Consider the following 55,787-nt stretch of genomic DNA (forward strand, 5'->3'; position numbering starts at 1 on the left):
ACCCGGCAGGGGAGGCCCCGCCCTCGTCGCGAAAGCCCTCCGCCGTGTCCGCTCCCGCCCTCCCGTCTCCCGGCGCCCCCGCGCAGAAGCGCCCGAGCACGCTGCAGACCCTGCTGCGCCTCGTCCCCTTCGTCGGCGACTCCCTGCCCCGGCTGGTCGGCGGCATCGCGGTCGCGCTCGTGGCGAGCCTGGTGTCGCTGGTCATCCCGATCGTCCTGCAGCAGCTCGTCGACGGGCCGCTGGGGGACGGAGCGGCCTCCGCCGGCTCCGGCGACCTCGGGCCGCTGATCGGCCCGGTCGCCGTCATCCTCGTGCTCGGCGTCGTCGAGGCCGGTGCCATCGCGCTGCGCCGCCGGATGGTCCTCACCCCCAGCACGCGGATCGAGGCGCGCATGCGCTCGGCGCTCTACAGCCGCCTGCAGGACCTCCCCGTCTCGTTCCACGACCGCTGGCAGAGCGGGCAGCTCCTGTCGCGGGCGATGAGCGACCTCAGCCTCATCCGCCGCTGGATCGCCTTCGGCTTCGTCCTGCTCGTGGTCAACGCGCTGACGATCGTCGTCGGCTTCGGCGTCCTCGTCTACTGGAACCCGATCCTCGGCGTGCTCTTCGTCGTGTGCTCGATCCCGGTCTGGATCTACGGGTTCGCGTTCGAGAAGCGCTACTCGAGCATCGCGCGCCGCAGCCAGGACCAGGCGGGCGACCTCGCCACGACCGTCGAGCAGTCGGTGCACGGCATCCGCGTCCTGAAGGCCTTCGGCCGCCATCAGCACGCGCTGGAGAACTTCGCCGGCCAGGCCGAGAAGCTCCGCGGCACCGAGATCGACAAAGCCCGTGCCATCGCCGGGATCTGGCTCGTCCTCCTGCTGGTGCCGGACATCGCGTTCGCGCTCTGCCTGCTCGGCGGGGTCTGGCTCGCCGCGGCCGGCCAGCTGAGCGTCGGCGAGCTGTTCGCCTTCTTCGCCACCGCGACCGTGCTGCGCTGGCCGGTGGAGTCGATCGGCTTCCTCCTCTCGATGACCTTCGACACCCGCACGGCGGTCGACCGCTACTTCGAGGTGATGGACAGCCGGAACACCATCACCGACCCGGAGGACCCCGAGACGATCCTCGAGCCGCGCGGCCGGGTGCGCTTCCGCGACGTCCACTTCCGCTACCAGGACGCTCCCGAACGCTATCGCGACCTCCTCGACGGCGTGGACCTCGAGGTCGAGCCGGGCGAGACGATGGCGCTGGTCGGCATCACCGGCTCCGGGAAGACGACGCTCACCGCGCTGCTCCCGCGCCTCTACGACGTGACCGGCGGAGCCATCGAGCTCGACGGCGTCGACATCCGCCGGCTCCGCCGCGACGAGCTGCGCACGCACATCGGCATGGCGTTCGAGGACGCGACGCTCTTCTCCACCAGCGTGCGCGAGAACGTCCTCCTCGGCCGACCCGACGCGACCGAGGAGGAGCTGCTCGAGGCCCTCGAGATCGCGCAGGCCGACTTCGTCCACCGCCTCCCCGAGGGCCTGGACACGAAGGTGGGCGAGGAGGGGATGAGCCTCTCCGGCGGCCAGCGCCAGCGCCTGGCCCTCGCCCGCGCGGTGGCCGCGCGTCCGGCGGTGCTCGTCCTCGACGACCCGCTCTCGGCGCTCGACGTCGACACGGAGGCGCGCGTCGAGGCGGGGCTGCGCCGCGTGCTCGGCGACACCACGGCGATCATCGTCGCCCACCGCCCCTCGACGGTGGCGCTCGCCGATCGCGTGGCACTGATGGAGGAGGGCCGCATCACCGCGGTCGGCACCCACAGCGAGCTGCTCGCGAGCAGTCCGCACTACCGCTTCGTCATCTCGAGCCTCGAGGAGGACGAGCTGACCCGGCCCGCCGGGACCGAGCGCATCGGCTCCCGCCCCACGACGACCCACCAGGAGACGCGATCATGAGCACGCTCGGTTCCTCCGAGGAGCGCGACGACCTCAGCAGAGCGGAGTCGGCGGCTCTGCGCCGACGCTCGCTGCGGCTGCTCGGCTCCCTGCTGCGGCCGCTCCGGCTGCGGCTGGTGCTCACCGCGGTCGTGGTCGTCGTCGCGACCGCTGCCCAGGTCGCGGGACCGGCGCTGATCGCGGCGGGCATCGACAACGGCCTGCCCGCGGTCCTCGCGGGGAACGCGGTCCCGCTGGCGGTCACGGTCGGCGCCTACATCCTCACCGGACTCGTCGGCGCGCTCCTGGTCGCCTGGTACACCGTGCTCTCCGCGCGGGTGAGCCAGGCGATCCTGATCGACCTGCGCAAGCGGATCTTCCTGCACACCCAGAAGCTGAGCCTGGAGTTCCACGAGAACTACACCTCCGGCCGGATCATCTCGCGCCAGACCAGCGACCTCGACTCCATCCGCGAGCTGCTCGACTCCGGCATCAACCAGCTGGTGCAGGGTGCGCTCTACATGGGCTTCGTCGCGATCGCCCTCGTCTCCCTGGACGGCGTGAGCGGCATCGTGCTCGCCTGCGCCCTGGTGCCGCTCGCGCTGCTCACCCGCTGGTTCCAGAAGCGGTCGCAGGCGCTGTTCCGCGGCACCCGCGTCGCCTCGTCGCGGCTGATCGTGCAGTTCGTGGAGTCGATGACCGGCATCCGCGCCGTGCAGACCTTCCGCACGCAGAAGCGCAACGAGTCCGTGTTCGGCGGGGTCGTCGAGCAGTACCGGCTCGCCTACAAGCGCGTCTTCGGAGTGTTCGGCACCTTCGACCCCGGGCTCGTGCTGATCGGCAACGTCACCGTCGCCGTGGTGCTGTTCATCGGCGGCGTCCGCGTGCTCGACGGCGGGCTCGAGATCGGCGCGCTGCTGGCGGTCCTGCTCTACACACGGCGCTTCTTCGACCCGGTGCAGGAGATGGCGATGTTCTACAACTCCTACCAGTCGGCGGCCGCCGCGCTCGAGAAGATCTCGGGCGTGCTGGCCGAGGAGCCGAGCGTCCCGGATCCGGCCCGCCCGGTCGACCTGCGGCAGGCGCGGGGCCGCCTCGGCTTCGAGGGCGTCCGCTTCGCCTACACCGCCGACCGCGAGGTGCTGCCGCGCTTCGACCTCGACATCCCCGCCGGGCAGACCATCGCCCTCGTCGGGTCCACGGGCGCCGGGAAGACGACGCTCGCCAAGCTGATCTCGCGCTTCTACGACCCGAGCGACGGCGTGGTGACCCTCGACGGCGTGGACCTGCGGCAGCTGCACCCGAAGGACCTGCGGCGCGCGATCGTGATGGTCACCCAGGAGGCGTACCTCTTCTCCGGATCCGTCGCCGACAACATCGCGATCGGGCGGCCGACCGCGTCCTACGACGAGATCGTCCGGGCCGCGCAGGCGGTCGGCGCGCACGAGTTCATCCAGGCGCTGCCGGACGGCTACGACACCGACGTGAACAAGCGCGGCGGCCGCGTCTCGGCCGGTCAGCGCCAGCTGATCTCGTTCGCCCGCGCGTTCCTGGCCGACCCGGCGGTGCTGATCCTGGACGAGGCGACCTCCTCCCTCGACATCCCGAGCGAGCGCCTGGTGCAGCAGGGCCTGCAGACGCTATTGGCGGACCGCACGGCGGTCATCATCGCGCACCGCCTCTCGACGGTCGCGATCGCCGACCGGGTGCTGGTGATGGAGCACGGCCGCATCGTCGAGGACGGCACCCCGGAGGCGCTCATCGCCGGCGAGGGCCGCTTCGCCACCCTGCACGCGGCCTGGCGGGACTCGCTCGTCTGATCGGCTGCTGCTCGCGACTCACGTCCCGGAGCCGCTCCCGGCTCAGGGGCGCCAGCGGGCGCTGCGCACGTCGACGCGCCAGCCGCCCGGCGTGACGACGAGGGGCGTGCCCTCGCGCTCGTACTCCCGGCGGGCGCGCTCCTCGTGGCCGACCGGGGGCGCTCCTCCCGCGCGGACGACGCGCCACCAGGCGGTGTCGGAGCCGTAGCGGGCCATCACCGTGCCGACCGCGCGTGCCGCACGCGTGCCGAGGACCGCGGCGATCTCGCCGTAGGCCATCACGCGGCCGGGCGGGATCGAGGCGACCACCTCGAGGACGGCGGAGACGAAGTCGGCCGGCTCCGCTGCCTCCGGCGCCGCGCTCAGAGCGTCAGCGCCCCGATGTTCTCGCCGTACTGTGTCTCGCCGACGACCTCGAAGCCGATCCAGCGGAAGAACTGCTCCGGGCCGTCCTCGCCGGACTCCCAGATCACCGTGAGGGTGTCGAAGCCGCGGGCGCGCGCCTCGTCGGCGGTGGCGCGGACGGCGAAGGTGCCCACGCCGCGGCCCTGCTTCGCCGCGTCGATGTTGATGCGCCAGATGCAGCTGCGGAACTCCTCCGCCGCCTCCGGGTCGAAGTGCGCGTGGATGAAGCCGACCAGCTCGTCGCCGTCCATCACGGCCCGCTGCCACGAGGCGCCCGGGTCGATCACCGCGGCGGCGGCGGAGTAGGAGACCGGCGCGATGAACTGCTCCTGGCCGGGTTTGAGGCTCAGACCGTTCACGGCGGAGATGTTCGAGGCGGACAGCTCTTCCAGGCGGAGGTCACTCATGCCGTCACTGTACCGGCGGCGCAGGACGGCGGGCATCCTCCTGTCGGGCGACGTGCGCCGGCCCCGGCGCGGACGATCGAGAACTGTCTCGACATCGAGACAGTTCGGGCCTCGGGTAGGCTGGCGGAGGCCATCCGGAGCGGTGCAGAGCCGCCCGTCCCGCACAGGTGCGGGGTCATCGACACCATGGGAGAGCAATGTCCAAGATCAAGGTTGAGGGAACGGTCGTCGAGCTCGACGGCGACGAGATGACGCGCATCATCTGGCAGAAGATCAAGGACACCCTCATCCACCCGTACCTCGACGTGAACCTCGAGTACTACGACCTCGGCATCGAGTACCGCGACGAGACGGACGACCAGGTCACGATCGACGCGGCGCACGCCATCCAGAAGCACGGCGTCGGCGTGAAGTGCGCGACCATCACCCCCGACGAGGCCCGCGTCGAGGAGTTCGGCCTCAAGAAGATGTGGAAGTCGCCCAACGGCACGATCCGCAACATCCTCGGCGGCGTGATCTTCCGCGAGCCGATCATCATCTCGAACATCCCGCGCCTGGTCCCCGGCTGGAACAAGCCGATCATCATCGGCCGCCACGCGTTCGGCGACCAGTACCGCGCCACCGACTTCGTCTTCAAGGGCAAGGGCACGCTGACCGTCGAGTTCACGCCCGAGGACGGCTCCGAGCCGATGAGGTTCGAGGTCTACAAGGCCCCGGACGACGGCATCGCGCAGGTCCAGTACAACCAGGACGCGTCGATCCGCGACTTCGCCCGCTCGTCGCTCAACTACGGCCTCTCGCGCAACTACCCGGTCTACCTCTCCACCAAGAACACGATCCTCAAGGCCTACGACGGCCGCTTCAAGGACATCTTCGAGGAGATCTTCGAGACCGAGTTCAAGGAGCGCTTCGACGCCGCGGGCCTCACCTACGAGCACCGCCTCATCGACGACATGGTCGCCTCGGCCATGAAGTGGGAGGGCGGCTACGTCTGGGCCTGCAAGAACTACGACGGCGACGTCCAGTCCGACACCGTCGCGCAGGGCTTCGGCTCGCTGGGCCTGATGACCTCCGTGCTCTCCACGCCCGACGGCAGCGTCGTCGAGGCGGAGGCGGCGCACGGCACCGTCACGCGCCACTACCGCCAGCACCAGGCCGGCAAGCCCACCTCGACGAACCCGATCGCCTCGATCTACGCCTGGACGCGCGGTCTCGCGCACCGCGGCAAGCTCGACGGCAACCAGGAGCTCATCGACTTCTCGCTCACCCTGGAGGACGTGGTCATCAAGACGGTCGAGTCCGGGAAGATGACGAAGGACCTCGCCCTGCTCGTCGGCCCCGAGCAGGGCTGGCAGACGACCGAGGAGTTCCTCGCGACCCTCGACGAGAACCTGAAGGCCCGCATGTCGGCCTGATCACCGGCTTCAGCAGACGCGTCCGGCCCGCACGATCCTCGGATCCTGCGGGCCGGACGCGTCTCCGGGCCCGGTGGGACGCGCCCGGGCCGAGCGCCTCAGAGCGCCCGGGCGAGCTCCTCCATCGCGTGGAGCGGATCGGGCCCCGACGGCATTAGCACGACGCTCGACGCACCGGCCTCGTGCAGCAGGCCGATGCGGCGACGAGCGTCCTCGGGAGTGCCCACGACGGCCAGCTGGTCGACCCAGGCGTCGGGCAGGTCGCGGACGAAGGCGGCGCGGTCGGCGCTCTCGGCCCGCAGGCGGGCGAAGTCCTCGGCGAAGGGGAGCGGCTCGATGTGCGGCGCCCAGTCCGGCTCGCCGATCCATTCGAGTTCCGGCCGGACCGCGTCGCGCGCGGCGGCCGCATCGTCGTCCACGGCGGCCACGTTGTAGGCGACGATCCGTCCGGTGCCGCCCAGGTGGCCGCGGGCCGCCGCGAGGTACTCCGGAGTCACGGGCTCGGCCAGGACGACCCCGTCGGCGATCCGGCCCGCGAGCGCCAGCGACTTCGGTCCGCGGACGCCGGCCAGCAGCGGCGGCACGACGGCGGGCGGCGACTCCAGGACGAGGCCGTTCACGTGCACGTAGCGGCCGGAGCGGTCGGTGCGCTCGCCGGAGAGCAGCGAGCGGATCGCGTCGAACTGCTCCTCGAGCAGGGTGAGCGGGCTGCGCGGCCAGACGCCGAGGCCGCGCATCCAGTGCGGCATCCCGTGCCCGATGCCGGCGTGGACGCGGCCGGGGAACAGTTCGGCGAGAGTGCCGAGCTCCATCGCGGTGAAGGCCGCCGTGCGCACGGCGGCGGGCAGGATGCCGATGCCGACGACGATCCGCTCGGTGGCGGCGAGCACCGCGCCGGCCTGGGCGATGCCGCCGCGGAAGCCGAGGTCCTCGACCACCCAGAGCTCGTCGAAGCCGAGCTCCTCGGCGCGGCGGGCGTAGCCGAGCACCTCGGAGGCGGGGAGATCGCGGGGGAGCAGGACGCCGACGGCGGTGTCGGAGGAGGAGGCGCGCATCCGGCCAGCCTAGGGCGTGCGGACAGGCGGAGGGCCCGCCCGCACGATCGCGGACGGGCCCTCGCTCGTCGTCCTACTCGGCGGCCGCCTCGCCGATCCGCATCTGCTCGGGGCGGGCGGTCGAGACGACCTCGATGCGGCGGGGGCGCGCCTTCTCGCTGACCGGGATGGTCACCGAGAGCACGCCGTTGTCGTAGGACGCGGCGATGCGCTCGGTGTCGACGCCCTGGCCGAGGCTCAGCTGGCGGACGAAGGTCGCCGACTGGCGCTCCCGAGTGATCCAGGTGACGTCGTCGCCGCTCGCGACGGTGCGCTGGGCGCGGATGGTGAGGAGCTGCCCGTCCACGTCGACGTCGACGGACCCGGGGTCGATGCCGGGGAGGTCGGCGGTGAGGACGTAGTGGTCGCCGTCCCGGTACAGGTCGATCGGCATCCGGCGGGGCCCCTGACCGGAGCCGAGGAGGGCGGTGGCGAGGCGGTCCAGCTCGCGGACGGGGTCGTAGGTGACAGCCATGAGATCACTCCATTCAGTCGTGCAACGAAGAGTTCCAAGAGTTGAGCCGACCCGGCTCAACGCGAATAAATTAGCACTCGCGGAGGGGGAGTGCCAACGGATCGGCCCCTTTCGGTGTCAACTTCGTTACCTGTTCGTAACAAAGCTGAGCAATCGAGTTCGTAGGGTCGTTTCTGTGTGGAAACCGATCCGGTTCCCAGCGAATGTGAGTAAGGACATCGATTGCCGATCCACCTGTCCCACCGACCACCCGTCCGCCGCGCTGAGAGGCGCATCCTCGCGGGCCTCGCCGTCCTCGGAGTCGCCGCGACCGCGGCCTTCGCCACCACCGGCGCCAGTGCCGCCCCTCTCGCCGGCAGCGCCTCGCTCGTCGGCGGGCTCTCCGTCGGCCAGAGCTTCGACGACGGCGACTACGTCGTCACCCTCGTCGAGCCCTCCGCGGCCACCTACCAGGGCAGCGATGCCCGCTTCGCCCGCACCGCGCCCGTCGACGGTGCGCAGCTGCAGGCCGCCTCGGCTCCGGTGGAGGACTACTCCGCCCACCTCGAGCAGCGCCAGGAGGACGTCGCCTCCGCGGTCGACGCCGCCATCGGCTACCACTACACCGTCGCCCTCAACGGCTTCTCCGCGACCCTCTCGGGCGAGCAGGCGGGCGAGCTCGCGAGCCGCCGCGACGTCGCCCAGGTCCGCAAGGTCGAGAACCTGAAGGTCGACCGCGCCGCGCAGGCCTCGCCGCTCGCCGCGGCCGCCGCCGGCACCCCGGTGCCCGACACCGGACAGCAGCGCTCCACCGACTTCCTCGGCCTCGAGGGCGAGAACGGCGTCTGGCAGAAGCTGGGCGGCATCGACAAGGCGGGCGAGGGCGTCGTCGTCGGCGTCATCGACTCCGGCATCGCGCCCGAGAACCCCTCCTTCGCGGGCGCGCCCCTGGCGACCTCGCCCGGAGCGGCCCCCTACACGGACGGCACCACCACCTCCTTCGTGAAGTCGGACGGCGGCACCTTCGTCGGCTCCTGCTCGCCGGGGCTCCCCGCCTCCGAGCAGTGGGACGGCGACGAGTGCAACCAGAAGCTCATCGGCGCACGCTGGTTCCTCGCGGACGAGGAGGTCGGCTCGACGGACAACCCCGAGTACCGCTCCCCGCGCGACGCCGACGGACACGGCTCGCACACCGCGAGCACGGCAGCCGGCAACAACGGCGTCGAGGCGAGCGTCGACGGCTACGACTACGGGAAGATCTCCGGAGTCGCCCCGGCCGCCAAGGTCGCCGCGTACAAGGTCTGCTGGAACGGACCCGACGAGGGCACCGACGACGACGACTTCTGCTCCGGAGCGGGCATCCTCGCGGCCATCGACGCCGCGACCAAGGACGGCGTCGACGTCATCAACTTCTCGATCGGCGGCGGCTCGGCCACCTCGACCCTGACCGCGATCGACGAGGCGTTCCTCAACGCCGCCGCCGCCGGCGTCTTCGTCGCGGCCTCGGCCGGCAACTCGGGTGCGGGCGCCTCCACACTCGACCACGCGTCGCCCTGGTACACCACGGTCGCCGCGTCCTCCATCCCGACCTACACCGCGACCGCCGCTCTCGGCGACGGCCAGAAGTTCGTCGGAGGATCCATCTCGGTCCACGAGGACGTCACCGGACCGCTGGTGAACAGCGCCGACGTCGTCCGCTCGGGCGCCGAGAACCCCGCCATCTGCGAGACCGGCACCCTCGACCCCGACAAGGTGAAGGGCACGATCGTCGCCTGCACCGCGGGCGTCACCGCGCGCGTCTCCAAGTCGGCCGAGGTCGAGCGGGCCGGCGGCATCGGCATGCTGCTGCTCAACCCGACCCCGAACGCCCTGCACGTCGACGACCACTCGGTCCCGAGCATCCAGATCGACTCGCAGGCCTACCAGGCGATCACGACCTACGCCGGCACCGCCGGTGCGACCGTGACCCTCTCCGAGGGCAACTCGTCCGGAGCCTCCATCCCCGTCCCGCAGGTCGCCGGCTTCTCGTCGCGCGGACCCGCTGAGGCGGACGGCGCCGACGTGCTGAAGCCCGACCTCACGGCGCCCGGCGTCGCGATCCTCGCCGACAGCTTCAACGCCGAGGGCGACGACCCCGCCTTCGCGTTCGAGTCCGGCACCTCGATGTCGTCGCCGCACGTGGCGGGCCTCGGCGCGCTGATCCTCGGCGCGACCCCGAAGGCCTCGCCGTCCGCGGTGAAGTCGGCCATGATGACCTCCGCCTACGACAGCGTCGACCAGTCGGGCGCCGCGTCCGAGGACGTCTTCGCCCAGGGCGCCGGACACGTCGACCCTGCCGCGTTCCTCGATCCCGGACTGCTCTACCAGAGCGGCACGGAGGACTGGATCGCGTTCCTCAAGGGTGCGGGCTACGTCTTCACCTCGAACCCGGTGATCGACCCGATCGCCGCGATCGACCCGTCCGACCTCAACCAGGCCTCGATCGCGATCGGCGCCCTCGCGGGCACGCAGACCGTGACCCGCACGGTCACCTCGACCGGCGCGGGCACCTACACCGCCTCGGTCGACGGCCTCGCCGGGATCGACACCGTCGTCTCGCCCTCGACCCTCTCCTTCACGGGTGCGGGCCAGACGGCGGAGTACACGGTCTCCTTCACCACCGGCTCGGCGGCGCTCAACCAGTTCGCCACCGGCTACCTGACCTGGGCGAGCGCGGAGCACGATGTCCGCAGCCCGATCGCGGTGCGCCCCGTCCTGCTGGACGCGCCCTACGAGGTCTCCGGCACCGGCTCGACCGGCACCGGCACGGTGACGGTCACGCCCGGCATCACCGGCGCGCTGCCGCTCACCGCGAGCGGTCTCGCCGAGGGTGTCCTCGCCGAGGACGCCACCGCCGCCGACGGCCACTCGGCGACGCTCCCCACGGGGAAGTCGCTGACGACCACCGTCGTGGTGCCGGAGGGCGCCGAGTTCGCCCGCTTCGATCTCGACTCGCTCGACGACGCGGCCGACCTCGACCTCACGGTCACCAGCGAGAGCACCGACAAGGTCTTCACCTCGGCGACCGGCTCGGCCGACGAGCGCGTCGACATCGCCGACCCCGCTCCGGGCGAGTACACGGTCCAGGCCGATGTCTACTCGACCGCTCCGGGATCCTCGACCGTCACGTTCGACTTCCGCAGCTTCGTCATCACTCCGGAGAACGGTCTCGGCTCGCTGAGCACCGACCCCGCCGTGGTCGACGCCGTGCAGGGCGAGCCGATCGCGTACGCGGTCTCCTGGTCGAACCTGGCGGGCCCGGCCCGCTACCTCGGCCGTGTCGCCTACACCGATTCGGGACTCGCGACGCTCGTGAGCGTCGACGTCACCGAGGCGGTCACCCCCACCCCGACGCCGACCGCGACTCCTGAGCCCACAGGCACCCCGGAGCCGACCGCGACGCCGACGGCCGGCCCCACCGCCGGACCGGGGGAGCCCACCTCCACGCCGACCGCCGGACCGGGCGCGCCCGGCCACGGCGCAGGCGGCCTCCCGTCGACGGGCTTCGACGGCGGTCTCCTCGGAGCCGCCGCCCTCGCCCTCCTCGGTGCAGGTGCTGTGATCACCGGCCTCCGACGCCGCGCCCTGGCGCAGCGTGAGGCGGGCGCCGCGGAGTAGTCCTCCGCGACCGCCGCGAACGGCCGTCCCCCTGCTCCTCCCGGAGCGGCGGGGGCGGCCGTTCGCCGTTCCTGGGAGGGGGAGGCGGAGACGGGGCGGCTCGTGGTGCGGGCCAGGAGCAGGACCGGCCCGGCTGCGTGGGGGAACGGCTCGAGAGCGGAGGCGGGAGCGGGTCGGGGAGAGATCGACGATCAGGCGGGGCGGAGCATCTCCGACTGGGGCCCCGGCAGTGCGATCGGCCCGGGATCCCGCTGCGGTGGCGCACCCCCGGAGGTGCATCGACGGGAGAGCGCGATGGCGACCTGCCGCTGCGAGTCGGGACGCCGCGTACGGTTCCGGTCCGAGGCGGCGGTGATCGCACGGCGACCGCGGTGCACCCTCGGGGACAGCGGTGGACGGCTCCGAGCGAGCGCCCCCTCGGCCTGAGCGGCCGCCGTCAGGATCAGAGGGAGCGGCGTCCCGCGATGACGCCGGAGACGACGGCGAGGACGCCGAAGACGATCGCGACGACCGGCTGGCCGAGGTCCAGCCACGCCAGCGCGGCGGCGCCCATCACGAGCAGCTCGATCAGCGAGCGGCCGTAGACGTCGATCGCGAGGACCGCGCGCGGCGAGAGGAAGAGCGCCCAGACCAGCGCGGCGACCACCGGAGCGCCGATGCCGAGGACGATGTTCCACGGGAGGTCCCACGACGCGAAGCCCCAGAGGGCGAAGGTCGCCAACGCGACGAGCTCCAGGAGGAACCGGAGGATCGCGTTCGGGCCGATCCTGATGTCGGTGCCCGCGGTGTCCGCTCCTGCTCGATTCACGCCGACCATGCTAGCCGCCGGAGGTCAGCGGAAGATGATGGTGCGGGCCCCGTCGAGGAGCACCCGGTCCTCCGCGAACCACTTGACCGCCTGCGTGAGCGTGCGGCTCTCCTCGTCCTGCCCGATCGCCACGAGCTGAGCGACCGAGTGCGAGTGGTCCACGCGCACCACGTTCTGCTCGATGATCGGCCCCTCGTCGAGGTCGCTGGTGACGAAGTGCGCGGTCGCCCCGATCAGCTTGACGCCGCGGGCGTGCGCCTGCTTGTAGGGGTTCGCGCCCTTGAAGCCCGGCAGGAACGAGTGGTGGATGTTGATGGCGCGGCCGGCCAGTCGCGCGCAGAGCTCGGGGGAGAGGATCTGCATGTAGCGCGCCAGGACCACGAGCTCGACGTCGTGCTCCTCGACGACCTCCAGCACGCGCTCCTCGAACCCGCGCTTCGACTCCGGCGAGACCACGGGTCGCGACTCGAAGGGCACGCCGTAGAACTCGGCGAGGTCGCGAAGGCTGCCGTGGTTGGACAGGATCATCGGGATGTCCACCGCGAGCTGCCCAGCGCGCTGGCGGAAGAGCAGGTCGTTGACGCAGTGCCCGGCGGTGGAGGCGAGGACGAGGGTGCGCAGCGGCCGGCCGACGACGTCGAGGCGCCAGGTCATCCCGTAGTGCTCGGTGATCGGCAGCAGGGCGGCGGCGAACTCCTCGCGGCTGATCGGCGACTCCACCTGCAGGCGCATGAAGAAGCGGCCGGTGTCGGCGCTCGAGAACTGCTGGCTCTCGGTGATGTTGCCGCGGGCCTGGACGACGGCACCGGACACGGCGTGCACGATGCCCGGCTGGTCGGGGCAGGCGAAGGTCAGGGTCCAGTGGTTTCCCGCGGGTCGGGCGCCGGACCACGCGGCGTCGCTGCCCGTCGGACGGGTGCTCGCGGAGGCGGGCCGGGGAGTCGCGGACGCGGCGGGTTCGGGCTGCATCCGCCCAGGATAACGGTGGGGCACGGGGCGGTCCGCGCGCCTCAGCCCGCGTCGACGGACACGACGGCGACGGGTCCCGTCCGCCCGTCCGGGGAGGAGTAGCGGACGCCGATCGTGTGCCTCCCAGGACCGACCTCCAGGGTCGCGGCGAGGACGGGGGCTCCGGGAGCGAGGGACCGCACCTGCCCGCCGTCGACCAGGAGGTCGAGGCCGTCCGCGTCGGGATCGGCGAGCACGAGCACGCCGACCGCGCCCCCGCTCGACGCGGCCCGGGCGAGGAGCACCGGAGCGCGCAGGTCGACCGTCTCGGGGGCGCTGACTCCTGCAGCGGTGCGCGCCAGCACCGTGGTCGTGCCCGCGGGGAGGGGGAGCGCCGGCGCGGTCCAGGAGCCGTCGGCGTCGGCGGTGGCGGAGCCCACGCGGCGTCCGTCGGAGGCGTCCTCGAGGAGCACCTCGGCGCCTGGCGCGGCGGTGCCCCGGGCATCGGGCAGCAGCCGGCCGTCGGTGTCGAGCGCGAGGGTCGGTGCGGCCGGAGCGGGAGGTGCGGCCGGAGTAGGGGTCGTGACCGGTGCGGGAGTCGAGACCGGAGCGGAGGTGCTCGGCGCCTCTGTCGGGACCGGCGCCGGAGTGCTCGGTACGTGCGTCGCTGCCGGAGCCGGAGTGTCCGGTGGGGGAGTCACGGTCGGAACAGGAACCGGGACCGGAGTGCTCGGTGCGGGGGTCGGGACCGGGACGGAGGGCAGGGCCGGGCCGCTGCCGATCGGGCCCGGCGCGGAGCCCCCGGTCGTGGCCCCCGGCGGCCCGGAGGGGGCCGGAGCCTCGGGGACGGCGGGCTTGGGCGCCGGTGCCGCGCTGCCGGTCACGGCGGGGCGGGACGGGGCGGGCTCGGCGGCAGGAGTCGGGGAGGCGGTCGCCTCGATCCCTCTCGACGCCGGTGCGCCGACGGGATCGGAGGACGGCTCCCGCTGCGGCGGACGTCCCGTCCTCCCGTGGGTTGCGCGCGTCGCTCCGGCATCGTCCGACGCATCCCCTCCGGCCACGGTCTGCACCGTGCTCCTCGGAGCGGCGCCGGAGCCGCTGGACCGCCCCGCCGGATCGCCGTCCGCTCCTGCACTCGCGCGGTCCGCGGCCTCCTTGTCCTCCGGGTCCGTCTCCGGTCGGTCGGCGCTCGCCGTCGCTCCTCCGCTCGACGCCGGCGCAACCGCCTCGGCCGTTGCGCGCTCGTCCACCCGCGCGGAGGCGTCCTCCGCCGCCACGAGCGCGCCGCCCCCGTTCCCGGACAGCAGAACCGCCGCCCCGACGACTCCCGCGATCGCGAGTGCCGCCGCAGCGGACGCGGCGACGACCACTCCTGTTCCGCTGCCCGCTCTCGACGCTCGGACCGCCGATGCGCGGACCGCGCTCGACGCCCGGACCGCGCTCGGCAGCGCAGCGGAGGCCGCGCCGGAGCCCCCGCCCGCCGCCCAGGCGGCCGCACCGCTCACGCCGGCCGAGAGCGGCAGCAGCACCGACGCGAGGCGGCGCGCAGTGCTCTCGGCCTCCGCCAGCGCCTCCCGGCAGGAGAGGCACCCGTCCAGGTGCCGGTCGATGCGGTGCCTGTCCCGGACGGGGACGCGTCCTCGCGCGTACGTCCCCGCCCGCTCGAGCACCCACTCGCACTCGCCCGTCGCCGAGGCGTCCGCCACGTGCTCCCGGATCCACGCGGAGCGCAGCCCCTCCCGCGCCCGCACCCCGAGCGCTGCGACCGCGTTGGGCCGCAGGCCCATCAGCGGCGCGGCGGCGGCGGGGGACAGGCCCTCCACCTCCGTGTACCAGAGCACCTCCTGCCAGCGCGGCGGCAGCGCCCGGAACGCGCGCGCGCCCAGGTCGCGCTCGAGGGCGGCGAGGGCGTGCGCCTCGGGATCGGGGCCGGCAGAGGGGAGTGCGCGGTCGGCCTCGTCGAACGGCCGCTCGTGCCGGTCCCGCCGGGCCCAGGACCCCGCGGCGTTGCGGACGGCGGTGAAGAAGTAGGGGCGGAAGGCACCCTCGGGTCCGCCGCCGCGCTCGATCGCCCGCAGGACGCGGAGGAACGCCTCCGAGACCAGGTCGTCGGGATCGGAGCTGCTCGCCCACGCCCGGGCCACGGTGCGCCCGGCCGAGGAGTGGCGGCGCCAGAGCTCGGAGACGGCGTCGGTGCGGCCCTCCCGGACCAGCGCGACGAGCTCCTCGTCGCTGCGGCCGTCGACGCGCTCGGAGCGGCGTCGAGGACCCACGGCGACGCCCTCCCTCCCGGTCCCGCGCCGGAACCGCCCGAGGGATCGTCGCACGATCGCGCGTGCCCGCCCCCGACTGGCGCGACTCCCGCGCCACCCGGCCCGCTTGCTAGAGTGAGCCCGCCGCGACTGGCGTTCGGATGGGTGACCATCAGGGAGCGGCACCTCCTCCGGGGCAGCGCCCCGGACACTTTTCCCGCCGCACGCCTGGGCTGGAACGGATACCGTAGATCGGGTCGCCCGAACGAGCCGTGTCGCGCCGCAGCGACCTGCCGGGCCCCTTCCGTTTCCCAGCCAAGGAGCGTCCGTGTCCTCTTCCCCCGCCAGCCCCGGCGTCGCCGCCTCGTTCGACCAGCCCGTGTCGGTGGTCGACCCCGAGATCGCCGCCGTGCTCCAGCAGGAGCTCGACCGCCAGCGCGGCTACCTCGAGATGATCGCGAGCGAGAACTTCGTTCCGCGCGCGATCCTCGAGTCGCAGGGCTCCGTCCTGACCAACAAGTACGCCGAGGGATACCCCGGCCGCCGCTACTACGGCGGCTGCGAGTACGTCGACATCGCCGAGCAGCTCGCGATCGACCGAGCCAAGGCCCTCTTCGGCGCCGAGTTCGCCAACGTCCAGCCGCACTCCGGCGCCTCCGCCAACGCCGCGGCGCTCGCCGCGCTCGTGCAGCCCGGAGACACCATCCTCGGCCTCGAGCTCGCGCACGGCGGCCACCTGACCCACGGCATGAAGCTGAACTTCTCGGGCAAGCTCTACAACGCGACCGCGTACGGCGTCGACCCGCAGACCTTCCGCATCGACATGGACGCGGTCCGCGAGAAGGCCCTCGAGGTCCGTCCGCAGGTGCTCATCGCCGGCTGGTCCGCCTACCCCCGTCAGCTCGACTTCGAGGCGTTCCGCGCCATCGCCGACGAGGTCGGCGCGAAGCTCTGGGTCGACATGGCCCACTTCGCCGGCCTCGTGGCGGCGGGACTGCACCCGTCGCCGGTGCCCTACGCCGACGTCGTGACCACCACCGTCCACAAGACGCTGGCCGGCCCGCGCTCGGGGCTCATCCTCGCGAAGCAGGAGTACGCCAAGAAGCTGAACTCGGCCGTCTTCCCCGGCCAGCAGGGCGGCCCGCTCATGCACGTGATCGCCGCGAAGGCGACCGCGTTCAAGCTCGCCGGCGAGCCCGAGTTCGCCGATCGCCAGGCACGCACCATCCGCGGCGCGCAGATCCTCGCCGAGCGCCTCACGGCGGCCGACTCGAAGGCCGAGGGCATCGACGTCCTGACCGGCGGCACGGACGTCCACCTCGTCCTCGCCGACCTGCGCGACTCGCCGCTGGACGGCAAGCAGGCCGAGGACCGCCTCCACGAGGTCGGCATCACGGTCAACCGCAACGCCGTGCCGTTCGACCCCCGCCCGCCGATGGTCACCTCGGGCCTGCGCATCGGCACGCCGGCGCTCGCGACCCGTGGCTTCGGCGACACGGAGTTCACCGAGGTCGCCGACGTCATCGCCGAGGCGCTCAAGCCCTCGGCCGACCTCGAGGCGCTGCGCGGCCGTGTCGCCCGCCTCACCGACGACTTCCCGCTCTACCCCGGGCTGTAGTCGATCCGCTGCACCACCCGCGCGGCGGAGGCCGGGGCACCGTCCCCCTCCGCCGCGCCACGACCGAGGAGCCCGAGATGACGGCACAGGTACTCGACGGCGTCGCGACGGCGACGGCGGTCAAGACGGAGATCGCGGAGCGGGTCGCCGCTCTGCGCGAGCGGGGCGTCGTGCCCGGGCTCGGAACGCTGCTGGTGGGGGACGATCCCGCCTCCCGCTCGTACGTCGCGGGCAAGCACCGCGACTGCGCGGAGGTCGGGATCGAGTCGATCCGCGTGGACCTCCCCGCGACCGCGTCGGCGGACGACATCCGCGCCGCCATCCGGCAGCTCAACGACTCGGAGGCCGTGACCGGGTACATCATCCAGCTCCCGCTGCCGAAGGGCATCGACGAGAACGCGATGCTCGAGCTCATGCATCCGGACAAGGACGCCGACGGCCTGCACCCCACCAACCTCGGCCGCCTGGTTCTCGGCGTCGAGGGCGAGCTGGACAGCCCGCTGCCCTGCACGCCGAACGGGATCGTCGAGATGCTGCAGCGCCACGGCATCCCGACCTCGGGCCGGCATGTCGTCGTCGTGGGCCGCGGGCTCACCGTCGGCCGTCCGCTCGGGCTCCTGCTCACGCGGAAGGGCCTCGACGCCACCGTGACCCTCACCCACTCCCGCACGGCCGATCTCGCCGCGGAGGTGCGCCGCGCCGACATCGTGGTGGCCGCCGTGGGCGTGCCCGGGCTCATCCGCGCCGACTGGGTGAAGCCCGGCGCCGCCGTGCTCGACGTGGGAATCACGCGGGTCGAGAACCCGGAGACGGGCCGCGCGAAGCTGACCGGCGACGTCTCACCGGAGGTGGCGGAGGTCGCGGGCTGGCTCTCGCCCGTGCCCGGCGGCGTCGGCCCGATGACGCGCGCGATGCTCATCCACAACGTGGTGACGGCGGCCGAGCGCGCCCTGCGCTGACCGGTCCCGCGCCACAGGACCCGCGCCGGACCGCGCTCGGGGGCGACGTCCAGTCGCCTGCCGGTAGCGTGGCCCGGCGCTCTCGCGTCCCCCACCCCGTCGGACACGTCCTCGGAGCGCGCCCCGCCCCACGAGGAGAACCCATGCTCACCGTCACCGCCTACGCCGCCCCCTCCGCGACCGAGCCGCTCGTCCCCACCACCATCGAGCGCCGCGACGTCGGACCGCACGACGTGCTCATCGAGATCGCCTACTCCGGCATCTGCCACTCCGACATCCACACCGTCCGCGGCGACTGGGGACCGGTGGCGTACCCGCTGATCGTCGGCCACGAGATCGTCGGCGTCGTGGCCGAGGTCGGCTCCGAGGTCACCAAGCACTCCGTCGGCGACCGCGTCGGCGTCGGCTGCATGGTGAACTCCTGCCGCGAGTGCGAGAACTGCCTCGCGGGCGAGGAGCAGTACTGCCTGAAGGGCAATACCGGCACCTACGCCTCCGTCGACCGCGACGGCACCATCACCCAGGGCGGCTACTCCACGCACGTCGTCGTCGTCGAGGACTTCGTGCTCCGCGTCCCGGAGTCGATCCCCTACGAGGCCGCCGCTCCGCTGCTGTGCGCGGGCATCACGACCTACTCGCCGCTCTCGCACTGGGAGGCGGGGCCCGGCAAGCGCGTGGCCGTCGTCGGCCTCGGCGGGCTCGGCCACATGGCCGTCAAGTTCGCGCACGCGATGGGCGCCGAGGTCACCGTACTCTCGCAGACCCTCAGCAAGAAGGAGGACGGCCTCCGCCTGGGCGCCGACCACTACTACGCGACGCGCGACGAGGCGACCTTCACCGATCTCGCGAACACCTTCGACCTGATCGTCAACACGGTCAGCGCGCCCCTCGACCTCGACGCCTACCTGGGGCTCCTGCGCCGCAACGGCACGATGGTGAACGTGGGCGCTCCGGCCGAGGCGCTGCCGCTGCACGTCTTCACGCTCTTCGGCGCCCGTCGCTCCTTCGCGGGCTCGGGCATCGGCGGCATCCGCGAGACCCAGGAGATGCTCGACTTCTGTGCCGAGAAGGGCATCGCGAGCGAGGTCGAGGTCGTCTCGGCCTCGCAGATCAACGAGGCCTACGAGCGCGTCCTCGCCTCGGACGTCCGCTACCGCTTCGTGATCGACGCCTCCACGTTCGAGAAGTGAGCGCGGCCGGGGCGCTAGCCTCGGCGGCATGAGCGAACGGAGCCACCCGGCCGCCGACCGCGTCCTCGCCGACCTCGACCGGCACGGCGCGCACCCGACCGTGCGCTGGCTCGACTCGGCCGCGTCGACGGCCGCACTGGCGGCCGAGGCGCTGGGCGTCGACGTCGGTCAGATCGCCAACTCGCTCGTGTTCCTGCTCGACGGTGTGCCGCTGCTGGTCCTGACCAGCGGCGGCCACCGCGTCGACACCGCCTGGCTGGGCGTGCAGCTGGGCGGATCGATCACCCGGGCGCCGGCCGCGGAGGTGAAGTCCGCGACGGGCCAGACGATCGGCGGGATCGCGCCGGTGGGCCATCCCGCGCCGCTGCGCACCGTGGTCGACGCGGCCCTCGCCGCCTACGACGTGGTCTGGGCTGCGGCCGGGCACGCGCACACCGTCTACCCGACGAGCTTCGCCGAGCTGGTCCGGGTCACCGGGGGAGAATCGCGCGCCGTCGTTCCGCCGGATCCGGCGCCGTAGCGGCTGGACGAGGAACGCCCCCTGCGACGCGAGGTCGCAGGGGGCGTCGACGGAAGCAGAGGTCAGAGCACGCGACCCGCGCCGTCGGCGGCCGTGACCAGGAAGAGCTCCGGAGTCGCGAAGCCCTTCTCGGCGAAGGCGGCGAGGACCGCGGCGCGGACCTCCTCCTCCTTCTCCACCGGCGTGAGGGCGATCGCGGAGCCGCCGAAGCCGCCTCCGGTCATCCGGGCGCCGATCGCTCCGGCGCCGCGCGCCGCCTCGACGGCGGTGTCGAGCTCGGGCACCGAGATCTCGAAGTCGTCGCGGAGTGAGACGTGGCCGGCGTCGAGCAGATCGCCGATCGCCCGGGGACCGTGCTCGCGCAGGGTGCGGACGGTCTCGAGCACGCGGACGTCCTCGGTCACGACGTGCTTCACGCGCCGGTAGGTGACGTCGTCGAGGAGCTCCTGGGCGCGCGGCAGGTCGTCGACCGTCAGCTCGCGGAGCGACGGCACGCCGAGGGTCGCGGCGCCGAGCTCGCAGGAGGCGCGCCGCTCGGCGTAGCCGCCGGTGGCGTGCGCGTGCTCGACGCGCGTGTCGACGACGAGCAGGACGAGCCCGGCCTCCTCGAAGCCGAGGGGGACGACCTCGGTGTCGAGGCTGCGGCAGTCGAGGAACACCGCGGCGTCGCGCTTTCCGAAGAGGGAGGCGGACTCGTCCATGATCCCGGTGGGGGCGCCGACCGCGACGTTCTCGGCGCGACGGCCGACGCGGGCCATCGTCGCGCGGTCGAAGCCGAGGTGCCAGAGCTCGTCGAGGGCGACGGCCATCGCGCACATCAGCGCCGCCGAGCTCGAGAGCCCCGCGCCGACCGGCACGTCGGAGTCGACGTACGCGTCGAAGCCCGAGCGGGAGCCCAGGTCGACGCCGTACTCGGTGAGCGCCCAGACCACGCCGAGCGGGTAGGCCGACCAGCCGGTCACGGCGCCGGGGCCGAGCTCGTCGAGAGCGACCTCGACCACGTCGGGGGAGAAGGCGCTGCTGATCCGGATCAGGCGGTCCTCCCTCGGAGCGACGGCCATCGCCGTGGCGCGGTCGATCGCGAAGGGGAAGACGAAGCCGTCGTTGTAGTCGGTGTGCTCGCCGATCAGGTTCACGCGGCCGGGGCCGGCCCAGACGCCCGCGGCGGGGCGGCCGAAGGTGCGCTCGAAGGCGGCGGCCGCGCTCTCGGCGACGGCGGTCAGGGAGGCGGGAGCGGCGGTCATCGGTTCTCCTCGGCGATGTCGGCGGCGGTGGTGGCGGGAGTGGCGGCGTCGCCGGGAAGCGAGTCGTCGCTGTGCGCGGCGACCGGCAGCGCCGCGTCGGGGCGCTGTGCGATCCCGGCCTCGAGCACGGCCGCGTCGGCCCGCTCGATCGCCGCGCGCAGGGCCGCGGCGCTCGTCTCGGGGGCGATGTCGCCGATCCAGGCGCCCATCGCGGCCTCGCTCCCCGCGAGGTACTTGAGCTTCGTCTCGGCGCGGCGGGGCGAGGTGATCTGGAGCATCAGGCGCACCTCGTCGCGGCGCTCGTGCACCGGGGCCTGGTGCCAGGCGGCGATGTAGGGCGTCGGGGTGTCGTAGAGGGCGTCGATGCCGCGGAGCAGGCGCTGGTACATCGCAGCCAGCTCGTCGCGCTCCTCCGGGGTGGTCGCCGCCAGGTCGGGGACGTGGCGGTGCGGCAGGAGGTGCACCTCGACGGGCCAGCGCGCGGCGAACGGCACGAACGCGGTGAAGTGCTCGCCGCGGAGGAGGACGCGCTCGCCGGCCTGCTCGAAGGCGAGGACGTCGGCGAACATCGAGGGCCCGTAGCTGTCGAGCGAGGCGAGCAGACGGGTCGTGCGCGGCGTGACGTAGGGGTAGGAGTAGATCTGCCCGTGGGGGTGGTGCAGCGTGACGCCGATCGCCTCGCCGCGGTTCTCGAACGGGAAGACCTGCTGCACGCCGGGAAGGGCCGAGAGGGCGCCCACGCGGTCGGCCCAGGCCTCGACCACGGTCCGGGCGCGGGAGGCGCTGAGCGTGGCGAACGACCCCTCGTGCTCGGGGCTGAAGCAGACGACCTCGCAGCGGCCGACGCTGGTCAGCGTCCGGCCGAGCCCGAGGGTGCGCAGGTCCTCCAGCGAGGCGGGCGCGTCCGCGTCCTCGAGAAGCGGGCCGAAGGAGGGGGAGCGGTTCTCGAAGACGGCGACGTCGTAGCGGCTGGGCACCTCCGACGGGTTCGTCGGCGACGCCGGGGCGAGCGGATCGAGCTCGGCCGGCGGCAGGAACACGCGGTTCTGGCGCGACGCGGCGATGGAGACCCACTCGCCGGTCAGCACGTCCTGGCGCATCCGCGCGGTGGCGGGGCGGGGGTCGAGGTGGCGGGCGTCGGCGGCGCGCTCCGGGGGGAGCGTCGTGTCGGCGTCGTCGAAGTAGAGGAGCTCGCGGCCGTCGGCCAGCGTGTGCGGGCGCTTGACGACGCCGGCGGAGAGGGTGATCGCTTCGTTCATGGCAGGAGTCAGACTAGGGCCGCACCTTCGAAAAGGAAAGCTCGTTTTCCCTTTGACAAGTCCACCGGCCCGCGGGCACGATGGGCGGATGAGGACGGACGGCGAGCAGGAGTCCACGTCGGCGATCGAGCGCCGGCTGCGGCTGCGTCTGGCCGCCGAGAGCTCGGGCTTCGTCGGGGTCGCCCCGATGGCCGACATGCTCGGGGTCTCGGTCGTCACGGTCCGCTCCGATCTCGCCCTGCTCGCGAGCGAGGGCGTCCTCCAGCGGGTGCGCGGAGGGGCGATCCCGGCGCCGAGGCCCACCGGTGAGCGCTCGCTCGAGGAGGGCCTGAGCGCCGCCTCCGACGAGAAGGCCGCGATCGGCGAGGAGGCCGCCGCCTCCGTCTCCTCCGGGCAGAGCATCGTGCTCGACGTGGGCACCACCCCGCTCGCCATCGCGCACGCGCTCGTGGCGCGGGAGGAGCTGCGCGACGTCACGGTGATCACGAACGGCCTCTCCACGGCGCTGGCGCTCGAGCCGGCCATCCCGCGCTTCACGGTCGTCGTCACCGGGGGCACTCTGCGGCCGCTGCAGCACTCGCTGGTCGAGCCGCTCGCGTCCGAGCTGCTCGAGCGGATCCGCGCCGACATCGCCTTCATCGGCTGCACCGGCGTGCACCCCGAGGCCGGCGTCACCAACGTCAACCTCCCGGAGGCGACCCTGAAGCGCCGGATGCTGCAGGCGGCGACCCGCCGGGTCGTGGTCGCGGACTCCTCGAAGCTCGGAGTGGTCGACCTCGGCCGGGTCGCCGCTCCCGACGAGTTCGACCGTCTGCTCACGGGGGCGGGCGCCGCCGACGGACTCGTCGCCGCTCTGGAGGAGGCGGGGCTCGCGGTCACCCGCTGCCGGACGCTCGGCGAGCGCGTCAGTCCGTAGGATCGAGGAATGGCCGACTTCACCCCCGCCCCCGCCACCGGGCGCCAGTTCTCGCTCGACCTCACCGCCGAGGGACGCACCCTGCACGCCGTCGTGACGGAGGTGGCCGCAGCGCTGCGCCACCTCTCGGTCGACGGAGTGGAGATCACCGCCTCCTACCCGGAGAGCACCGTCCCGCCGTTCGGCTCGGGCATCGTCCTGATGCCCTGGCCCAACCGCGTGAAGGACGGGCGCTGGCACCACCGCGGCGAGACGCTCCAGCTCGCGATCACCGAGCCGAAGTACCACAACGCCATCCACGGCCTCCTGGTGAGCACCACGTACCGCCTCGTCGACCAGGGCCCGTCCTTCGTCGAGCTGGCCGCGCCGGTCGTGCCGCAGGCGGGCTACCCGTTCCACCTCGAGACCTCGGTCCGCTACGAGCTGCAGGCCGACGGGCTGAAGGTCGTCCACCGCGTCGTCAACGTCGGAGCCGACGAGGCGCCCGTCGCCATCGGCACGCACCCCTTCCTCGCCATCGGCGACGTCCCGACCGATGAGCTCGAGATCACCGTCGACGCGGCGGTGCACATCGAGGTCGACGAGCGCCTCAACCCCACCGTGCAGAACCCGGTCGAGGGCACCGAGTGGGACCTCCGCTCCGGCCGCCGAATCGGCGACCTGGAGCTCGACGACGCCTGGGCCGACGTCCGGATGGTCGACGGCGAGAGCGTGCACGGCCTCCGCGCCGCGGACGGCCGCCGCGTGCTCCTCTGGGCCGACGCCTCGCACAACTTCATCCAGGTCTTCATCACCCGGATCTTCCCCGACGGCGACGACGTGAAGACCGCGATCGCCGTGGAGCCGATGACCGCTCCCGCAGAGGCCTTCAACAGCGGGCAGGGCCTGCGCTGGCTCGAGCCGGGCGAGGAGTGGACCGTCGCGTGGGGCATCCGCCACGAGGGGTTCCCCACCGCGTCATGACCACCCTCGCGGCCGTCGGGCGCGACGACGAGGCCAAGCGCGTCGCCCTCGTCCGGATGAAGCGGCTCGCCACGGGCCTGCTCGTGGTGATGGCCGTCGTCTTCGCCGTGTCGTTCGCCCTGCAGGAGCGCTACCCGTGGCTGCAGTGGGTCCGGGCCGCGAGCGAGGGCGGGATGGTCGGCGCGCTCGCCGACTGGTTCGCCGTGACCGCGCTGTTCCGGCGGCCGCTGGGCCTGCCGATCCCGCACACCGCGATCATCCCGACCAAGAAGGACGAGATCGGCGCGAGCCTCGCGCAGTTCGTCGAGGAGAACTTCCTCCGCGGCGCCATCGTGCGCGAGAAGCTCGACTCCTTCGGGATCGCCCGGCGGGCGGGGCTGTGGCTCGCCGAGCCGGAGAACGCGCACCGGGTCGGCGGCGAGAGCGCCGCGGCCGTCCGCTCGGCGATCGCCCTGCTGGACGACTCCGACGTGCAGCGCGTGATCGAGGCGCTGGCGCGGCGCCACCTCCTCGACCCGCAGTGGGGCCCGCCGCTGGGCTCGCTGGTGGGCAGCGTGGTCGAGGCGGGCCACCACCGGCGCCTCGTGGACACGCTGGTGGAGCAGGCGGAGGCGTGGCTGACCGCGAACCCGCAGAGCTTCACCCGCATGGTCAGCGGCCGCCTGCCGAGCTGGCTGCCCTCCGCGGTCAGCCGAGCGGTGGACGAGCGGCTGTACCGCGAGGCGCTCGTCTTCGTCGCCGCGGTGCGCGAGGACCAGGTGCACCCGTTCCGGATCGCGATCGACGGCTACCTCGCCACGCTGGCGCAGGATCTGGGCACCGACCCCGACCTGATCGCCCGGGTCGAGGAGATCAAGAACCGCGCCTTCGACAGCCCGCGCGTCCGCGAGCTCGCCGGGGACGCCTGGGAGGCGACGAAGGCCTCCCTCCTCGGCGCGATGGACGACCCGTCGAGCCCCCTCCGCGGCAGCATCGAGTCGATCGTGGTCGATCTGGGCCGCCGGCTCTCGACCGACGCCGGTCTCGCGGCGACCGTCGACTCCTGGATCGGATCGGTCGCGGCCAACCTGGTCGACCGCTACCGCACCGACATCGCCAGCATCATCGGCGACACCATCCACCGTTGGGACCCGCGCGAGACGTCCGAGAAGCTCGAGCTGCAGGTCGGGAAGGACCTCCAGTTCATCCGGATCAACGGCACCGTCGTGGGCTCCCTGGCCGGGCTGGTCATCTTCACCGTCGCGCACGCGCTGCTCGGCTCGTGAAGCGGGGCGCCCGGGCCCGCTCCGCAAGCCCTCGTCGACGTCGGTGGTCGGGCGTACGGTCGCACCATGAGCGATGACAACACCACCGATCCCGATGTCAAGACCGAGGGCGACGTCCTCGGCGCCCGTGCCGACGACGGCAGCGACACCAGCGCCAGCAAGGACCCGTCCGACTGGGTCACCGGCGACGAGCCGATGACCGGCCCGCAGCGCAGCTACCTCGACACTCTCGCGCGCGAGGCGGGCGAGACCCTGCCCGCCGACCTCACCAAGGCCCAGGCCTCCGAGCACATCGACCGCCTGCAGTCCTCCACGGGCCGTGGCGACGGCAGCAACGGGCACGACTGATCCCGCCGGGGCGCCCCGGGGCTGAGCATCAGTCCCCGTCGGCGCCCCCGTCCGGGGCGCGCACACCGCGCCCCGGCCTCCCTAGGGTTCCGTCATGGCGATCTCCCGCACCACGCGCAACGCCCTCGACCTCATCGACGCGATCCGGATCCCCGGCCGCATCGATCCCCGTCTGGCCCGGCAGGTGACCCTGTCCCTCCGCCAGCTCCTCGAATCCGGAGCCTTCGGCCCGAGCGAGCGGCTCCTCCGCCGCCGCGCGAGGAGGCTCCGCTCCCGCACCCGCGAGGCGGCGGCGTTCCGGCAGACGCGCCCGGCCGGCTGCACCGTCCAGCCCTGAGCCCGCTGAACGGAGTCGCTCCGCTGTGACCGGCGACGGGACAGACACCGTCCGCGCGGTCGTCTAGAGTTCCTGGCATCCGGTCCGCCGGATGCCCGCCGCAGTCTCCCGGCCGGTCGACAACGGAGTCGTCCCGGCGCGGGTCATCCCCCAGTTCGCGCGTCGAACGCCCCGCTGGTTCCAGCACCCCGCTCCCTCCTCGAGAAGGGACTCCCGCGATGACGACCCGCGTCTCGCACACCGCGACAACCGTCCGCCTCGTCCGCTGGTACCGGATCGACTCCGACTGGCTCTCGGAGGTCGTCACCGGCCGCCTGCTCGAGCACCATGACGGCCGCTGGCGCCTGCTCGTCGGCGAGAAGGTCCGCGACTACCCGGACGAGGTGTGGTCGCTCTGCCACGAGTGACGCCGTCGCGGAGCACCGCGGCCCGGACGGGGCGTCAGAGGTAGAGGTAGTACGTCTTCGCGCAGTCCGTCGAGCAGAACGGGTCACGGCGGCGGGCCGGCCGGACGCGGCACGCCTCGCACAGCCGAGGCCGGCGCAGGAGGACGCGGAGGACGGTCAGCACCTCTGCACGGTAGTGCGGCGACCTGGCTGCGCCCTGGCACTGTCCGGAAAGCGCGACCAGGCGGTCGAGTGGTGGGCCCCGTCGGGCTCGAACCGACGACCCGCGGATTAAAAGTCCGCTGCTCTGCCAACTGAGCTAGAGGCCCGCGCGCTCCAGGGTAGCGGGCCGTCGACGCCCCCGGAGCAGGTGCGGCCCGGAGCAGGTGCGGCCCGGACCGCGGACGATCCCGGAGCGGACCGCGTCCTCCGCGCGGGCATACCCGTCCAGCCGTGGGCGTTACCCTCCTCGAACCCCCTACGGAGCGCGAGCGCGAGAGCGTCCGCGCGCACGACCGCGGAAGGCGGCCCCATGACAGACGGCTTCCACAAGCCGACCAAGTTCCCCTCCCACGTCTTCGAGGCGTTCCAGGGAGGAGAGGACCCGGCGCAGATCAGCCGCGTCGCCCACGAGACCGCGATCGCGCTGCTGAGCCGTGTCCGGAACGACCCCGACCCGGTGGTCATCGACCGCCTGGTCGAGTACACCGACCACAACGGCATCGACGCGCTCGCCGAGCTCTGGGCGCGCTCCAGCGCGGCGAGCCTGCCGGGCGCCCTCTGGCGGATCTACCTGCTGCGGCTGGTCATCCGGCAGGACCCGGAGAGCACGAGCTTCCTCTACCAGCGCGGAGTCGAACTGTCCGCCACGATCGACCCGGTGGTCGCCGGAGCCAGCACTCCCACGGGGCCGGCAGAGATCACCGAGCTGGCCGACCGGATCCTCCGCGGCGTCTTCGACGGCGACTTCGCGGTGGCACTGGACCGCGCCGCGGCGTTCTGCCGCGTGAGCGCCTCCGGAGCCGTCTCGGTCGCCGACGACGTGGAGCCGGTGAACCCCGCCCGGGCGAGCGAGCTGACCACCCGCGCCCTGCGCCTCTCGACCACCGCGGCCGAGCTCGTGAGCTGCGCGCGGCTGTGGCGGAGCGACTCCCTGGAGTGACGCGCAACCCGCGTTCACCCACTGCGAACGCCGCTCGCCGCCACCGCGGAGGCCTTTGGTAGACTGGCGGAAGCCGGATCGCAGTAACCCCGGGCTCCACTTATAGCCGCTTCGAGCGGCCTCGCGCCGAGAGGCGTTCCTGCGGTCCGGCCCCTTCTCTGCTCGCATCGCCGCCACGGTGCGCGAGGCGAGGGCCCAGGAGGAGTCGATCCTCGCCCGAGTCCCCACAGACAGGCGCCAGCGGAATGAAGAACAGCAGAGCTCTCCGGATCGGCGCGCGCGTCTGGGCGGGGGCGGGGCTGCTGGTCGTCGCCGCCCTCTACCTCCTCGCCGCGCCGAGCGTCGACGACGCGGAGGGCGCCCAGTTCGCCGCGGGGGTCTCGCTCTCGCAGGGCACGGTGATGCGCGTCCTCGCGGTCCTCGACGTGCTCGCCGGGCTCTGGGTCCTCATCCGCCCGCGCAGCTATCCGGGCATCACCGCTGCGGCGGTGGCGGTGATCTCGCTCTGGCTGGCCCCCCGGCTGGGCGATCCGGCGCTCGTGCCGATCGGCACGTTGGCGCTGGATGTCCGATTCGTGACGCATCCGATCGAGGTGTCGGTCGTCGTAGCAGGCCTGGCCGTGACAGCCTTCTGGATGACGCGGAATCTTTCAGCCCGGGCGCGGGCGAGGCGGGGCTGATGACGGACGACACCACAGCGGAGGCGGCTGTCCTCCTCGAGCGCATCGCCGGAGGAGAGCAGGCCGCGTTCGCCGCGCTCTACGACCAGATGGCCGGCCGGGTCCTCGGCCTGATCATCCGCGTCCTCGTCGACCGCTCCCAGTCCGAGGAGGTGGCCCAGGAGGTCTTCCTCGAGATCTGGCAAACCGCTGGGCGTTTCGCTCCGAATAAAGGAAGCGCGACGACCTGGATCCTCACGATGGCACACCGCAGGGCCATCGACAGGGTCCGCGCGGCTCAAGCCGGCCGTGATCGGGACATGCGCATCGGAATCCGAGACCTCGGACGCGACTACGACCAGGTCTCCGAGCAGGCGGAGGTGTCCCTCGAGCACGAGAAGGTCGCGGCCGCCATGGGCCGCCTGACGGAACTGCAGCGGCAGGCGCTGCAGCTCGCTTACTACGGCGGATACTCGCACAGCGAGATCGCGGGGATCCTGCAGTGCCCCGTGGGAACCGTCAAGACACGCCTGCGTGACGGAATGATCAGACTTCGAGAAGAGATGGGGGTGGCCCTGTGAACGATGTGCGACTCCCCGACGGGATGGACGACCCGCGCGATCTCGCGGCGGGTCACGCACTGGGCATCCTGACGCCCGAGGAGCAGGAGCGCTACGAGCGATACCTCTCCGAGCACCCGGAGGCGCGCGGCGAGGCCGACGCGTTCGCCGAGGTGGCGGAGGCGCTGGTCGCCGACGCACCCGCCGTGGAGCCCTCGCCGGGCTTCAAGGCCGACCTGATGGCGCTCATCGCCACCACTCCGCAGCTGCCGCTGGAGGAGCCCGACGAGGACCACGAGGCGCCCGCCGCGCCCCGTCTGGTCCCCGTCGCCTCCGAGGGCGAGCGGAGCGGTCCGACGGCTCGCCGGGACGGTGGCGGCAGCGCCGCGAACCGCGCCCGGAGCCGCTGGTTCGCCCGCCCCGCGGTCTACCTCTCGGCGGCCGCGGCCGCCGCGGTGATCGTGGTCGGCGGAGTGACCCTTCCGCCGCTGCTCTCGTCCGGCCCCGGCCAGACGCAGCAGCAGACGGCTCTGGAGCAGATCCGCAGCGCCCCCGACGCGCAGGAGACGACCGGCACGGTCGCCACCGGCGAGCAGGCGACGCTGGTCTGGTCGAGCTCGCTCGGCCGCTCCGCCCTCGTGGTGGACGACCTGGCGCCGCTGCCGGAGGACAAGACCTACGAGCTCTGGTACATCGGCTCGTCCGGTCCGGTCGCCGCAGGGACGTTCGACGGGGGAGAGGGCAGCACCGTGGCCCCGCTCGAGGGGAGCCTCACCGAGGGCGGAGTCGTCGCCGTGACGGTCGAGGACGCCGGCGGCTCGCCGACTCCGACCACCGATCCGATACTGGCGATCGACATCGCCTGACGGTCCGAGCACGAGAAGAGCCGCACTCCCCTCACGGAGTGCGGCTCTTCTCGTTCCCGGAGGGAACGCGGTGGAACGAGAGCGAGCCGCGACCCCGGAGGGACGCGGCTCGCTCTCGCCTGCGGCGGATCAGCCGAAGCGGCCCGAGACGTAGTCCTCGGTCGCCTGGACGGACGGGCGCGAGAACATCGTCGCGGTGTCGTCGTACTCGATGAGCTTGCCCGGCTTGCCGGTGCCCGCGATGTTGAAGAACGCGGTGCGGTCCGAGACGCGCGAGGCCTGCTGCATGTTGTGGGTCACGATGACGATCGTGTAGTCGTTCTTGAGCTCCTCGATGAGGTCCTCGATCGCGAGGGTCGAGATCGGGTCGAGGGCCGAGCAGGGCTCGTCCATCAGGAGGACGTCGGGGGAGACGGCGATCGCGCGGGCGATGCACAGACGCTGCTGCTGGCCGCCGGAGAGACCGGAGCCCGGCTTGTCGAGGCGGTCCTTCACCTCGTTCCAGAGGTTCGCGCCCTGGAGCGAGCGCTCGACGAGCGCGTCCGCGTCCGACTTCGAGATGCGGCGGTTGTTGAGCTTCACGCCGGCCAGCACGTTGTCCCGGATGGACATCGTCGGGAACGGGTTGGGGCGCTGGAAGACCATGCCCACCTGCCGGCGGACCTGCACCGGATCGACGCCCGGGCCGTACAGGTTGTTGCCGTCGATCAGGACCTCGCCCTCGACGTGCGCGCCGGGAATGACCTCATGCATGCGGTTGAGCGTGCGGAGGAAGGTCGACTTGCCGCAGCCGGACGGGCCGATGAAGGCGGTGACCGTGCGGGGCTCGATGGCGAGCGAGACGCCCTCCACCGCGAGGAACTGGCTGTAGTAGACGTTGAGGTCGTTGACCTCGATGCGCTTGGACATTGCTTCCTTCGGGGATTCCGGCCGGAGCCGAGTGGTGGGTGTCAGCGGCCGAGCTTGGGGGCGAAGATCTTCGCGATCAGGCGGGCGACCAGGTTCAGCGCCATGACGATCAGGATGAGGGCCAGCGCGCCGGTCCAGGCCCGGTTGAGGAACGCCTCGGCGTCGGGACCCTGGTTCGCGTACTGCGTGTAGACGAAGACCGGGAGGGTCATCATCCGCTCGCTGAAGAGGTCGTAGTTCATCGACGCCGTGAAGCCGGCGACGATGAGCAGCGGGGCGGTCTCGCCGATGACGCGGGCGATCGCGAGGGTGATGCCCGTCGTGATGCCGGCGATGGAGGTCGGCAGCACGATCTTGACGATGGTCAGCCACTTCGGCACGCCGAGGGCGTAGGACGCCTCGCGCAGCTCGTTCGGGACCAGCTTCAGCATCTCCTCCGACGAGCGGACGACCACGGGGATCATCAGCACGGCGAGGGCGATCGAGCCGGCGAAGCCCATCCGGACGCCGGGGCCGAGGAGCAGCGCGAAGAGCGCGTACGCGAACAGGCCCGCGACGATGGAGGGGATGCCCGTCATCACGTCGACGAAGAAGGTGATCGCCCGGGCGAGGTGGCCGCGGCCGTACTCGACGAGGTAGATCGAGGTGAGCAGGCCGATCGGCACCGAGATCAGCGCGGCCATGGCCGTGATCTCGAGCGTGCCGATGATCGCGTGGAGGGCGCCGCCGCCCGCGTCGATGACGTTGCGCATCGACGAGGAGAAGAAGAGCGGATCGAACCGCGCGACTCCGTTGGAGACGACCGTGTAGAGCAGGGAGATCAGCGGGAGCAGCGCGATGATGAACGCGGTCGCGACCAGCGAGGTCACGAGGCGGTCGACAGCCTTGCGGCCGCCCTCGACCAGGCGCGAGACCACGTAGATGGCGACGTCGAAGAGGACGGTGCCCCAGAAGATCGCTCCGACGAGGCTGAAGTCGTTCATCATGCCGGCCGCCTGGAGGATCAGGAAGACGGCGGCGAACACGACCCAGCTGCCGACGAGCAGCATCCAGGGAGTGCCCTTGGGCAGCTTGCCCGCCTGCAGCGAGAAGGGCATCGACGAGGTGGCGGCGGACATCAGTTGGCTCCCGAGAAGGCCTTGCGGCGGTTGACGATGAACCGCGCGACCGAGTTCACGACGAGGGTGATGACGAAGAGGATGAGGCCCGAGGCGACGAGGACGTTCACGCCGACTCCGCTCGCCTCCGGGAACTGCAGCGCGATGTTCGCGGCGATGGTGTTCGAGTTCTGCGAGGTGAGCAGGAGGAAGGAGACGACCGTCGCGGGCGAGAGCACCATCGCGACGGCGAGCGTCTCGCCGAGGGCCCGGCCGAGGCCGAGCATGGCGGCCGAGACGATGCCCGGAGCGCCGAAGGGCAGGACGGCCATGCGGATCATCTCCCAGCGGGTCGCGCCGAGCGCGAGCGCCGCCTCCTCGTGCAGGCGCGGGGCCTGGAGGAAGATCTCGCGGCAGACCGCGGTGATGATCGGGATGACCATGACGGCCAGCACCACCGAGGCGGTGAGGATCGTCTTGCCGGTGCCCGACGCCTGGCCGCCGAAGAGCGGGAACCAGCCGATGTTCACGTTGAGGAAGAGGTAGAAGGGCTGCACCATCGGCGCCAGCACGGTCGCGCCCCAGAGGCCGAAGACCACCGAGGGGACGGCGGCGAGGAGGTCGACCACGTAGCCGAGGGCCATCGCGATGCGTCGCGGCGCGTAGTGCGAGATGAAGAGGGCGATCGCGATCGAGAGCGGCAGGGCGATCACCAGGGCGATCACCGCCGACCAGACCGTGCCGAACACCAGGGGGCCGACGTAGGCCCAGAAGCTCGTCGCGTCGCCGGGGAGGCTGCCGGCCGGCGCGGTGAACGCGGGGATCGACTGCGCGATCAGGAAGATCGCGACGGCGGCGAGGACGAGGAGGATGAGGGAGCCGGCGGCGACGGTCGAGATCGAGAAGACCCGATCTCCGACACGCACCTTCGCCTTCGGGCGGACGACGGTCTCAGTTGCCATTCCAGGGGACTCTCTTCAGACGAGGGGTTCGGCGGGGCGCACAGGGAGATGCTAGGGCTCGGAGGGGGCGTCCGGTGGGTCGAGCCCGGCACAGGCGGGGCCCGTCCCGCCGATCGTGCTGCGAGACGGGCCCTGCCGGTGGGACTACTTGATCGACTCGATCGCGGTGGCGACGGTCGAGGCGAGCTCGGAGCTCAGGGGAGCGGAGCCGGCCTGAGCGGCGGCGGCCTCCTGGCCCTCCTCGCTCGCGACGTAGGAGGCGAAGGACTTGACGACCTCGCCCTTGTCGGCGTCCGCGTACTCCTGGCACACGATGAGGTAGCTGACCAGGACCATCGGCCAGGCGTCCGCCTCGGTGCCGGTGCGGTCGATCTTGATCGCGAGGTCGTTGTCCTCGCGGCCCTCGGCGATGGGCGAGGCGGCGACGACCGCCGCGGCTCCGTCGGCCGAGATGGTCGAGAACGCGTCGCCGACCTTCAGCTGGGCCATGTCCATGCCCTGGGCGCCGGACTCGTCGGCGTAGCCGATCGTGTTGGTGCCGTTCTTGACCGCGTCGACGACACCCGAGGTGCCCTTGGCGCCGTCACCGCTCTGGTACGGGAAGGTCTGCGCGGCAGGAGCGTCCCAGACGTCGCTCGCGGTGGCCGCGAGGTAGTCGGTGAAGTTCTGCGTGGTGCCCGAGTCGTCCGAGCGGTGCACGGAGGTGATGTTCGCCGACGGGAGGGTCGCGTCGGGGTTCAGGGCCGTGATCTCCGGGGCGTCCCAGGAGGTGATGGTGCCCTTGAAGATGCCCGCGATGGTGGCCGCGTCGAGCTTGAGCTCGTCGACGCCCTCCACGTTGAAGATGACCGCGATCGGCGAGATGTAGACCGGGAGGTCGATCGCCTTGGTGTCGGGGGCGCAGGCGGCGAAGGTGCCCGCGAGCTCCTCGTCCTTGAGCGCGGAGTCGGAGCCGGCGTAGTCGGCGGCGCCGTCGATGAAGTTGGTGCGGCCGGCGCCGGAGCCCTGCGGGTCGTAGTTGACCGTGACCTCGGGGTTCGCGGTCTGGAACGCGGCGGCCCAGGTGGTCTGCGCGGTGCCCTGAGCGGACGAGCCGATCCCGGTGATGGTGCCGGAAAGCGTGGAGGTGGTGGCGGAGCCGGAGCTGCCGCCTGCGGCCGGTGCCTCGTTGGCAGCGCAGGAGGTCAGCGTGATCGCTGCGACGGCGGCGACGACGGCCGCCTGGCCGAGACGCGAGAATCTCACAAGTATCCCTTTCGGGTAGGAAAGCGTGGAAAACAGAACAGGGCCTGGTGCAGCCCGCGAGCGAGAGTACGGAGGGGTCGTGTCCTGGCACCGACCGCTCGGTGAACGCGCGGTGAACGGGTCCGCCCCGGGGATTGCGGAGCGGAGGGGCGGCGGGGAAGGCGCGGTGCGTCGGGCGCGTCCCGGCTGCGCGACCGGCCCGGTCCGGAGGGATCCGTCGAGCCGGTCGCTCAGCGCGGCCCGGGCGGGTCAGGCCAGCGGCGTGTGCGTCTCGATCGCGACGATGCCGGAGCCGGGGTGACCGGTGGAGAGGTGCACCACGGCGAAGCCCCCGGTCGGGAGCGCTGCCGCCTCGTCGAGGTAGGCGCCGAGAGGAGTCGCCGTGGCGAGGGCGATCTCCCGCAGGATCTCGGGGATCACCGGCCGGTGACTGCAGAGGACGGCGGTGCGGCGGGCGCGGACCCGCTTGCCGACGAGGGCGCGGACGTCGGCGGTGCCCTGCTCGTGCGCCTCCTGGCTGAGGTCGTCGCGCAGCTTGACCGGCTTCCTGACCAGACCGGACAGCGGGGCGATGGTCGACCGGCAGCGCTTGGCGGTGCTCGAGACGAGGCGGCGCGGGCGCCAGGCGGCCACGGCCTGAGCGGCGGCCGCGGCCTCGACCCGGCCGCGCCCGGTGAGGCGGCGGGTGGAGTCGCGGCCGTCCCAGGAGGAGGCGGGCACCGCCTTCGCGTGCCGCAGGACCACGATCGCGAAGGTCTCGAGCGCACCGCGTGCGGCGATCCGGGCGAACTCGTCGACGATCGTCACGTCGTGCGGATAGGTCAGGTAGCTCCGGGCCCGCTTGAGCGTCACCCACTCGAGCGCCTCGACCTCGTCGTTCGGGAGGAAGTCGGACGCCAGGACGGCCTTCTCGGTCACCTGCGCCGCCCAGTAGTAGACGGCCTTCGGGCGCCCGCTCGGCAGCGTGTACTCGGTGCACCCCAGCGGCACCCCGAGCGCCACCGAGAGCCCGGTCTCCTCGCGGATCTCGCGGACCGCGGTCTCCGGGAGGGACTCGCCCGCGTCGACCTTGCCCTTGGGCAGGCTGACGTCCCGGCGGTGCGGCCGGTGGATCACGAGGATGTGCGGGCGGCCCTCGATGATCCGCCAGCACACCGCTCCTGCTGCGTAGACGGTGCCCGTCACGGGCGTCAGCGGCTGGAGGCCCGGTTGGCGGACCGTGTCGCCGCGCGCTTGCGGTGGGTGATGTGCTGCATCAGCTGGTTCTGCAGGTCGGCGAGCGGAGCGCCCTCCTCGTCGAGGTGGTGCCGCGTCCAGTCGCCGTCCGGGCCGAGCCACCAGGAGGCGGTCCGCTCGTCCATCGCCCGCTCGAACATGTCGTCGATCTCGCTGAGGTGCGCCGGCTCGACGATCCGCACCAGAGCCTCGACGCGGCGGTCGAGGTTGCGGTGCATCATGTCGGCGCTGCCGATGAAGACGTCCGGCTCGCCGCCGTTGACGAAGCTGAAGATGCGGGAGTGCTCGAGGTAGCGGCCGAGGATCGAGCGCACGCGGATGGTCTCGGAGAGCCCCTCCTGGCCGGGCTTCAGCCCGCAGATGCCGCGCACCCACACGTCGACCGGCACGCCGGCCTGGCTGGCGCGGTAGAGCGCGTCGATCACGGACTCGTCGACGATCGAGTTGACCTTGATCCGGATGCCCGAGGGGCGCCCCGCGCGGGCGTTCTCGGTCTCGGCGGCGATCCGCTTGAGCAGGCCCTTCCGCAGGTGGCGCGGCGCGACGAGCAGGCGCTTGAACTTCTTCTCGATCGCGTAGCCCGAGAGCTCGTTGAACAGACGCGTGAGGTCCTTGCCGACCTCGGGGTCGGCCGTCAGGAGTCCGAGGTCCTCGTAGATGCGCGAGGTCTTCGGGTTGTAGTTGCCGGTGCCGATGTGGGAGTAGTGGCGGAGCACTCCGCCCTTCTCCTGGCGGATGACGAGCGCGAGCTTGCAGTGGGTCTTCAGCCCGACGAGCCCGTAGACCACGTGCACGCCCGCCTTCTCGAGCTTGCGCGCCCACGAGATGTTCGCCTGCTCGTCGAAGCGCGCCTTGATCTCGACCAGGGCGAGCACCTGCTTGCCCGACTCGGCCGCGTCGATGAGCGCCTCGACGATGGGGGAGTCGCCCGAGGTGCGGTAGAGCGTCTGCTTGATCGCGAGCACGTCCGGATCGGCCGCCGCCTGCTCGAGGAACGACTGCACGCTCGTCGCGAAGGACTCGTAGGGGTGGTGCAGGAGCACGTCGCCACGGGAGACCACCTTGAAGACGTCCTGCCGCTGGTTGGGCTCGCTGGGCGAGAGCTGCACCGCCGTCGTCGGGACGTGATTGGGGTACTTCAGGTCCGGGCGGTCGATCTTCTGCAGGCTGAAGAGCCCGCTGAGGTCGAGCGGGGCCGGGAGCTTGTAGACCTCCTGCGTCGTGATGTCGAGCTCGCGGACCAGCAGGCCCAGCGTCTCGTCGTCCATGTCGTCGGTGACCTCGAGGCGGATGGGCGGGCCGAACCGGCGGCGCAGCAGCTCCTTCTCGAGGGCCTTGATCAGGTTCTCGGTCTCGTCCTCGTCGACCTCGACGTCCTCGTTGCGCGTCACCCGGAACACGTGGTGGTCGAGGATCTCCATGCCGGGGAACAGGTCGTCCAGCTGGTTGGCGATCAGGTCCTCGAGCGAGATGAACCGCATCGGCTCGCCCGGCGCCGCGACGCCGGCGATCCGGACGAAGCGGGGGAGCATCTGCGGCACCTTGAGGCGCGCGAACTCGACCTTCTGCGTCTTCGGGTTCCGCACCCGCACCGAGAGGTTGAGCGAGAGGCCGGAGATGTAGGGGAACGGGTGCGCCGGGTCGACCGCGAGCGGCATCAGCACCGGGAACACCTGGGCCGAGAAGTAGTCGTCCAGCACGGTGCGCTCGGCGTCGCTCAGCTCGTCCCAGCGGACGAGGTCGATGCCGCCGTCGCGCAGGGCGGGCTCGACGAGCTCCTTGAACGCTCGGGAGTGGCGCTGCTGCAGCAGGTGCGCCTTCTCCGAGATGTCGGTCAGCACGTCGACCGGCACGCGGCCGATGTTCGTCGGCAGGGCGAGCCCCGTGAGGATGCGGCGCTTGAGGCCGGCGACCCGGACCATGAAGAACTCGTCGAGGTTGGACGAGAAGATCGCCAGGAAGTTCGCCCGCTCGAGCGCCGGAACCAGCGGATCCTCCGCGAGCTCGAGCACGCGCTGGTTGAACGCGAGCCAGCTCAGCTCCCGGTCGAGGTAGCGGTTGTCGGGGAGGAGCGGGTCCGAGTGCTCCTCCTCGTCGTCGAAGTCGTCGTCGAGGTCATCGCTGAGACCGTCTTCGAGAAGCAGGTTGTCGCCGTCCATGCGACCATCCTGGCACCGCGTCCGTCCGCTCCGCGCCGCCGCTCGTGAATGCCGGATGAACGGGGCCGGGGGAGGCCCTGTGGAGGAGTGCCGGCTCAGCGCAGCGGCGCGGCGCGCTGCAGGTACTGCACGTCGACGGAGGCGTCCGTGAACCCGAGCGAGCGGTAGAGCGCCACCGCCGACCGGTTCTCGGCCTCGACGTAGAGGTCGGCCGTGGTGCAGCCGCGCTCGAGCATCCGCGCGAGCCCGGCGTTCAGCAGGGTGCGGCCGAGTCCCCGTCCGGCCGCCTCGGGGGCGACCCCGAGGACGTAGATCTCGCCGGTCGTCGATCCGGGCTCGATCTTGAGCCAGTCATAGCCGAGGAGCGTGCCGTCGGCGTCGCGGAGCAGGAGGAAGTCGCCCTCGTCGAACCACGGCTCGGCGCGGCGGGCCGCCAGGTCCTCCTCCGTCATCCGCCCCTGCTCGGGGTGCGCGGCGAAGATCCGCGCGTTCAGGGCGATCCACTCGGCCGGAGCGAGGTCGCGGGCGTCCGAGAGGACGACGCCCTCGGGGACGCGGACCTCGGGGGCGGCGAGCGGCTCGAGCTCGAGGTGCAGGAGGGTGCGAACCGGTGCGAAGCCGTGGGAGGCCGCGAGGGCCCGGGCGGCGGGGTGGTCGCCGTGCGCCCAGGCGAGCAGGCCCGTCCGGCCGCTCGCGAGGACCTGCTCCAGGGTCGCGGTGCCGAAGCCGACCCCGCGCCACTCCGGATCGACGACGAACTCCAGCTCGCCCTGCCCGAGGATCGCCGCCGCCACGACCACGTCGGCGCGCAGCCCCACGAGGAGGGTGCGCGAGCCGGCCCGGGCGTCGACGAGCGTCTGGTCGCTGAAGGGGGGCTGGTGGTCGAACCAGGCGGCGCGCCCGATCAGGTGCTCGAGGCCGGCCGCCACCGCGGGATCGGCCAGATCCTCAACGGACAGGTTGAGCGACTCGCTCATTGTCCTCTTCGTACACGTTGAAGCGGTATCCGACGTTGCGGACCGTGCCGATCAGCGACTCCAGGTCGCCGAGCTTCGCGCGGAGGCGCCGCACGTGCACGTCGACCGTGCGGGTGCCGCCGAAGTAGTCGTAGCCCCACACCTCGCTCAGCAGCTGCTCGCGGGTGAAGACGCGCGAGGGGTGCGTGGCGAAGAAGCGGAGGAGCTCGAACTCCTTGAAGGTGAGGTCGAGCGGGCGCCCGTGCACCTTGGCGGAGTAGCTGGCCTCGTCGATCACGACGCCCGACGCCTGGATGCGCGAGGTCGACTGCTCCTGCGCCAGCCGGCCGATCACCAGGCGGATGCGGGCGTCGACCTCGGCGGGGCCGGCCGAGTCGAGGATGACGTCGTTGACGCCCCAGTCGGCCGAGACGGCCGTGAGCCCGCCCTCCGTGAGGATCAGGATGAGGGGGACGTTGATGCCCGTGGTCGTGAGGATCTTGCAGAGCGACTTGGCGCTGGCGAGGTCCTGCCGCGCGTCGACCAGGATCAGATCGCAGCTCGGGGCGTTCACGAGCTGGGCGGGCTCCGCGGGGATCTGCCGGGTCCGGTGGCTGAGGAGCCCCAGTGCGGGGAGCACCTCGGCGCCTCCCGCCGAGGTCAGTATCAACAACTGCGCCACGGATCCTCCAGAACTGGTCTGCCCGCAATACTAGCGGCGGGCCGGGAGGGGCGTCCGCCTGGGGCACAATTGTCGGATGGGCAGGGATCGGGTGGGCATCGGAGTCGTCTGGGCGCTCGCACTCGCGGGCTCCGTGCTGACGCTGGCGATCGCCGCTCCGGAGTCCCGGCAGCTCTGGCTCGCGCTGACGTTCGGCGGCTGCGTGCTCGCGACCTTCGCGGTGCAGCTCGCCGTGGCCCGCGCCGAGGGGTACCTCCTCCGCGCGATGACGAGCATCGTCGGAGCGATGGCCGTGGTCGCGGTCGCGAGCGGGATCGCCCTCCTCCTCCCCGCCTGAGCAGTCGCGCCCTCCCGTCCCGAGCGCCCGGATCCGCACCGCCTGAGCGGTCGCGTCCGCCCCGCCCCTGCGTCGGAGGCGGCGGGTAGGATGAGCGCATGCTTCTCGCCCTGGAACTCTTCTACCTCGGTCTGCTCGGGCTCGCCTCCCTCGCCATCGCGTGGGTCTCCGGCGTGGTCGTCTACAAGCTCTACCGCGGCCAGCGCTAGCCGCCGCCGGAGCCCGAGTGATCTCGCTTCCGTCGGGCCTGCCGCCCGAGCTCGTCCCCCTGTCCTGGCTGCTCGGCGTCTGGGAGGGCTCGGGCGTCATCGACTACACGATCGGCGACGACTCCGTCCAGGCCGAGTTCGGCCATCGCATCAGCTTCAGCTACGACGGCCTCCCGTACCTCAACTACAACTCCTACACGTGGCTGATCGAGGAGGGCGCCGAGGAGGAGCCCCGGCCGCTGGTCACCGAGACCGGCTACTGGCGCCTCAGCCGCGCTCTGACCGACTCCGACGCCGGCCCGGGAATGCTGCCCGGCCGCGGCGCACCCGCCTTCCCCGACGCGGAGTCCGTCGAGACGCTGCGCAACGCCGCCGGCGGGTTCGACATCGAGGTCTCGCTCGTGCACCCGGACGGGGTCAGCGAGCTCTACCTCGGCCAGGTCAAGGGGCCGCGGATCGACCTCGCGACCGACGCGGTGATGCGCACCGCCGCGGCGAAGGACTACGCCGCCGCCACCCGGCTCTACGGCCTGGTCGACGACCACCTGCTGTGGGCGTGGGACATCGCCGCGCTCGGCCAGGGCCTGCGGACCCACTCCTCCGGACGGCTCGCCCGTGTCGACTGACGCGCTCTCCCCGCTCCTGGCAGCCCCGGGCGCCGTCGCCACGACGAGCGCCGCCGAGCCCGGCGTCGCCGCCCACTACGGCGAGCCCTTCCGCGAGCAGCGCGCTCTCGCCGCGGGCACCGCGCTCGTCGACCTCTCAGGCCGCGGCGTCGTGACCGTCACGGGGCCGGACCGCCTCACCTGGATCGACTCGCTCACCAGCCAGGCCGTCTCGCGCCTCGCTCCCGGCGCGTCGGCCGAGACGCTCCTGCTCGACCCGACCGGCCGGATCGAGCACGTCATCCGCCTCATCGACGACGGCGAGACCGCCTGGCTCCTGCTCGACCGCGACGAGACGGCCGGCCTGGCCGCCTGGCTCGACCGGATGCGCTTCATGCTCCGCGTCGAGGTCGCCGACCGCACCGACGACTTCGCGACCCTCGCCGCCCTCGGCGACGGGCCGGCCCTGACGCTCGCCCTGTCCCTGGCCGAGGAGCCCGTCGTCTGGAGCGACCCGTGGTCGCAGGTCCAGCCGGGCGGCTGGCAGTACGCGCTGACCACAGAGCACCCCGGGGCCTCCTGGGAGCTGCGCGAGGTCCTGGTCCCGCGAGCGGCCCTCGAGGCCCTCGCGGAGACGGCCGTCGGGAGGGGAGTGGCCCTCGCCGGGGTCGACGCCCTCGAGGCGCTGCGCATCGCCGCCTGGCGCCCGCGCCACGCGACCGAGGTCGACGAGCGGTCCATCCCGCACGAGCTCGACCTCCTCCGCTCGAGCGTGCACCTCGCCAAGGGCTGCTACCGGGGCCAGGAGACGGTGGCGAAGGTGCACAATCTCGGCCACCCGCCGCGGCGCCTGGTCCTGCTGCAGCTCGACGGCTCCGACTCGGTCCTCCCCGCCCACGGCGACGTCGTCACGGCGCTCAAGGGCGGCGAGCCGGTCGAGGTCGGCACGGTCACCTCCAGCGCCTGGCACTACGAGGACGGACCGGTCGCTCTCGCGGTCGTCAAGCGGAGCGTCCCGGTGGACCTCGAGCTGACCGTGCTGGCCGGCGACTCGCGCGTGGCCGCGGCCCAGGAGGTCGTGGTCCCGCCCGGAGCCGGAGCGGAGGCGGGAGTGCCCCGCCTGCCCCGCCTCGGGGCGACGACCAGGTAGGCCACGCCGTGGTGGCCGCACGTCCCGCCGAGCGGGGCCGGGCGGCCGAGCGGCTGCGCGGTCTCGTCCGGACCCCCGAGCTGAGTCCCGCGCGCGCCCTCGCCCGCGCGGGGGCGTCGCTCCCGCCGTGCTGCAGATCGTGCTCGCGGCGATCCTCGCCTACTCCGTCGCGCACTTCCTCCTCGGGCACCCCTCGCCGGTGCTGGCACTGACGGCCACGATCTCGAGCCTCGGCATCGCGCGCGACACCCGCCCCAAGCAGGTGGCCGAGACAGCGACGGGGATGCTCATCGGCATCACGGCCAGCGAGGTCCTGCTCCTGCTGTGGGGGAGCGGCGTCTGGCAGCTCGGCGTCGTCCTCGCGATCGTCTTCACGCTCGGCCGGGCCCTCTCGCCCTCGCCGGGGTTCGCCGTGGCCGCCGGGACCCAGGCGATGCTGGTGATGGTCCTCCCTGCGCCGGACGGAGGCGTCTTCACCCGGAGCGTCGACGGCCTGATCGGCGGGCTCGCGGCGCTGCTCTGCACGGCGATCGTGCCCCGCCCGCCGCTGCGCACAGCGCGGGCCGAGGCGCACCGGCTCCTCACCGCGCTCAGCCGGACCGTGGAGGAGCTGGCCGGGGCGCTCCGCCGGGGCGACTCCTCGGCGTCCACCGCGGCCCTCGAGCGGATCCGCGGGACGCAGCCGGTCATCGACGGCTGGACCGCGGCGCTCGACTCCGCGACCGGCGTCGCCCGGATCTCGCCGTTCGTCCGCCGGCACCGCGGCGAGCTCTCCCGCCAGGCCGTGATGCTGTCCGCGCTGGATCTCGCGACCCGGAACCTGCGCATCGTCGCGCGCCGCACCGACTTTCTCGTCGGGGACGGCGCCCCGCGGCCGGCGCTCGCCGGAGCGGTCGCCGCCCTCGGCCCGGGCATCGCGCTGCTCGGCCGCGCGGTCGCCGATCCTTCGGTGCTCGCCCTGGCGCGTCAGGACCTCGTGCTGCTCGCGACCACGCTCGACCCCCAGCGGCTGATCCCGGAGGCGCGCCTCGCCGAGAAGACGGTGCTCGTCCTGCTCCGCCCGCTCGTCGTCGACCTGCTCACGGCGACCGGCGCCGCTCCCGCCGAGGCTCGGGCCGCCCTGCCCCCGCTCGCCTAGGGCTCAGGAGGCCCGGTGCTCAGGTCGGGCGCTCAGGAGGAGGGGGCGACCGCCTCCCACGCGACCGTCACCTCGCCCAGGCGCCAGCGCCGCGGCCCGCCGAGGACCGGCCACTCCGGCCGGAGGTCCCGGACCGCCGCGATCCAGCGCTGACCCGGACTGTAGACGGCGAGAGGGGCGTTCAGCGTCCACGCCCGCTCGAGGGCGGAGAGGAAGGCGTGCACGCCCTCGCCGGGCACGTTGCGGTGGATGAGGGCCTTCGGCAGGCGCTCGGCCGCCGTCATCGGCGAGGGGATCGCCGCGAGCCGGAGCGAGAGGGTCAGCGAGCGCGGGCCCTCCCGGCCGACCTCGATCCAGGTGCAGATGCGGCCGATCTCGTCGCAGGTGCCCTCGACCAGGACGCCGTCGGGCTGCAGGCGGTCCGTCATCGTCGCCCAGGCTCCCTGAACCGCGTCCTCGTCGTACTGGCGGAGCACGTTGAAGGCGCGGATGACGCCCGCCCGCCGCCCCGCGGGCAGGGGCACCTCGAAGCCGCCGCGCTCGAAGCGCACGCGCGCGTCCGCGGGGAACGGCGTGCCGCCCTCCCTCACCCGGGCGAGCTGGCGCCGAGCGGTGTCGACCCGTGCGGGCTCGATCTCGAGGCCGAGCACCTCGACGTCGGGCGCGGCCCGGACGAGCCGGCGGTGCAGCTCGAGCGTGGTGACCGCGCTCGCCCCGAAGCCGAGATCGACGACGAGCGGGGAGGCGGTGCTGCGCAGGACGGGCAGCTCGGCGAGCCGGCGGTCGACCCGGCGGAGGCGGTTCGTGCCCGTCGTTCCGCGGGTGACGGCTCCGATGGGCATGCTCTCCAGCGTATCCGCGGGCGAGGGGGCCGCCTCTAAGCTGGACGCATGTCCGAGACCTACACCCTCATCCTCGTGCGCCACGGCAACAGCGAGTGGAACCAGAAGAACCTGTTCACCGGCTGGGTCGACGTGCGCCTGACCGAGCAGGGAGTCGCGGAGGCCACCCGTGCCGGCGAGCTGCTGACCGAGGCGGGCCTGCACCCCGACATCGTCTACACGTCGCGCCAGACGCGTGCGATCCAGACCGCCAACATCGCCCTCGAGGTCGCCGACCGCCTGTGGATCGACGTCAAGCGCTCCTGGCGCCTCAACGAGCGCCACTACGGCGCCCTGCAGGGCAAGGACAAGGCGCAGACCCTCGCCGAGTACGGCCCCGAGCAGTTCCAGACCTGGCGCCGCTCCTTCGACGTGCCGCCGCCCCCGCTCGACGACGACGACCAGTACTCGCAGGCGCACGACGAGCGCTACGCCGACCTCGGCGACGCACTGCCCCGCACCGAGTCGCTGAAGCTCGTGATCGAGCGGATGCTTCCGTACTGGGAGTCCGACATCAAGCCGGACCTCGCCTCGGGCAAGACCGTCATGATCACCGCGCACGGCAACTCCCTCCGCGCGCTGGTGAAGACGCTCGACGGCATCTCGGACTCGGACATCGCGGAGCTCAACATCCCGACCGGGATCCCGCTCGTCTACGAGCTGAACGAGGACTTCGAGCCGATCGGGGAGGCGCGCTACCTCGACCCCGAGGCCGCGGCCGCCGGTGCCGCCGCCGTCGCCGCCCAGGGCGCCAAGAAGTAGCACCGCCCCGCACGCGTGAACGGCCCGCCCGAGTCCTCGACTCCGGCGGGCCGTTCCCGTAGCCCCGGAGGCGGAGCGCACGGACACGTCCGGCCCGCAGGAGACGATCGTTCCTGCGGGCCGGACGATGAGACGGGCCGGAGCCCGAGGTGTCGACTAGGAGTAGTCGCCCGAGATCAGGTACTGGACCTTCTTGGCGATCGACACGGCGTGGTCGGCGAAGCGCTCGTGGTAGCGGCTGGCGAGGGTCGCGTCGACGGTGTCGGCGGCCTGGCCCTTCCACGCCTCGCTGAGCACCTTGTCGAAGACGCTGACGTGCAGCTCGTCGATCTTGTCGTCCTCGTCGCGGATCTCCTCGGCGATGCGCGGGTCCTGCGAGCGGAGCAGGTCGGTCAGCTTGTGTGCGACGACCACGTCGAGGCGGCCCATCTCGACGAACGTCGGACGCAGGCTCTTGGGGACCACCTTGTCGGGGAAGCGGTAGCGCGAGAGCTGGGCGATGTGCTCGGCGATGTCGCCCATCCGCTCGAGCGACGCGCTGATGCGCAGCGCCGAGACGACGATCCGCAGGTCGCGGGCGACCGGGTTCTGCCGGGCGAGGATGTCGATCGCGAGCTCGTCGAGGCTGATGGCCAGCTCGTCGATGCGCGCGTCGCTCGCGATGACCTCCTCCGCGAGGGTGACGTCGGAGTGGTTGAACGCCTGGGTCGCCTTCTCGATGGCGATCTCGACGAGTCCGGAGATCTCGACGAGTCGTTCCTGGACCTCGGCCAGCTCCTGCTGGAAAACTTCGCGCATCTGTGTTCGACCCTCTCTACGGCGCACGCGGACGACGGCGCCGGATCTGCGGCGAGCACCTCGCACGCCGCTGCGACTGCACTCCGTGGGCGCAGGCGCAGTCATGATGACCACGGCAGGTTAACGGACGGTGCCGGGCGTTTGAACAGTACTCGACCCCCGGAGGATCGACGGGCGTCCGGTAGGGGGACGCCCGGTGGATGGTTAGCCTGGGTCCGTGGATTCGGGCTTGATTGTGGTTCTGTCGCTCGTTCTCGGTGTCGCGATCGGGATCCTTCTGACGACCGTGCTCACGCTCGCCGCCCGCCAGGGCCGCATCGCGCAGGACGTGATCTCGGTCGGGCTCCCCGAGGGGATCGAGGCGATCATCGACGCCGTCGGCTCGCCCGCCTTCGTGACCGACCCGTCGCACAACGTGCTGAAGGCGTCCACCCGCGCCGTCGCGCTCGGCCTGGTCTCGCAGGACACGCTGCTCCACCCCGACCTCGTCGCCATCGTCGACCGCGTCCGCCGCTTCGGCGACGACATCGTCCAGGACCTCGAGCTCGCGACCAGCCCGCTCTCCGACGCTGCCGTGACGCTCGTCGTCCACGCGACCCGCCTCGGCTCCCGCTACGTCCTCGTCATCGCCGAGGACCACACCGAGGCGCGCCGGCTCGAGGCCGTCCGCCGGGACTTCGTCGCCAACATCTCCCACGAGCTGAAGACCCCGATCGGCGCCGTCGGCCTGCTCGCCGAGGCCCTCGACTCCGCCGCCGACGACCCCCAGCAGGTGCGCCGCTTCGCGCACCGGCTGACCCAGGAGTCGCACCGCCTCGCGAAGATCACCCGCGAGATCATCGAGCTCTCCCGCCTCCAGGCCGCCGACGTCGCCGGCTCCGCCGAGATCATCCGCGTCGACGACGTCGTCACGGCGGCGCTCGAGACCACCCACGTCATGGCGGAGTCGCACGACGTCACCCTGGTCAAGGGCGGGATGAAGAAGGCCTACGTCGTGGGGCAGGAGAAGATGCTCGTCTCGGCGCTGCACAACCTCCTCGCCAACGCCATCCAGTACTCGCCCGCCGGCTCCCGCGTGGGCATCGGCGTCCGCTCCACCGGCGGCGTCGTCGAGATCGCCGTCACCGACCAGGGCATCGGCATCCCGGAGGAGGACCTCGACCGGGTGTTCGAGCGCTTCTACCGCGTCGACCAGGCCCGCTCCCGCCACACCGGCGGCACCGGCCTCGGCCTCAGCATCGTCAAGCACGCCGTGCAGAACCACGGCGGCGACGTCCGCGTCTGGTCCAAGCCCGGCCGCGGCTCCACCTTCACCATCCGGCTCCCCGAAGCCGACCCCGCCCGGACGCCCTTCGCGGCGACCGCCCCGATAGGAGAACACGCGTGACCAGCATCCTGCTCGTCGAGGACGAGAGCGCCCTCAGCGAGCCCCTCAGCTACCTGCTCGAACGCGAGGGCTACGACGTCACCGTCGCCGAGGACGGCAACCGCGCCGTCGCCGCCTTCGACGAGGGCGACTACGACCTGATCCTCCTCGACCTCATGCTGCCCGGCATGCCCGGCACCGAGGTCTGCCGCGAGATCCGCACCCGCTCCTCCGTCCCGATCATCATGGTCACCGCCAAGGACTCCGAAGTGGACATCGTCGTCGGCCTGGAGCTCGGCGCGGACGACTACGTCACCAAGCCCTACTCCACCCGCGAACTGCTCGCCCGCATCCGCGCCGTCCTCCGACGCCGCACCGAGGAGCCCGGCGAGGAGCGGATCGTCGTCGCCGGCCCCGTCCGCATGGACATCGAACGCCACACGGTCGAAGTCGACGGCGTCGAGACCCCGATGCCCCTCAAGGAGTTCGAGCTCCTCGAGATGCTCCTCCGCAACGCGGGCCGTGTCCTCACCCGCGGCCAGCTCATCGACCGCGTCTGGGGGAGCGACTACTTCGGCGACACGAAGACCCTCGACGTCCACGTCAAGCGCATCCGCTCGAAGATCGAGAAGACGCCGAAGGAGCCGGTGCTCCTGGTTACTGTCCGCGGCCTCGGCTACCGCTTCGACGCTTGATCGCGGGCCCTGGCGGGGCGATCTGCGGCGTTGTCGTCGGTTGCGATACCGCTGGTATCGCGCCCTCCTCCGCCTTGCAGCTCACCCCGCCAGGACCCGCGATCAACCCTGTACTGGAGGGGTGAGGGGTGGGGCCGTCGCTGCGCGACGAGCCGCGGGGTGGGGCCGTCGCTGCGCGACGAGCCGGTCGGGGGCGTCGCTCAGGGCGTGGTGGTCGAGTAGTCGGCGTATCGAGACCCGCACAGCCGGACGTCGCCCGCCTGGTGGTTGAGTGGCCGACGGAGTCACCGTATCGAGACTTGCGGGGACGACGAAGGGCCGCCCACCGGGTGGACGGCCCTCGAGGGCGGAGGGGGCTACTCCGCGGTGGGAGCGTCGACGCCGGGCTCGGCGGTCGGAGTGGGGAGCGCGGTCCGGGCGGGGTCGGCCGTCGGGGTGACGGTCGGCGTCGCGGAGGGCGCGGGGGTCAGCGTCGAGTAGGCCTCGAGGGCGTTCGTCAGGACGGGGACGAGGAGCTCCTTGCCCTGCTCGGAGCCGTACTGGAAGTAGACGGGGAGCAGGCCGCCGGGGATCGTGTCGATGTCATCCATCTGGACGGCCTCGGTGCTGTCGGGGCGGACCTCGGTACGGCCGGGGACGGCGTCGACGGTGTCGCTGGTGCGGCCCGCGGAGCCCTCGTACTGCACCTCGACGCTCAGCGCCTCATCGGTGGAGTTCACGAGCGTCACGATCAGGGTGCCGGCCTCGCCGTCGTCCGAGACGATCATCGCGTTGCGGATGGCGAGATCGCCGATCGTCGCGCCGACTCCGTCGCTCGGGTCGTAGATCTTGCGCGTCGCCTGCGGGGCGACGAGGTTGCAGCCGGCGGTAGCGAGGGCGACGCCGACCGCGAGAACGACGGATGCAGCGATACGCGCCTTCACAGGAACCTCCAGATCGTCGGCCCCGCTCGCCCCGGACAGGGCGACTTCACTGTGCACGAGCCAACACCAGGCTAGCGTAGCGAGCACCGCGGCTCCGCCCGTCCGGACTCCCGTCCCGCTCGGCGCGCATGGTAATCTGTCCGCCGCTGAAAGGACGTCGCATGCAGTTCGAGGTCGGAGAGACGGTCGTCTACCCCCATCACGGAGCCGCCACGATCGCCGAGGTGAAGACCCGGACGATCAAGGGCCAGGAGAAGACGTACCTGAAGCTCCGCGTCGCGCAGGGCGACCTCGTCATCGAGGTGCCCGCCGACAACGTCGACCTGGTCGGCGTCCGCGACGTCATCGGCCGCGAGGGCGTCGAGCGCGTGTTCGAGGTCCTGCGCGCCGAGGTCGTCGAGGAGCCGACCAACTGGTCGCGCCGCTACAAGGCCAACCTCGAGAAGCTCGGGTCCGGAGACGTCGTCAAGGTCTCCGAGGTCGTCCGCGACCTCACCCGCCGCGACCGCGACCGCGGCCTCTCGGCGGGAGAGAAGAGCATGCTCGCCAAGGCCCGCCAGATCCTCGTCTCCGAGCTCGCCCTGGCCGAGAAGACCGATGAGGACGCCGCCTCCGTGCTCCTCGACGAGGTCCTCGCATCCTGAACGGTCCGGCCGGCGCGCCGACCGCGGCCGTCGTCGTCGTCGCCGCCGGCAGCGGCACGAGGCTCGGCCGCGAGCGCCCCAAGGCCTACGTCGACTGCGCGGGGAGGACGATCCTCGAGCGCAGCCTGCGCACGGTGCTGCTGCTCGCGGAGCCGGTCCAGATCGTCGTCGTGGCTCCCGCCGCCCTCCTCGAGGAGACGGCCGCTCTGACGCACGCCGCCGGAGCCCCGGACGGCTCCGTCAGCGTCGTCGCCGGAGGCGCCAGCCGCCAGGAGTCGGTCGCTCGAGGGCTCCGGGCGCTCGGTCCGGCCGTCGAGACGGTGCTCGTGCACGACGCCGCCCGCGCCCTCACGCCCGTCGACCAGTTCGAGCGGGTGATCGCGGCGGTCCGGGAGACGGGCGGCGGAGTGATCCCGGGTCTGCCGGTCACCGACACGATCAAGCGCATCCGCGCCGACGGCGGGATCCTCGTCACGGTGGACCGCTCCGAGCTCGCCGCGGTGCAGACGCCGCAGGGCTTCCCGCGCGCGCTCCTCGACGAGGCCTACGCCTCGGCGGAGGAGGACTTCACCGATGACGCGGCGCTCCTCGCCTCGCGCGGCAGTCCCTCGATCGTCGTCGCCGGCGACCCGCTCGCCTTCAAGATCACCACCCCCTGGGACCTGGCCCGCGCCGAGCAGGTGCTCGCACCGCCGCCCGTCGTCGTCGTGCCGCGCGTCGGCATCGGCACGGACGTGCACGCGTTCGACGACGCGTCGCCGCTCTGGCTCGCCGGGCTGCACTGGCCGGGGGAGCGGGGCCTGTCCGGGCACAGCGACGGCGACCCGGTCGCCCACGCGATCTGCGACGCGCTCCTGGCGGCGGCGGGTCTCGGCGATATCGGCTCCCGCTTCGGCACGGCCGACCCGCGCTTCGCGGACGCCCACGGCGAGGTCTTCCTCCGCGCGACCCGCGAGCTGGTGGAGGCCGCCGGCTTCGCCATCGGCAACGTCTCGGTGCAGCTCATCGGCAACCGCCCGAAGTTCTCGCCGCGGCGCGAGGAGGCGCAGAGGCTGCTCTCGGAGCTGCTCGGCGCACCGGTCAGCGTCGCCGCCACCACCTCGGACGCGCTGGGCTTCACCGGCCGGGGCGAGGGGGTCGCCGCGACCGCGACGGCACTCGTCCTCCCCACCCCCGCTGTCACCCGTTAGTCCCCGGGCGGAGCCGCCGACCGGGCCGGGAGCGGTCCGCCCGGTAAACTCGCCCGCGTGACTCTGCGACTGCATGACTCGAAGGCCCAGGCCCTCGTCGATTTCGTCCCCCTCCGCGAGAACGAGGTCGGGATGTACGTCTGCGGACCCACCGTTCAGTCCTCCCCCCACATCGGGCACCTGCGCTCCGCCCTCGCCTACGACCAGCTGCGCCGCTGGCTGGCGTACCGCGGCTTCCAGGTCACCCTGGTGCGCAACGTCACCGACATCGACGACAAGATCCTCGCCATCGCCGAGGACGCGCGGCGTCGGGTGCCCGAGGGCGCGCCGGTCGAGCAGTGGTGGGCGCTCGCCTACCGCGTCGAGCTCGAGTTCACCGCCGCGTACACGGCCCTCGGCATCCTCCCGCCGACCTACGAGCCGCGCGCGACCGCGAGCATCGCCGAGATGATCACCCTCATCCAGACCCTGATCGAGCGCGGTCACGCCTACCCGGCGCCCGACGACTCCGGCGACGTCTACTTCGACACGCGGTCCTGGCCGGACTACGGCTCGCTCACCCACCAGCGCCTCGAGAGCATGGAGGCGGCGACCGACGCCGACCCGCGCGGCAAGCGCGACCCGCACGACTTCGCTCTCTGGAAGGGCGCCAAGCCGGAGGAGCCCGAGTCGGCCGCCTGGGCCTCGCCGTGGGGCGCCGGGCGCCCCGGCTGGCACATCGAGTGCTCCGCGATGTCGACGAAGTATCTCGGCACCCAGTTCGACATCCACGGCGGCGGGCTCGACCTGCGCTTCCCCCACCACGAGAACGAGCTCGCCCAGTCCAGCGCCGCCGGCCACGCCTTCGCCAGCTACTGGCTGCACAACGGCCTCGTGTCCGTCATCGGCCAGAAGATGAGCAAGTCGCTCGGCAACTCGGTGTTCGCCTCCGAGCTGCTCGAGGCGGCCCGCCCGCTCGTCGTCCGCTACTACCTCGGCTCGGCCCACTACCGCTCCACCCTCGAGTTCCACGACGGGGCCCTCGAGGAGGCCGAAGCGGCGCTGGAGCGGATCGAGGGCTTCCTCGAGCGCTCCCGCCGCCGCCTCGACGGCACGCGGTTCGCCGCGCTCGGCGAGCCGGTGGTTCCGGAGGAGTTCGCCGAGGCGATGGACGATGACCTGTCCGTCCCGCAGGCCATCGGCGTCCTGCACGAGACCGTGCGCGCCGGCAACGCCGCCCTCGACGCCGAGGACCTCGGCTCCGTCTCGGCCCTGCGCACCCAGGTGCTCGCGATGGCGGCCGTGCTCGGCATCGACCCGGAGGCGCCCGAGTGGGCGCGCTCCGACGACGAACCCTCGTACCGCGCGCTCAGCGTGCTGGTCGACCGCCTGGTCGCCGAACGCCAGACCGCGCGCGAGCAGCGCGACTGGGCGAGCGCCGACCGCATCCGAACCGATCTCGCCGCGGCGGGAATCACGATCGAAGACACCCAGACGGGTGCGCATTGGAGTCTCGATGGCGAATAAGCCCGGCCGCCCCGGAGCGGTCCGAAAGAAGAGCAAGGGCAAGGCCGTCGGTTCCGGCGGTCAGGGCCGTCAGGCCCTCGAGGGCAAGAAGCCCACGCCCAAGGCCGAGGACCGGCCCTACCACCCCGCAGGCAAGGCGAAGCTCGCGCGCGAGCGCTTCGTCGCCGCCGGCGGCAAGGGCCGTCCCGGCGGAGCCCTCTCCGCGGCCGCCCGCGGACAGGGGCGCCCCGCCCCGTCGCGCAAGCCCAAGAGCGGCGACGACTTCGAGATGGTGACGGGCCGGAACTCGGTCCTCGAGGCGCTGCGCGCCAGCATCCCGGCCACCACCCTCTACCTCGCGACCCGCATCGAGATGGACGACCGGGTCAAGGAGGCGCTCAAGATCGCCACCGCCCGCGGCCTTCCCGTGCTCGAGGTCATGCGCCCGGAGCTCGACCGCCTCGCCGGCCCCGACTCCGTGCACCAGGGCCTCGTGCTGAAGGTGCCGCCCTACGAGTACGCCCACCCGAGCGACCTGCTCGAGCGCAGCGTCTCCCGCGGAGCGGTCCCTCTCCTCGTCGCCCTCGACGGCATCACCGACCCGCGCAACCTCGGAGCGATCATCCGCTCCGTCGCCGCGTTCGGCGGACAGGGCGTCATCGTCCCGCAGCGCCGCTCCGTGGGCCTCAACTCCGCCGCCTGGAAGACCTCCGCCGGAGCCGCCGCACGCATCCCCGTCGCGATGGCGTCCAACCTCACCGCCATGATCAAGGACTTCAAGCGCGCGGGCGTCTTCGTCATCGGACTCGACGGCGACGGCGACGTGATGCTCCCCGGCCTCGAACTCGCCGACCGGCCGCTCCTCGTCGTCGTCGGCAGCGAGGGCAAGGGCCTCTCCCGCCTCGTCACCGAGCAGTGCGACGCCGTCGTCTCCATCCCGATCAGCTCCGCCACCGAATCCCTCAACGCCGGGATCGCGGCGTCGGTCGCGCTCTACGAGATCTCCAAACTCCGCTCCGCCTCCGAGTAGCGCGGGCACCGGCGCGGCGATCTGCGGCGTTGTCGTCGGGCGCGATACCGCCGATATCGCTTCCTCCTCCGCCTTCCAGCTCACAGCGCGAGCGCCGGCACGGCGATCTGCGGCGTTGTCGTCGGGCGCGATACCGCCGGTATCGCTTCCTCCTCCGCCTTGCAGCTCACCGCGCCGGCACCCGCGCTCCAGGTTTAGATGTCAGGGGCGCCGCCTTCGGCGAGCGGACAGGGGCGCCGCCTGCGGCGAGCGGACCGAAGGCGCCGCCTCCGGGGAGCGAGCCGGGGGAATGCGAAGAGGGCCCGTGCTGACAGCGCGGGCCCTCTTGCGGTGGTGGGGTCAGACGTTCTTGGTCCAGTCGACGTCGGCGTCCTCGTCGGTGAGCTCGGCGTCGCCGGACTCGTCGAGGACGAGGTTCGGGAGGGTCAGCGCCTCGGTGGGAGGAGCGATGACCGTCGCCTCGTCGCGGCGGTGACGCAGGATGTCGTTCACGTAGGCGGTGACCGCCTCCGCCAGGGGGACGTCGCGCGCCTGCTGCTGCGACATGAACCATCGGTGCTCGAGCAGCTGGTGGAACATCTCGGCCGGCTCCAGGCGGCCCTTGAGATCACGGGGGATCGAGCGGATGACCGGCTCGAACACCTGCGCCAGCCACTCGTGCGCCACCATCTCCTCGTCCAGGCCCTGCTTGTCGTAGGTCGCCGTGTACGAGTCGAGGTCGTTGAGCAGGCGCCGCGCCTGGTTCTCCTGCGCGTCCAGCCCGGTGAGACGGAGCAGCCGCCGCTGGTGGTGGCCGGCGTCGACCACCTTCGGCTGGATCCGCACCGTGGACCCGGCCTCGTCGGTCCTGATCGCGAGCTCCTCGATGTCGAAGCCCAGCTCGTTCAGCCGGTTCACGCGGTCGTTGATCCGCCAGCGCTCCGACGTCGCGAACGACTCGGCACCGGTCAGCTCCTTCCAGAGGCTGCGGTACGCCGCGACGATGCCGTCGGAGACGGTGATCGGGTCGAGGTCGTCGTCGACGCGACCGCCGGCCTCGAGGTCGAGCAGCTCGCCGGCGATGTTGACGCGGGCGATCTCCAGATCGTTCTCGCGCTGGCCGTTCGAGAGGCCGCCCGAGTAGAGCTGCCCGGTCTCCGCATCGACCAGGTAGGCGGCGAAGGCGCCGGCATCGCGCCGGAAGAGGGTGTTCGAAAGGGACACGTCGCCCCAGAAGAAGCCGATCACGTGCAGGCGGACCAGGAGGAGCGCCAGCGCGTCGACCAGACGGGTCGCCGTGTCCGGCCGCAGCGTCTGCGAGAAGAGCGCCCGGTAGGGGAGCGAGAACTTGAGGTGACGGGTGACCAGCACGGCGGGCAGGGCCTCGCCCTCGTCGTCGGTGCGGTTCGTGATCACCGCGCCCGGAACCACGCACGGCACGTCGAGGCGCTGCAGCGTCTTCAGCATCTCGTACTCGCGCCGCGACATCTCGGCGGTCGTCTCCTTGACGGCGACGACGTGACCGGAGAGGTGGGCGAAGCGGACCGTGTGCCGCGAGATGCCCTTCGGCAGGGCGGCGATGTACTCGTCGGGCCAGTCGTCGAGCCGCAGGTTCCACGGCAGGTCGAGCAGGGCCGGGTCGACGGTGGCCGAGGTGATGTTCAGGGAGCCGGACATGGTGCGCCGTTCGTGTCGCGTGTCGGACGGTGGGGGAGCCGCAGACGACGCTGCCGCCGCCCTGGAGGGGACGGCGGCAGCGTGCGGTGCAGGAGGAGGCTCAGGAGAGGCGCTCGCCCGACTCCGCGTCGAAGATGTGCACACGGTGGTTCGCGGTCACGTACACGCGGTCGCCCGCGGTCGGGTGCACGCGGCCGTCGACGCGCGCGACGATGTCGGTGCGGCGGCCCTCGACCTCGGTGTGGCCGTAGAGGTAGCCGTCCGAGCCGAGCTCCTCGATGAGGTCGACCTCGATCGGCAGTCCGCCGGGCTGGGTCGAGACGGTGACGTCCTCGGGTCGCACGCCGAGCGTGACGACCTTCTGGCTCGTCTTCGCGAGCGCCTCGCGGGCGATCGGGAGGACGGTGTCGCCGAACTTGACGCCGCCGTCGGTGACGTCCGCGTGGAACAGGTTCATCGCGGGCGAGCCGATGAAGCCGGCCACGAAGACGTTTTTCGGGTTCTCGTACAGGTCGCGGGGCGAGCCGACCTGCTGGAGGAGGCCGTCCTTGAGGACCGCGATGCGGTCGCCCATGGTGAGCGCCTCGGTCTGGTCGTGGGTGACGTAGACCGTGGTGATGCCCAGGCGGCGCTGGAGCGTGCCGATCTGGGTGCGGGTGGACACGCGGAGCTTGGCGTCGAGGTTCGACAGCGGCTCGTCCATGAGGAACACCTGGGGCTTGCGGACGATGGCGCGGCCCATCGCGACGCGCTGGCGCTGGCCACCGGAGAGCGCCTTCGGCTTGCGGTTCAGGTAGGGCTCGAGGTCGAGCATCTTCGCGGCCTCGAGGACCCGCGCGGCGCGCTCGTCCTTGTTGACGCCGGCGATCTTGAGCGCGAAGCCCATGTTCTCGGCGACCGACATGTGCGGGTACAGCGCGTAGTTCTGGAAGACCATCGCGATGTCGCGGTCCTTCGGCGGAACGTCCGTGACGTTGCGGTCGCCGATGAGGATGCGGCCCTCGTTGACCTCTTCGAGGCCGGCGAGCATGCGCAGGGAGGTGGACTTGCCGCAGCCGGAGGGGCCGACGAGGACGAGGAACTCGCCGTCGCCCACCTCGAGGTTGAGCTTGTCGACGGAGGCGCGAGTGGCCCCGGGGTAGACGCGGGACGCGTGGTCGAAAGTTACGGACGCCATTGTTCTTGCTCCTTCACCGGCAGGTACGTGCCGGACGATCCGAGTGAATGGAAGTGATGGTCATCATCGCGTGGGCGACTCCGACCAACCGTCACAGTATGCCACGGGGCCGACAGTCGTCGGTCGGGCACCGCGTATCCGTCGTTTGGAGGTTTCCCAGGGCTCGCGCGTAGGATTCCGGCGAGTCGCGCCCGGCGACCCCCTTCTTCCCCTCTCTCATTCGGAGCGTTCTTGTCATGACCACCGGCGGAGCCAACGACCGTCTCTCGAAGAACCAGCGACGAGAGGCCGCCCGAGAGAAGGCGCGCCGCCTGCGCGAGCAGCAGAAGCGCCGCGACCGCGTGAGCCGCTTCGCCCTGCAGGGCGGGCTCGCCGCCGTCGTGATCGCGGTCGTCGTGATCGTGGTCTTCGCCGTCACCTCGAGCATCCGCCCCGCGGGCCCGGGCCCGGCGAACATGGCGAGCGACGGTGTCGTCATCGGCGAGAACATGGTCGCGCAGACGAGCGGTGCCGTCGCCGCCGACGGGACGCCCACCCCCAGCGCGCTCGACACCTCGGCCGGCACGGTCGACATCCGGGTCTACCTCGACTACCTCTGCCCCTACTGCGGCCAGTTCGAGAAGACCAACGGCGACCAGATCAAGGAGTGGGTGACCAGCGGTGCCGCGACGGTCGAGATCCACCCGATCGCCATCCTCACGACCCGCTCCAACGGAACCAAGTACTCGGAGCGCTCGGCCAACGCCGCCGCGTGCGTCGCGGACCGCTCGCCCGACTCGTTCTTCGACTTCAACTCCCTGCTGTTCGCCAACCAGCCGGCGGAGGGGACCGACGGACTCTCGGACGACCAGTTGAAGGACTACGCCTCGCAGGCCGGCGTCGAGGACACGGCCGCCGTGAACACCTGCATCGACGACCAGAGCTTCGTGAGCTGGGTCCGCGCCGCGACCGAGCGCGCCACATCGGGTCCGCTGCCCGGCACGGACGTGCCCGCTGTCACGGGCACCCCGACCGTCCTGGTCAACGGCGAGGCGTACTCGGGCTCGCTGACCGACCCGGACGCCTTCAGCTCCTTCGTG

At 72.2% G+C, this 55,787-nt stretch carries 53 protein-coding genes and 1 tRNA gene (1 of these 54 running past the window's edge); 30 read left to right on the forward strand and 24 right to left on the reverse strand.

The window, feature by feature from the left end; genetic code table 11:
* Positions 1 to 44: 44 nt before the first annotated feature.
* Positions 45 to 1,925 (forward strand): ABC transporter ATP-binding protein, encoded by a 1,881-nt coding sequence (locus tag C5D50_RS08370; RefSeq protein ID WP_104227288.1) that lies wholly within the window; start codon positions 45 to 47, stop codon positions 1,923 to 1,925.
* A complete protein-coding gene (locus C5D50_RS08375; RefSeq protein ID WP_104283257.1) occupies positions 1,922 to 3,724 on the forward strand; it encodes an ABC transporter ATP-binding protein in 1,803 nt (600 codons plus the stop codon). The genes C5D50_RS08370 and C5D50_RS08375 overlap by 4 nt, the downstream gene beginning before the upstream one ends.
* A 42-nt stretch (positions 3,725 to 3,766) precedes the next feature.
* On the opposite strand, the gene C5D50_RS08380 is transcribed toward C5D50_RS08375, so the two are convergent.
* The gene (locus C5D50_RS08380; RefSeq protein WP_104238475.1) at positions 3,767 to 4,090 is read right to left on the reverse strand and encodes an MGMT family protein; all 324 of its coding nucleotides are present in this window, start codon (positions 4,088 to 4,090) and stop codon (positions 3,767 to 3,769) included.
* Complete coding sequence (locus C5D50_RS08385; RefSeq protein ID WP_104224946.1) at positions 4,087 to 4,536, reverse strand: GNAT family N-acetyltransferase; 450 nt, start codon at positions 4,534 to 4,536, stop codon at positions 4,087 to 4,089. The genes C5D50_RS08380 and C5D50_RS08385 overlap by 4 nt, the downstream gene beginning before the upstream one ends.
* 197 nt (positions 4,537 to 4,733) lie before the next feature.
* Here C5D50_RS08385 and C5D50_RS08390 point away from each other — a divergent pair, with 197 nt between their 5' ends.
* Positions 4,734 to 5,951: an NADP-dependent isocitrate dehydrogenase gene (locus tag C5D50_RS08390; RefSeq protein ID WP_104224939.1), complete on the forward strand. Its 1,218-nt coding sequence runs from the start codon at positions 4,734 to 4,736 to the stop codon at positions 5,949 to 5,951.
* Between the two features lie 98 nt (positions 5,952 to 6,049).
* Here C5D50_RS08390 and C5D50_RS08395 read toward each other — a convergent pair whose 3' ends face one another.
* The gene (locus C5D50_RS08395) at positions 6,050 to 7,006 is read right to left on the reverse strand and encodes an LLM class flavin-dependent oxidoreductase (protein ID WP_104283258.1); all 957 of its coding nucleotides are present in this window, start codon (positions 7,004 to 7,006) and stop codon (positions 6,050 to 6,052) included.
* A 73-nt stretch (positions 7,007 to 7,079) separates the two neighbouring features.
* Entirely contained in the window at positions 7,080 to 7,520 is a 441-nt protein-coding gene (locus tag C5D50_RS08400) for an Hsp20/alpha crystallin family protein (protein ID WP_104283259.1), read from the reverse strand.
* Positions 7,521 to 7,742: 222 nt separating this feature from the next.
* On the opposite strand from C5D50_RS08400, the gene C5D50_RS08405 reads away from it, so the two are divergent.
* The gene (locus C5D50_RS08405; RefSeq protein WP_104283260.1) at positions 7,743 to 11,156 is read left to right on the forward strand and encodes a S8 family serine peptidase; all 3,414 of its coding nucleotides are present in this window, start codon (positions 7,743 to 7,745) and stop codon (positions 11,154 to 11,156) included.
* A gap of 442 nt (positions 11,157 to 11,598) precedes the next feature.
* Here the strand turns inward: C5D50_RS08405 and C5D50_RS08410 are convergent, their stop codons facing one another.
* Genes C5D50_RS08410 through C5D50_RS08420 form a run of 3 tightly spaced genes read right to left on the reverse strand, consistent with a single transcriptional unit; the run spans position 11,599 to position 15,185 of the window.
* Positions 11,599 to 11,964 (reverse strand): YrdB family protein, encoded by a 366-nt coding sequence (locus C5D50_RS08410; protein WP_244230596.1) that lies wholly within the window; start codon positions 11,962 to 11,964, stop codon positions 11,599 to 11,601.
* Positions 11,965 to 11,988: 24 nt separating this feature from the next.
* On the reverse strand, positions 11,989 to 12,933 hold the full coding sequence (purU, locus tag C5D50_RS08415; RefSeq protein ID WP_104283261.1) for a formyltetrahydrofolate deformylase: 945 nt from the start codon (positions 12,931 to 12,933) through the stop codon (positions 11,989 to 11,991).
* Between the two features lie 41 nt (positions 12,934 to 12,974).
* On the reverse strand, positions 12,975 to 15,185 hold the full coding sequence (locus C5D50_RS08420; protein ID WP_146087927.1) for a sigma-70 family RNA polymerase sigma factor: 2,211 nt from the start codon (positions 15,183 to 15,185) through the stop codon (positions 12,975 to 12,977).
* 307 nt (positions 15,186 to 15,492) lie between these two features.
* On the opposite strand from C5D50_RS08420, the gene glyA reads away from it, so the two are divergent.
* The 4 genes from glyA to C5D50_RS08440 all read left to right on the forward strand — a co-directional run bounded on the left by glyA (position 15,493) and on the right by C5D50_RS08440 (position 19,451).
* Positions 15,493 to 16,782, forward strand: coding sequence for a serine hydroxymethyltransferase (gene glyA / locus C5D50_RS08425; protein WP_104224723.1), 1,290 nt, complete (start codon positions 15,493 to 15,495; stop codon positions 16,780 to 16,782).
* Between the two features lie 77 nt (positions 16,783 to 16,859).
* Positions 16,860 to 17,741 (forward strand): bifunctional methylenetetrahydrofolate dehydrogenase/methenyltetrahydrofolate cyclohydrolase, encoded by an 882-nt coding sequence (locus C5D50_RS08430; protein WP_104283263.1) that lies wholly within the window; start codon positions 16,860 to 16,862, stop codon positions 17,739 to 17,741.
* Positions 17,742 to 17,884: 143 nt separating this feature from the next.
* Positions 17,885 to 18,931 carry an NAD(P)-dependent alcohol dehydrogenase gene (locus tag C5D50_RS08435; protein WP_104283264.1) on the forward strand — a complete coding sequence of 349 codons (1,047 nt, stop codon included), beginning with the start codon at positions 17,885 to 17,887 and terminating at the stop codon, positions 18,929 to 18,931.
* Between the two features lie 28 nt (positions 18,932 to 18,959).
* Positions 18,960 to 19,451, forward strand: coding sequence for a YbaK/EbsC family protein (locus C5D50_RS08440; RefSeq protein ID WP_104283265.1), 492 nt, complete (start codon positions 18,960 to 18,962; stop codon positions 19,449 to 19,451).
* A 62-nt stretch (positions 19,452 to 19,513) separates the two neighbouring features.
* Here C5D50_RS08440 and galK read toward each other — a convergent pair whose 3' ends face one another.
* Together galK and galT are read right to left on the reverse strand one after the other, a co-directional pair.
* Positions 19,514 to 20,695: a galactokinase gene (gene galK, locus C5D50_RS08445; RefSeq protein ID WP_104283266.1), complete on the reverse strand. Its 1,182-nt coding sequence runs from the start codon at positions 20,693 to 20,695 to the stop codon at positions 19,514 to 19,516.
* Positions 20,692 to 21,954: a galactose-1-phosphate uridylyltransferase gene (gene galT / locus C5D50_RS08450; RefSeq protein WP_104283267.1), complete on the reverse strand. Its 1,263-nt coding sequence runs from the start codon at positions 21,952 to 21,954 to the stop codon at positions 20,692 to 20,694. Before galT ends, galK begins: the two co-directional genes overlap by 4 nt.
* Before the next feature lie 88 nt (positions 21,955 to 22,042).
* Here galT and C5D50_RS08455 point away from each other — a divergent pair, with 88 nt between their 5' ends.
* The 6 genes from C5D50_RS08455 (at position 22,043) to C5D50_RS08480 (ending at position 26,190) form a co-directional block, all read left to right on the forward strand.
* Positions 22,043 to 22,870, forward strand: a complete 828-nt coding sequence (locus C5D50_RS08455; RefSeq protein WP_104256413.1) for a DeoR/GlpR family DNA-binding transcription regulator — start codon at positions 22,043 to 22,045, stop codon at positions 22,868 to 22,870.
* A gap of 9 nt (positions 22,871 to 22,879) precedes the next feature.
* Positions 22,880 to 23,833 carry an aldose 1-epimerase family protein gene (locus C5D50_RS08460; protein WP_104283268.1) on the forward strand — a complete coding sequence of 318 codons (954 nt, stop codon included), beginning with the start codon at positions 22,880 to 22,882 and terminating at the stop codon, positions 23,831 to 23,833.
* On the forward strand, positions 23,830 to 25,098 hold the full coding sequence (locus C5D50_RS08465; RefSeq protein WP_104224715.1) for a DUF445 domain-containing protein: 1,269 nt from the start codon (positions 23,830 to 23,832) through the stop codon (positions 25,096 to 25,098). The genes C5D50_RS08460 and C5D50_RS08465 overlap by 4 nt, the downstream gene beginning before the upstream one ends.
* Before the next feature lie 66 nt (positions 25,099 to 25,164).
* Entirely contained in the window at positions 25,165 to 25,446 is a 282-nt protein-coding gene (locus C5D50_RS08470) for a DUF3072 domain-containing protein (protein WP_104224714.1), read from the forward strand.
* 94 nt (positions 25,447 to 25,540) lie between these two features.
* On the forward strand, positions 25,541 to 25,783 hold the full coding sequence (locus C5D50_RS08475) for a hypothetical protein (protein WP_104256416.1): 243 nt from the start codon (positions 25,541 to 25,543) through the stop codon (positions 25,781 to 25,783).
* Positions 25,784 to 26,001: 218 nt separating this feature from the next.
* Positions 26,002 to 26,190, forward strand: a complete 189-nt coding sequence (locus tag C5D50_RS08480; RefSeq protein ID WP_104238738.1) for a hypothetical protein — start codon at positions 26,002 to 26,004, stop codon at positions 26,188 to 26,190.
* Between the two features lie 34 nt (positions 26,191 to 26,224).
* On the opposite strand, the gene C5D50_RS16855 is transcribed toward C5D50_RS08480, so the two are convergent.
* Together C5D50_RS16855 and C5D50_RS08485 are read right to left on the reverse strand one after the other, a co-directional pair.
* Positions 26,225 to 26,353: a hypothetical protein gene (locus C5D50_RS16855; RefSeq protein WP_258059535.1), complete on the reverse strand. Its 129-nt coding sequence runs from the start codon at positions 26,351 to 26,353 to the stop codon at positions 26,225 to 26,227.
* Positions 26,354 to 26,422: 69 nt separating this feature from the next.
* Positions 26,423 to 26,498 (reverse strand) — tRNA-Lys (locus C5D50_RS08485).
* A 203-nt stretch (positions 26,499 to 26,701) separates the two neighbouring features.
* On the opposite strand from C5D50_RS08485, the gene C5D50_RS08490 reads away from it, so the two are divergent.
* From C5D50_RS08490 to C5D50_RS08505, 4 genes are all read left to right on the forward strand, one after another.
* Complete coding sequence (locus tag C5D50_RS08490) at positions 26,702 to 27,331, forward strand: DNA-directed RNA polymerase subunit beta (protein ID WP_104227273.1); 630 nt, start codon at positions 26,702 to 26,704, stop codon at positions 27,329 to 27,331.
* A 245-nt stretch (positions 27,332 to 27,576) separates the two neighbouring features.
* Complete coding sequence (locus tag C5D50_RS08495; RefSeq protein ID WP_104224710.1) at positions 27,577 to 28,011, forward strand: hypothetical protein; 435 nt, start codon at positions 27,577 to 27,579, stop codon at positions 28,009 to 28,011.
* Complete coding sequence (gene sigK / locus C5D50_RS08500; RefSeq protein WP_104224709.1) at positions 28,011 to 28,571, forward strand: ECF RNA polymerase sigma factor SigK; 561 nt, start codon at positions 28,011 to 28,013, stop codon at positions 28,569 to 28,571. The genes C5D50_RS08495 and sigK overlap by 1 nt, the downstream gene beginning before the upstream one ends.
* On the forward strand, positions 28,568 to 29,416 hold the full coding sequence (locus tag C5D50_RS08505; protein ID WP_146086905.1) for an anti-sigma factor domain-containing protein: 849 nt from the start codon (positions 28,568 to 28,570) through the stop codon (positions 29,414 to 29,416). Before sigK ends, C5D50_RS08505 begins: the two co-directional genes overlap by 4 nt.
* A 129-nt stretch (positions 29,417 to 29,545) precedes the next feature.
* Here C5D50_RS08505 and pstB read toward each other — a convergent pair whose 3' ends face one another.
* The 8 genes from pstB to C5D50_RS08545 form a co-directional block, all read right to left on the reverse strand.
* Entirely contained in the window at positions 29,546 to 30,325 is a 780-nt protein-coding gene (gene pstB, locus C5D50_RS08510; RefSeq protein ID WP_104224707.1) for a phosphate ABC transporter ATP-binding protein PstB, read from the reverse strand.
* Between the two features lie 41 nt (positions 30,326 to 30,366).
* Entirely contained in the window at positions 30,367 to 31,443 is a 1,077-nt protein-coding gene (pstA, locus tag C5D50_RS08515; RefSeq protein ID WP_104224706.1) for a phosphate ABC transporter permease PstA, read from the reverse strand.
* The gene (gene pstC, locus C5D50_RS08520) at positions 31,443 to 32,384 is read right to left on the reverse strand and encodes a phosphate ABC transporter permease subunit PstC (RefSeq protein WP_104227270.1); all 942 of its coding nucleotides are present in this window, start codon (positions 32,382 to 32,384) and stop codon (positions 31,443 to 31,445) included. Before pstC ends, pstA begins: the two co-directional genes overlap by 1 nt.
* A 144-nt stretch (positions 32,385 to 32,528) precedes the next feature.
* The gene (gene pstS, locus C5D50_RS08525; RefSeq protein WP_104283270.1) at positions 32,529 to 33,629 is read right to left on the reverse strand and encodes a phosphate ABC transporter substrate-binding protein PstS; all 1,101 of its coding nucleotides are present in this window, start codon (positions 33,627 to 33,629) and stop codon (positions 32,529 to 32,531) included.
* A 249-nt stretch (positions 33,630 to 33,878) separates the two neighbouring features.
* Entirely contained in the window at positions 33,879 to 34,814 is a 936-nt protein-coding gene (locus C5D50_RS08530) for an NUDIX domain-containing protein (RefSeq protein WP_104224703.1), read from the reverse strand.
* Between the two features lie 5 nt (positions 34,815 to 34,819).
* Entirely contained in the window at positions 34,820 to 37,024 is a 2,205-nt protein-coding gene (locus tag C5D50_RS08535; protein ID WP_104283271.1) for an RNA degradosome polyphosphate kinase, read from the reverse strand.
* Positions 37,025 to 37,119: 95 nt separating this feature from the next.
* Positions 37,120 to 38,001, reverse strand: a complete 882-nt coding sequence (mshD, locus tag C5D50_RS08540) for a mycothiol synthase (protein WP_104249369.1) — start codon at positions 37,999 to 38,001, stop codon at positions 37,120 to 37,122.
* A complete protein-coding gene (locus tag C5D50_RS08545) occupies positions 37,973 to 38,662 on the reverse strand; it encodes a winged helix-turn-helix domain-containing protein (RefSeq protein WP_104224700.1) in 690 nt (229 codons plus the stop codon). Before C5D50_RS08545 ends, mshD begins: the two co-directional genes overlap by 29 nt.
* 76 nt (positions 38,663 to 38,738) lie before the next feature.
* Here C5D50_RS08545 and C5D50_RS08550 point away from each other — a divergent pair, with 76 nt between their 5' ends.
* From C5D50_RS08550 to C5D50_RS08565, 4 genes are all read left to right on the forward strand, one after another.
* Positions 38,739 to 38,999 carry a hypothetical protein gene (locus tag C5D50_RS08550; protein WP_146076503.1) on the forward strand — a complete coding sequence of 87 codons (261 nt, stop codon included), beginning with the start codon at positions 38,739 to 38,741 and terminating at the stop codon, positions 38,997 to 38,999.
* 226 nt (positions 39,000 to 39,225) lie between these two features.
* Positions 39,226 to 39,834: an FABP family protein gene (locus tag C5D50_RS08555; protein WP_104283273.1), complete on the forward strand. Its 609-nt coding sequence runs from the start codon at positions 39,226 to 39,228 to the stop codon at positions 39,832 to 39,834.
* Positions 39,824 to 40,963: a folate-binding protein YgfZ gene (locus C5D50_RS08560; protein WP_104283274.1), complete on the forward strand. Its 1,140-nt coding sequence runs from the start codon at positions 39,824 to 39,826 to the stop codon at positions 40,961 to 40,963. Before C5D50_RS08555 ends, C5D50_RS08560 begins: the two co-directional genes overlap by 11 nt.
* A 127-nt stretch (positions 40,964 to 41,090) precedes the next feature.
* Positions 41,091 to 42,101 carry an aromatic acid exporter family protein gene (locus tag C5D50_RS08565; protein WP_104283275.1) on the forward strand — a complete coding sequence of 337 codons (1,011 nt, stop codon included), beginning with the start codon at positions 41,091 to 41,093 and terminating at the stop codon, positions 42,099 to 42,101.
* Between the two features lie 32 nt (positions 42,102 to 42,133).
* Here the strand turns inward: C5D50_RS08565 and C5D50_RS08570 are convergent, their stop codons facing one another.
* Positions 42,134 to 42,943, reverse strand: a complete 810-nt coding sequence (locus C5D50_RS08570; protein WP_104283276.1) for a class I SAM-dependent methyltransferase — start codon at positions 42,941 to 42,943, stop codon at positions 42,134 to 42,136.
* A 48-nt stretch (positions 42,944 to 42,991) separates the two neighbouring features.
* On the opposite strand from C5D50_RS08570, the gene C5D50_RS08575 reads away from it, so the two are divergent.
* Positions 42,992 to 43,744 (forward strand): phosphoglyceromutase, encoded by a 753-nt coding sequence (locus C5D50_RS08575; protein WP_104224694.1) that lies wholly within the window; start codon positions 42,992 to 42,994, stop codon positions 43,742 to 43,744.
* A 156-nt stretch (positions 43,745 to 43,900) separates the two neighbouring features.
* Here the strand turns inward: C5D50_RS08575 and phoU are convergent, their stop codons facing one another.
* On the reverse strand, positions 43,901 to 44,542 hold the full coding sequence (gene phoU / locus C5D50_RS08580) for a phosphate signaling complex protein PhoU (protein ID WP_104224693.1): 642 nt from the start codon (positions 44,540 to 44,542) through the stop codon (positions 43,901 to 43,903).
* Between the two features lie 217 nt (positions 44,543 to 44,759).
* On the opposite strand from phoU, the gene C5D50_RS08585 reads away from it, so the two are divergent.
* On the forward strand, positions 44,760 to 45,929 hold the full coding sequence (locus C5D50_RS08585; protein WP_104283277.1) for a cell wall metabolism sensor histidine kinase WalK: 1,170 nt from the start codon (positions 44,760 to 44,762) through the stop codon (positions 45,927 to 45,929).
* Positions 45,926 to 46,603 carry a response regulator transcription factor gene (locus tag C5D50_RS08590; RefSeq protein WP_104227263.1) on the forward strand — a complete coding sequence of 226 codons (678 nt, stop codon included), beginning with the start codon at positions 45,926 to 45,928 and terminating at the stop codon, positions 46,601 to 46,603. The genes C5D50_RS08585 and C5D50_RS08590 overlap by 4 nt, the downstream gene beginning before the upstream one ends.
* A 356-nt stretch (positions 46,604 to 46,959) precedes the next feature.
* Here the strand turns inward: C5D50_RS08590 and C5D50_RS08595 are convergent, their stop codons facing one another.
* A complete protein-coding gene (locus C5D50_RS08595) occupies positions 46,960 to 47,526 on the reverse strand; it encodes a hypothetical protein (RefSeq protein WP_104224588.1) in 567 nt (188 codons plus the stop codon).
* A 161-nt stretch (positions 47,527 to 47,687) separates the two neighbouring features.
* On the opposite strand from C5D50_RS08595, the gene C5D50_RS08600 reads away from it, so the two are divergent.
* From C5D50_RS08600 to rlmB, 4 genes are read left to right on the forward strand one after another with little or no spacing between them, the layout of a single operon-like run.
* A complete protein-coding gene (locus C5D50_RS08600) occupies positions 47,688 to 48,170 on the forward strand; it encodes a CarD family transcriptional regulator (RefSeq protein WP_104224589.1) in 483 nt (160 codons plus the stop codon).
* Positions 48,164 to 49,360 (forward strand): 2-C-methyl-D-erythritol 4-phosphate cytidylyltransferase, encoded by a 1,197-nt coding sequence (gene ispD / locus C5D50_RS08605; RefSeq protein WP_104283278.1) that lies wholly within the window; start codon positions 48,164 to 48,166, stop codon positions 49,358 to 49,360. Before C5D50_RS08600 ends, ispD begins: the two co-directional genes overlap by 7 nt.
* A gap of 57 nt (positions 49,361 to 49,417) precedes the next feature.
* A complete protein-coding gene (gene cysS, locus C5D50_RS08610) occupies positions 49,418 to 50,866 on the forward strand; it encodes a cysteine--tRNA ligase (RefSeq protein ID WP_104258202.1) in 1,449 nt (482 codons plus the stop codon).
* Entirely contained in the window at positions 50,856 to 51,875 is a 1,020-nt protein-coding gene (rlmB, locus tag C5D50_RS08615) for a 23S rRNA (guanosine(2251)-2'-O)-methyltransferase RlmB (RefSeq protein ID WP_104224591.1), read from the forward strand. The genes cysS and rlmB overlap by 11 nt, the downstream gene beginning before the upstream one ends.
* A gap of 339 nt (positions 51,876 to 52,214) precedes the next feature.
* Here the strand turns inward: rlmB and C5D50_RS08620 are convergent, their stop codons facing one another.
* Together C5D50_RS08620 and C5D50_RS08625 are read right to left on the reverse strand one after the other, a co-directional pair.
* Positions 52,215 to 53,531, reverse strand: coding sequence for a DUF4032 domain-containing protein (locus C5D50_RS08620; RefSeq protein ID WP_104224592.1), 1,317 nt, complete (start codon positions 53,529 to 53,531; stop codon positions 52,215 to 52,217).
* 100 nt (positions 53,532 to 53,631) lie between these two features.
* Positions 53,632 to 54,708, reverse strand: coding sequence for an ABC transporter ATP-binding protein (locus tag C5D50_RS08625; protein WP_104283279.1), 1,077 nt, complete (start codon positions 54,706 to 54,708; stop codon positions 53,632 to 53,634).
* Between the two features lie 236 nt (positions 54,709 to 54,944).
* Here C5D50_RS08625 and C5D50_RS08630 point away from each other — a divergent pair, with 236 nt between their 5' ends.
* Positions 54,945 to 55,787 carry the 5' portion of a thioredoxin domain-containing protein gene (locus C5D50_RS08630; RefSeq protein WP_104283280.1) on the forward strand. The gene runs 189 nt beyond the window's last position, so 843 of the gene's 1,032 nt are visible here — the first part of the coding sequence; its start codon is at positions 54,945 to 54,947; its stop codon lies off the right edge, out of view.

This window comes from Rathayibacter sp. RFBD1, from assembly GCF_002932915.1.
Taxonomy (GTDB): domain Bacteria; phylum Actinomycetota; class Actinomycetes; order Actinomycetales; family Microbacteriaceae; genus Rathayibacter.

Coding starts and splice junctions, on each gene's coding strand:
- C5D50_RS08375 (WP_104283257.1), top strand. CDS start 1,922: ATGAGCACGCTCGGTTCCTCCGAGGAGCGCGACGACCTCAGCAGAGCG.
- C5D50_RS08385 (WP_104224946.1), bottom strand. CDS start 4,536: ATGAGTGACCTCCGCCTGGAAGAGCTGTCCGCCTCGAACATCTCCGCC.
- C5D50_RS08390 (WP_104224939.1), top strand. CDS start 4,734: ATGTCCAAGATCAAGGTTGAGGGAACGGTCGTCGAGCTCGACGGCGAC.
- C5D50_RS08395 (WP_104283258.1), bottom strand. CDS start 7,006: ATGCGCGCCTCCTCCTCCGACACCGCCGTCGGCGTCCTGCTCCCCCGC.
- C5D50_RS08400 (WP_104283259.1), bottom strand. CDS start 7,520: ATGGCTGTCACCTACGACCCCGTCCGCGAGCTGGACCGCCTCGCCACC.
- purU (WP_104283261.1), bottom strand. CDS start 12,933: ATGCAGCCCGAACCCGCCGCGTCCGCGACTCCCCGGCCCGCCTCCGCG.
- C5D50_RS08430 (WP_104283263.1), top strand. CDS start 16,860: ATGACGGCACAGGTACTCGACGGCGTCGCGACGGCGACGGCGGTCAAG.
- C5D50_RS08435 (WP_104283264.1), top strand. CDS start 17,885: ATGCTCACCGTCACCGCCTACGCCGCCCCCTCCGCGACCGAGCCGCTC.
- C5D50_RS08440 (WP_104283265.1), top strand. CDS start 18,960: ATGAGCGAACGGAGCCACCCGGCCGCCGACCGCGTCCTCGCCGACCTC.
- galK (WP_104283266.1), bottom strand. CDS start 20,695: ATGACCGCCGCTCCCGCCTCCCTGACCGCCGTCGCCGAGAGCGCGGCC.
- galT (WP_104283267.1), bottom strand. CDS start 21,954: ATGAACGAAGCGATCACCCTCTCCGCCGGCGTCGTCAAGCGCCCGCAC.
- C5D50_RS08455 (WP_104256413.1), top strand. CDS start 22,043: ATGAGGACGGACGGCGAGCAGGAGTCCACGTCGGCGATCGAGCGCCGG.
- C5D50_RS08460 (WP_104283268.1), top strand. CDS start 22,880: ATGGCCGACTTCACCCCCGCCCCCGCCACCGGGCGCCAGTTCTCGCTC.
- C5D50_RS08465 (WP_104224715.1), top strand. CDS start 23,830: ATGACCACCCTCGCGGCCGTCGGGCGCGACGACGAGGCCAAGCGCGTC.
- C5D50_RS08470 (WP_104224714.1), top strand. CDS start 25,165: ATGAGCGATGACAACACCACCGATCCCGATGTCAAGACCGAGGGCGAC.
- C5D50_RS08475 (WP_104256416.1), top strand. CDS start 25,541: ATGGCGATCTCCCGCACCACGCGCAACGCCCTCGACCTCATCGACGCG.
- C5D50_RS08480 (WP_104238738.1), top strand. CDS start 26,002: ATGACGACCCGCGTCTCGCACACCGCGACAACCGTCCGCCTCGTCCGC.
- C5D50_RS08490 (WP_104227273.1), top strand. CDS start 26,702: ATGACAGACGGCTTCCACAAGCCGACCAAGTTCCCCTCCCACGTCTTC.
- C5D50_RS08495 (WP_104224710.1), top strand. CDS start 27,577: ATGAAGAACAGCAGAGCTCTCCGGATCGGCGCGCGCGTCTGGGCGGGG.
- sigK (WP_104224709.1), top strand. CDS start 28,011: ATGACGGACGACACCACAGCGGAGGCGGCTGTCCTCCTCGAGCGCATC.
- pstB (WP_104224707.1), bottom strand. CDS start 30,325: ATGTCCAAGCGCATCGAGGTCAACGACCTCAACGTCTACTACAGCCAG.
- pstA (WP_104224706.1), bottom strand. CDS start 31,443: ATGTCCGCCGCCACCTCGTCGATGCCCTTCTCGCTGCAGGCGGGCAAG.
- pstC (WP_104227270.1), bottom strand. CDS start 32,384: ATGGCAACTGAGACCGTCGTCCGCCCGAAGGCGAAGGTGCGTGTCGGA.
- C5D50_RS08535 (WP_104283271.1), bottom strand. CDS start 37,024: ATGGACGGCGACAACCTGCTTCTCGAAGACGGTCTCAGCGATGACCTC.
- mshD (WP_104249369.1), bottom strand. CDS start 38,001: ATGAGCGAGTCGCTCAACCTGTCCGTTGAGGATCTGGCCGATCCCGCG.
- C5D50_RS08550 (WP_146076503.1), top strand. CDS start 38,739: ATGGGCAGGGATCGGGTGGGCATCGGAGTCGTCTGGGCGCTCGCACTC.
- C5D50_RS08570 (WP_104283276.1), bottom strand. CDS start 42,943: ATGCCCATCGGAGCCGTCACCCGCGGAACGACGGGCACGAACCGCCTC.
- C5D50_RS08575 (WP_104224694.1), top strand. CDS start 42,992: ATGTCCGAGACCTACACCCTCATCCTCGTGCGCCACGGCAACAGCGAG.
- phoU (WP_104224693.1), bottom strand. CDS start 44,542: ATGCGCGAAGTTTTCCAGCAGGAGCTGGCCGAGGTCCAGGAACGACTC.
- C5D50_RS08600 (WP_104224589.1), top strand. CDS start 47,688: ATGCAGTTCGAGGTCGGAGAGACGGTCGTCTACCCCCATCACGGAGCC.
- rlmB (WP_104224591.1), top strand. CDS start 50,856: ATGGCGAATAAGCCCGGCCGCCCCGGAGCGGTCCGAAAGAAGAGCAAG.
- C5D50_RS08620 (WP_104224592.1), bottom strand. CDS start 53,531: ATGTCCGGCTCCCTGAACATCACCTCGGCCACCGTCGACCCGGCCCTG.
- C5D50_RS08625 (WP_104283279.1), bottom strand. CDS start 54,708: ATGGCGTCCGTAACTTTCGACCACGCGTCCCGCGTCTACCCCGGGGCC.